At 64.1% G+C, this 57,186-nt stretch carries 52 protein-coding genes and 1 pseudogene (1 of these 53 running past the window's edge); 28 read left to right on the top strand and 25 right to left on the bottom strand.

Annotated elements, in window-relative coordinates:
• Positions 1 to 52: 52 nt before the first annotated feature.
• Positions 53 to 202 (bottom strand): hypothetical protein, encoded by a 150-nt coding sequence (locus tag QQK18_RS14685; protein ID WP_284341104.1) that lies wholly within the window; start codon positions 200 to 202, stop codon positions 53 to 55.
• A 189-nt stretch (positions 203 to 391) separates the two neighbouring features.
• On the opposite strand from QQK18_RS14685, the gene otsB reads away from it, so the two are divergent.
• The 3 genes from otsB to QQK18_RS14700 all read left to right on the top strand — a co-directional run bounded on the left by otsB (position 392) and on the right by QQK18_RS14700 (position 3,428).
• On the top strand, positions 392 to 1,180 hold the full coding sequence (otsB, locus tag QQK18_RS14690) for a trehalose-phosphatase (protein WP_284341105.1): 789 nt from the start codon (positions 392 to 394) through the stop codon (positions 1,178 to 1,180).
• Between the two features lie 12 nt (positions 1,181 to 1,192).
• Entirely contained in the window at positions 1,193 to 2,611 is a 1,419-nt protein-coding gene (locus QQK18_RS14695) for an alpha,alpha-trehalose-phosphate synthase (UDP-forming) (RefSeq protein ID WP_284341106.1), read from the top strand.
• 103 nt (positions 2,612 to 2,714) lie between these two features.
• A complete protein-coding gene (locus QQK18_RS14700) occupies positions 2,715 to 3,428 on the top strand; it encodes an intradiol ring-cleavage dioxygenase (RefSeq protein ID WP_284341107.1) in 714 nt (237 codons plus the stop codon).
• Between the two features lie 156 nt (positions 3,429 to 3,584).
• Here the strand turns inward: QQK18_RS14700 and QQK18_RS14705 are convergent, their stop codons facing one another.
• Positions 3,585 to 4,526: a LysR family transcriptional regulator gene (locus tag QQK18_RS14705; RefSeq protein ID WP_284341108.1), complete on the bottom strand. Its 942-nt coding sequence runs from the start codon at positions 4,524 to 4,526 to the stop codon at positions 3,585 to 3,587.
• A gap of 264 nt (positions 4,527 to 4,790) precedes the next feature.
• Here QQK18_RS14705 and QQK18_RS14710 point away from each other — a divergent pair, with 264 nt between their 5' ends.
• Both QQK18_RS14710 and QQK18_RS14715 read left to right on the top strand, forming a co-directional pair.
• Positions 4,791 to 6,074 (top strand): ABC transporter substrate-binding protein, encoded by a 1,284-nt coding sequence (locus QQK18_RS14710; RefSeq protein WP_284341109.1) that lies wholly within the window; start codon positions 4,791 to 4,793, stop codon positions 6,072 to 6,074.
• A gap of 177 nt (positions 6,075 to 6,251) precedes the next feature.
• Positions 6,252 to 7,523, top strand: coding sequence for a sulfatase family protein (locus tag QQK18_RS14715; protein ID WP_284341110.1), 1,272 nt, complete (start codon positions 6,252 to 6,254; stop codon positions 7,521 to 7,523).
• 251 nt (positions 7,524 to 7,774) lie between these two features.
• Here the strand turns inward: QQK18_RS14715 and QQK18_RS27575 are convergent.
• The 3 genes and pseudogenes from QQK18_RS27575 to QQK18_RS14730 all read right to left on the bottom strand — a co-directional run.
• A pseudogene (locus QQK18_RS27575) lies at positions 7,775 to 7,933 on the bottom strand (DEAD/DEAH box helicase); the annotation flags it as partial.
• Positions 7,934 to 8,245: 312 nt separating this feature from the next.
• Positions 8,246 to 8,401, bottom strand: coding sequence for a hypothetical protein (locus QQK18_RS14725; RefSeq protein WP_284341112.1), 156 nt, complete (start codon positions 8,399 to 8,401; stop codon positions 8,246 to 8,248).
• A 567-nt stretch (positions 8,402 to 8,968) separates the two neighbouring features.
• Positions 8,969 to 10,306, bottom strand: coding sequence for a DEAD/DEAH box helicase (locus QQK18_RS14730; protein WP_284341113.1), 1,338 nt, complete (start codon positions 10,304 to 10,306; stop codon positions 8,969 to 8,971).
• 453 nt (positions 10,307 to 10,759) lie between these two features.
• Between QQK18_RS14730 and QQK18_RS14735 the strand changes: the two genes are divergently transcribed.
• A complete protein-coding gene (locus QQK18_RS14735) occupies positions 10,760 to 11,152 on the top strand; it encodes a GFA family protein (protein WP_284341114.1) in 393 nt (130 codons plus the stop codon).
• On the opposite strand, the gene QQK18_RS14740 is transcribed toward QQK18_RS14735, so the two are convergent.
• From QQK18_RS14740 to QQK18_RS14755, 4 genes are all read right to left on the bottom strand, one after another.
• Positions 11,149 to 11,940 carry a molybdopterin-binding protein gene (locus QQK18_RS14740; protein WP_284341115.1) on the bottom strand — a complete coding sequence of 264 codons (792 nt, stop codon included), beginning with the start codon at positions 11,938 to 11,940 and terminating at the stop codon, positions 11,149 to 11,151. The two genes, QQK18_RS14735 and QQK18_RS14740, sit on opposite strands and share 4 nt — an antisense overlap.
• Positions 11,937 to 12,800 (bottom strand): cytochrome b/b6 domain-containing protein, encoded by an 864-nt coding sequence (locus tag QQK18_RS14745; RefSeq protein ID WP_284341116.1) that lies wholly within the window; start codon positions 12,798 to 12,800, stop codon positions 11,937 to 11,939. Before QQK18_RS14745 ends, QQK18_RS14740 begins: the two co-directional genes overlap by 4 nt.
• Before the next feature lie 168 nt (positions 12,801 to 12,968).
• Positions 12,969 to 13,619 (bottom strand): ThuA domain-containing protein, encoded by a 651-nt coding sequence (locus QQK18_RS14750; protein ID WP_284341117.1) that lies wholly within the window; start codon positions 13,617 to 13,619, stop codon positions 12,969 to 12,971.
• Between the two features lie 92 nt (positions 13,620 to 13,711).
• Positions 13,712 to 14,347: a class I SAM-dependent methyltransferase gene (locus QQK18_RS14755; RefSeq protein ID WP_284341118.1), complete on the bottom strand. Its 636-nt coding sequence runs from the start codon at positions 14,345 to 14,347 to the stop codon at positions 13,712 to 13,714.
• Positions 14,348 to 14,559: 212 nt separating this feature from the next.
• Between QQK18_RS14755 and QQK18_RS14760 the strand changes: the two genes are divergently transcribed.
• Positions 14,560 to 16,161, top strand: a complete 1,602-nt coding sequence (locus QQK18_RS14760) for a bifunctional metallophosphatase/5'-nucleotidase (protein WP_284341119.1) — start codon at positions 14,560 to 14,562, stop codon at positions 16,159 to 16,161.
• 69 nt (positions 16,162 to 16,230) lie between these two features.
• On the opposite strand, the gene QQK18_RS14765 is transcribed toward QQK18_RS14760, so the two are convergent.
• The 7 genes from QQK18_RS14765 to QQK18_RS14795 all read right to left on the bottom strand — a co-directional run bounded on the left by QQK18_RS14765 (position 16,231) and on the right by QQK18_RS14795 (position 23,231).
• A complete protein-coding gene (locus QQK18_RS14765; RefSeq protein ID WP_284341120.1) occupies positions 16,231 to 16,482 on the bottom strand; it encodes a GlsB/YeaQ/YmgE family stress response membrane protein in 252 nt (83 codons plus the stop codon).
• Positions 16,483 to 16,767: 285 nt separating this feature from the next.
• Entirely contained in the window at positions 16,768 to 17,817 is a 1,050-nt protein-coding gene (locus QQK18_RS14770; protein ID WP_284341121.1) for a Gfo/Idh/MocA family protein, read from the bottom strand.
• Between the two features lie 138 nt (positions 17,818 to 17,955).
• Entirely contained in the window at positions 17,956 to 18,738 is a 783-nt protein-coding gene (locus tag QQK18_RS14775; protein WP_284341122.1) for a ThuA domain-containing protein, read from the bottom strand.
• Between the two features lie 253 nt (positions 18,739 to 18,991).
• Entirely contained in the window at positions 18,992 to 19,999 is a 1,008-nt protein-coding gene (locus QQK18_RS14780) for an ABC transporter ATP-binding protein (RefSeq protein WP_284341123.1), read from the bottom strand.
• A 13-nt stretch (positions 20,000 to 20,012) separates the two neighbouring features.
• Positions 20,013 to 20,858 (bottom strand): carbohydrate ABC transporter permease, encoded by an 846-nt coding sequence (locus QQK18_RS14785; protein WP_379996006.1) that lies wholly within the window; start codon positions 20,856 to 20,858, stop codon positions 20,013 to 20,015.
• Complete coding sequence (locus QQK18_RS14790; RefSeq protein ID WP_284341125.1) at positions 20,855 to 21,835, bottom strand: carbohydrate ABC transporter permease; 981 nt, start codon at positions 21,833 to 21,835, stop codon at positions 20,855 to 20,857. The genes QQK18_RS14785 and QQK18_RS14790 overlap by 4 nt, the downstream gene beginning before the upstream one ends.
• A 127-nt stretch (positions 21,836 to 21,962) precedes the next feature.
• Positions 21,963 to 23,231: an ABC transporter substrate-binding protein gene (locus QQK18_RS14795; protein WP_284341126.1), complete on the bottom strand. Its 1,269-nt coding sequence runs from the start codon at positions 23,229 to 23,231 to the stop codon at positions 21,963 to 21,965.
• A gap of 500 nt (positions 23,232 to 23,731) precedes the next feature.
• Between QQK18_RS14795 and QQK18_RS14800 the strand changes: the two genes are divergently transcribed.
• The 5 genes from QQK18_RS14800 (at position 23,732) to QQK18_RS14820 (ending at position 30,721) form a co-directional block, all read left to right on the top strand.
• Positions 23,732 to 24,745, top strand: a complete 1,014-nt coding sequence (locus QQK18_RS14800) for a LacI family DNA-binding transcriptional regulator (RefSeq protein ID WP_284341261.1) — start codon at positions 23,732 to 23,734, stop codon at positions 24,743 to 24,745.
• 198 nt (positions 24,746 to 24,943) lie between these two features.
• The gene (sseA, locus tag QQK18_RS14805; protein WP_284341127.1) at positions 24,944 to 25,774 is read left to right on the top strand and encodes a 3-mercaptopyruvate sulfurtransferase; all 831 of its coding nucleotides are present in this window, start codon (positions 24,944 to 24,946) and stop codon (positions 25,772 to 25,774) included.
• A gap of 114 nt (positions 25,775 to 25,888) precedes the next feature.
• The gene (locus QQK18_RS14810; RefSeq protein WP_284341128.1) at positions 25,889 to 27,109 is read left to right on the top strand and encodes an efflux RND transporter periplasmic adaptor subunit; all 1,221 of its coding nucleotides are present in this window, start codon (positions 25,889 to 25,891) and stop codon (positions 27,107 to 27,109) included.
• Between the two features lie 10 nt (positions 27,110 to 27,119).
• Positions 27,120 to 30,242 carry an efflux RND transporter permease subunit gene (locus QQK18_RS14815; RefSeq protein WP_284341129.1) on the top strand — a complete coding sequence of 1,041 codons (3,123 nt, stop codon included), beginning with the start codon at positions 27,120 to 27,122 and terminating at the stop codon, positions 30,240 to 30,242.
• A complete protein-coding gene (locus QQK18_RS14820; protein ID WP_284341130.1) occupies positions 30,242 to 30,721 on the top strand; it encodes a P-loop nucleotide/nucleoside kinase family protein in 480 nt (159 codons plus the stop codon). The genes QQK18_RS14815 and QQK18_RS14820 overlap by 1 nt, the downstream gene beginning before the upstream one ends.
• Here the strand turns inward: QQK18_RS14820 and QQK18_RS14825 are convergent.
• From QQK18_RS14825 to chvE, 8 genes are all read right to left on the bottom strand, one after another.
• Positions 30,708 to 31,523 carry a nucleotidyltransferase domain-containing protein gene (locus QQK18_RS14825; RefSeq protein ID WP_379996013.1) on the bottom strand — a complete coding sequence of 272 codons (816 nt, stop codon included), beginning with the start codon at positions 31,521 to 31,523 and terminating at the stop codon, positions 30,708 to 30,710. The genes QQK18_RS14820 and QQK18_RS14825 overlap by 14 nt on opposite strands.
• A gap of 218 nt (positions 31,524 to 31,741) precedes the next feature.
• A complete protein-coding gene (locus QQK18_RS14830) occupies positions 31,742 to 32,347 on the bottom strand; it encodes an HAD-IA family hydrolase (RefSeq protein WP_284341132.1) in 606 nt (201 codons plus the stop codon).
• A gap of 71 nt (positions 32,348 to 32,418) precedes the next feature.
• Positions 32,419 to 32,871: an NUDIX domain-containing protein gene (locus QQK18_RS14835; protein WP_284341133.1), complete on the bottom strand. Its 453-nt coding sequence runs from the start codon at positions 32,869 to 32,871 to the stop codon at positions 32,419 to 32,421.
• 78 nt (positions 32,872 to 32,949) lie between these two features.
• Positions 32,950 to 33,480 (bottom strand): peptide deformylase, encoded by a 531-nt coding sequence (gene def, locus QQK18_RS14840; RefSeq protein ID WP_284341134.1) that lies wholly within the window; start codon positions 33,478 to 33,480, stop codon positions 32,950 to 32,952.
• Positions 33,481 to 33,564: 84 nt separating this feature from the next.
• Complete coding sequence (locus QQK18_RS14845) at positions 33,565 to 34,044, bottom strand: GNAT family N-acetyltransferase (protein ID WP_284341135.1); 480 nt, start codon at positions 34,042 to 34,044, stop codon at positions 33,565 to 33,567.
• Positions 34,045 to 34,140: 96 nt separating this feature from the next.
• Positions 34,141 to 35,373, bottom strand: coding sequence for a multiple monosaccharide ABC transporter permease (gene mmsB / locus QQK18_RS14850; protein ID WP_284341136.1), 1,233 nt, complete (start codon positions 35,371 to 35,373; stop codon positions 34,141 to 34,143).
• Positions 35,370 to 36,902, bottom strand: a complete 1,533-nt coding sequence (mmsA, locus tag QQK18_RS14855; protein WP_284341137.1) for a multiple monosaccharide ABC transporter ATP-binding protein — start codon at positions 36,900 to 36,902, stop codon at positions 35,370 to 35,372. Before mmsA ends, mmsB begins: the two co-directional genes overlap by 4 nt.
• Positions 36,903 to 37,019: 117 nt before the next feature.
• Complete coding sequence (chvE, locus tag QQK18_RS14860) at positions 37,020 to 38,081, bottom strand: multiple monosaccharide ABC transporter substrate-binding protein (RefSeq protein ID WP_348523236.1); 1,062 nt, start codon at positions 38,079 to 38,081, stop codon at positions 37,020 to 37,022.
• Positions 38,082 to 38,494: 413 nt separating this feature from the next.
• Here chvE and QQK18_RS14865 point away from each other — a divergent pair, with 413 nt between their 5' ends.
• From QQK18_RS14865 to QQK18_RS14940, 16 genes are all read left to right on the top strand, one after another.
• Positions 38,495 to 39,310 carry a FadR/GntR family transcriptional regulator gene (locus QQK18_RS14865; RefSeq protein WP_284341262.1) on the top strand — a complete coding sequence of 272 codons (816 nt, stop codon included), beginning with the start codon at positions 38,495 to 38,497 and terminating at the stop codon, positions 39,308 to 39,310.
• 67 nt (positions 39,311 to 39,377) lie between these two features.
• A complete protein-coding gene (locus QQK18_RS14870; protein ID WP_284341139.1) occupies positions 39,378 to 40,334 on the top strand; it encodes a sugar-binding transcriptional regulator in 957 nt (318 codons plus the stop codon).
• A 193-nt stretch (positions 40,335 to 40,527) separates the two neighbouring features.
• Entirely contained in the window at positions 40,528 to 41,838 is a 1,311-nt protein-coding gene (locus tag QQK18_RS14875) for an ABC transporter substrate-binding protein (protein WP_284341140.1), read from the top strand.
• Between the two features lie 155 nt (positions 41,839 to 41,993).
• The gene (locus QQK18_RS14880) at positions 41,994 to 42,866 is read left to right on the top strand and encodes a carbohydrate ABC transporter permease (protein WP_284341141.1); all 873 of its coding nucleotides are present in this window, start codon (positions 41,994 to 41,996) and stop codon (positions 42,864 to 42,866) included.
• Positions 42,867 to 43,032: 166 nt separating this feature from the next.
• A complete protein-coding gene (locus QQK18_RS14885) occupies positions 43,033 to 43,863 on the top strand; it encodes a carbohydrate ABC transporter permease (RefSeq protein WP_284341142.1) in 831 nt (276 codons plus the stop codon).
• A gap of 12 nt (positions 43,864 to 43,875) precedes the next feature.
• Positions 43,876 to 44,880, top strand: coding sequence for an ABC transporter ATP-binding protein (locus QQK18_RS14890; RefSeq protein ID WP_284341143.1), 1,005 nt, complete (start codon positions 43,876 to 43,878; stop codon positions 44,878 to 44,880).
• A 12-nt stretch (positions 44,881 to 44,892) separates the two neighbouring features.
• Positions 44,893 to 46,371, top strand: coding sequence for a mannitol dehydrogenase family protein (locus tag QQK18_RS14895; RefSeq protein ID WP_284341144.1), 1,479 nt, complete (start codon positions 44,893 to 44,895; stop codon positions 46,369 to 46,371).
• A gap of 3 nt (positions 46,372 to 46,374) precedes the next feature.
• Positions 46,375 to 47,064: an HAD family hydrolase gene (locus QQK18_RS14900; protein ID WP_284341145.1), complete on the top strand. Its 690-nt coding sequence runs from the start codon at positions 46,375 to 46,377 to the stop codon at positions 47,062 to 47,064.
• Positions 47,065 to 47,068: 4 nt separating this feature from the next.
• Complete coding sequence (locus tag QQK18_RS14905; RefSeq protein WP_379996023.1) at positions 47,069 to 48,655, top strand: FGGY-family carbohydrate kinase; 1,587 nt, start codon at positions 47,069 to 47,071, stop codon at positions 48,653 to 48,655.
• Between the two features lie 80 nt (positions 48,656 to 48,735).
• Positions 48,736 to 52,098: a transglutaminase family protein gene (locus QQK18_RS14910; RefSeq protein WP_284341147.1), complete on the top strand. Its 3,363-nt coding sequence runs from the start codon at positions 48,736 to 48,738 to the stop codon at positions 52,096 to 52,098.
• Positions 52,099 to 52,107: 9 nt separating this feature from the next.
• A complete protein-coding gene (locus tag QQK18_RS14915; RefSeq protein WP_284341148.1) occupies positions 52,108 to 54,513 on the top strand; it encodes a circularly permuted type 2 ATP-grasp protein in 2,406 nt (801 codons plus the stop codon).
• Positions 54,514 to 54,518: 5 nt separating this feature from the next.
• A complete protein-coding gene (locus tag QQK18_RS14920; protein WP_284341149.1) occupies positions 54,519 to 55,397 on the top strand; it encodes a transglutaminase family protein in 879 nt (292 codons plus the stop codon).
• Between the two features lie 137 nt (positions 55,398 to 55,534).
• The gene (locus QQK18_RS14925) at positions 55,535 to 55,696 is read left to right on the top strand and encodes a hypothetical protein (protein ID WP_284341150.1); all 162 of its coding nucleotides are present in this window, start codon (positions 55,535 to 55,537) and stop codon (positions 55,694 to 55,696) included.
• 40 nt (positions 55,697 to 55,736) lie between these two features.
• Entirely contained in the window at positions 55,737 to 55,895 is a 159-nt protein-coding gene (locus QQK18_RS14930; RefSeq protein WP_284341151.1) for a DUF3309 family protein, read from the top strand.
• 214 nt (positions 55,896 to 56,109) lie between these two features.
• Positions 56,110 to 56,472 carry an ElaB/YgaM/YqjD family protein gene (locus QQK18_RS14935; protein WP_284341152.1) on the top strand — a complete coding sequence of 121 codons (363 nt, stop codon included), beginning with the start codon at positions 56,110 to 56,112 and terminating at the stop codon, positions 56,470 to 56,472.
• 4 nt (positions 56,473 to 56,476) lie between these two features.
• The gene (locus tag QQK18_RS14940; protein WP_284341153.1) at positions 56,477 to 56,914 is read left to right on the top strand and encodes a hypothetical protein; all 438 of its coding nucleotides are present in this window, start codon (positions 56,477 to 56,479) and stop codon (positions 56,912 to 56,914) included.
• 20 nt (positions 56,915 to 56,934) lie between these two features.
• Here QQK18_RS14940 and QQK18_RS14945 read toward each other — a convergent pair whose 3' ends face one another.
• On the bottom strand, positions 56,935 to 57,186 hold the final stretch of the coding sequence (locus QQK18_RS14945) for a sensor histidine kinase (RefSeq protein ID WP_284341154.1). The gene runs 1,218 nt beyond the window's last position; 252 of the gene's 1,470 nt are visible here — the last part of the coding sequence; its start codon lies beyond the right edge, outside the window; its stop codon occupies positions 56,935 to 56,937.

Below are 57,186 nucleotides of genomic sequence, written 5' to 3' on the forward strand. Positions count from 1 at the left end.
CCGGGATGGACACCACTGTAGCGGTTCGAAAACGCGATCGGGATTTAAGTCCCTACTCGCTGAGCGACACGATGTTGCTGCGCGGTGCCTCGGCGAACGAGGCGGCAAGGGTCAAAAAGCTCATTGCGGCGGCAAAGAGCACGGCAAGTACGAACTGGGTCATCGTCTGCACTCCCTGTGCGATCCGGGCGCTCCAGCGCATTGGAATGCTCCTTGATAATCTCACGCACCTGAACACGAGAGCAATGGCTCATTCACCCCCCATTCAGGTAGGCCGCATGGCGAATACGTGCCATTCGGTGAGCGGGCGGCGATTTGCAGAACCTTTCGCGACTTCATACGTTGCAGTCACGCACCCATGGATATGCAGGATCACCAACAGGATCGTCAAATGACTGATGCGCGAACCGGGCACGACGAGGCCGCGCCGGCGCGGCTTGCCATCTTCACCGACTTCGACGGCACACTCGTCGAAATCGCCGAAAGACCTGAGGAGGTCAAGGTCGCTGCGGATCTGCCCAGACAACTCGGCCGGGCAGCCGAACAGCTCGACAGCGCCTTCGCCGTGATCACCGGCCGCGAGATCGACGACATCGACCGTTTCCTTTCTCCGCTTCATCTGCCTATCGCCGGGGCGCACGGCAGCCAGCGGCGCCGCGCCGACGGAGCGGTCGAGGGGCTGGACGACGATATCGTTCGCGCCGCCGATGAGCTCGCGCGCCGATTGGAGCCGTTGCTGGCTGACAATCCGGGCCTCATCGTCGAGCGCAAGCGCGGCGCCGTCGCCCTGCACTATCGGCAGGCTCCTGAACTCGAGCAGGCCTGCAAGGTGGCCATGAACGAGGCGGCCCGCTTCGACGACCGCTTCACGCTTGTCGAAGGCAAAATGGTCATCGAGGCGAGGCCCCAGGGTCTCAGCAAAGGCACGGCGTTGCGCGCCTTCATGCGCGAGCCGCCGTTTGCCGGACGTATTCCCGTCTTCATCGGCGATGACACGACCGACGAGGACGGCTTCGTCGCCGCCCAGGAATTGGGCGGCGTCGGCATCAAGCTCGGTTCCGGTCCTACGGCCGCCCGCATGCGTATTGCCGACGTCGCCTCGGTGCATGCCCTGATCCAGGGCTTGGGCGACCTCTCCTTCCGTGAAGAAACGGGAGGCAGACAACATCAGCACGTATAGGGGCAAACACCAATGAGCAGACTCATCGTCGTATCCAATCGCACGCCTGGCAAAGGCCCGGCGGCCGGCGGACTTGCGGTCGCACTGCGTAAGACGCTGGCCGAGCGAGACGGATTCTGGTTCGGCTGGTCCGGCCGGCTGGTCGACCGGCCCGACAGTGAAGCGGTGTTCGAGGACATCGAGGGCATAAAGGTCGGTAAGATCGATCTTACCCGCGACGACCACCACGCCTACTATGCCGGTTTTTCCAATTCCATCCTCTGGCCGAGCTTTCATCTGCGGCTCGACCTGGCCACCATCGAGGGCCACTGGTACGAAGGCTATCGCCGCGTCAACGCCCAGTTCGCCCAGGCACTGCTGCCTCATATCGCGCCGGACGACGTGATCTGGGTCCACGACTACCATATGATCCCGCTTGCCTCTGAACTGCGGCACTTAGGGATCAACAACCGCATCGGCTTTTACCTCCACATCCCCTTCCCCACTGTCGACGCGCTCTACGCCATCCCCCACCATAACGAACTGATGCGCGACCTTTCGCGCTACGACCTCATTGGCATGCAGGCCAACCGCGACGTCTCGGCCTTCACCGAGTTCGCCGATCACCAGTCGCCTTCGACCCTGTCGGGCAGTCCGCTCAAATCCGTCGATTTCTCGCGGACCGAGGTAGCGGCCTTCCCCATCGGGTCGGACCCTGAAGCCTTTGCACGCCTGGCGGTCAGCCCGGCAGCCACCAAGATGGTCAGACGCATGGAGCGTGCCCTTGGCGACCAGGCGCTGGTGCTCGGCGTCGACCGGCTCGATTATTCCAAGGGCCTGCCGCAGCGCGTCGAAGCCTATGAGAAGCTTTTGGCCAACAATGCCAGCCTCCGCCGGCAGGTTCATCTCCTGCAGGTGGCCCCACCCTCGCGCGACACCATCAAGGAATACCAGGAAACGAGCGACACGCTCGACGCCATGGTCGGGCGCTTGATGGGGCGCTTTGCCGAACCGGACTGGCAGCCCGTGACCTACGTCAAGCGTGCCTACGGCCAGCCGAGCCTGGCTGGCCTGTACCGCCTCGCACGGGTCGGGCTGGTGACGCCCCTTCGCGACGGCATGAATCTGGTGGCCCACGAATACGTCGCTTCGCAGGACCCGCACGACCCAGGCGTGCTGGTCCTGTCACGCTTTGCCGGCGCCGCCGAGATCTTCGAGGACGCGCTGCTGGTCAACCCCTTCGACACCGACGAGACGGCCGAAGCTCTGCGGCTCGCCCTCAACATGCCGATCGAGGAGCGCCGGCATCGATGGGAACGGCTGATGGCCGGCGCCCATGACCACAGCGTCGACCGCTGGGCCGAGAGCTATCTGTCGCGCCTCGCGCCGACCGGGCAGAACGGCCAGCCGGCACCGGTGCGCGACGTGCTCTATCTCGATTCCGTGGCGTGATCCTTTCCAAGGATTCACCCACCTCACCGAGTTGTAACGCCCTTCTCCCATCGCCTCGCTTTAGAGTTGAGGCACACCAACGCCGCGCGGAGGGGATGAAAACATGGCTCTGACGAAGTGGTTGAACCGGCGGGAAGTCCTGTCGCTGGTAGCGGTGACCGCTGCCGGCGGCACATTGATGAGCCAGACCGCGTTCGCTGAGGAGACCAGCGCCGGTGGGACGCAGGGCCTGCTGCCTGGCGCCGATGTCTGCGTCATTACCCCAGAGGTGACCGAAGGCCCCTATTATTTCGATCCGGCCCTCGAACGCGTCGACATCACCGAAGGCCTGCCCGGTGTGCCGATCCGCGTACGGCTGCAGGTTGTCGATGGTTCCTGTCAACCGATGCCTGGCGCGCGCGTCGACATCTGGCATGCCAGTGCCGACGGCATCTATTCGGGCTACGCCAACCAGCCCGGAGGCATCGACGCGACGGGGGAGACCTTCATGCGCGGCACGCTCTTTGCCGACGACGCTGGCACTGTCGAGTTCGCATCGATCTATCCCGGCTGGTACCGCGGGCGCACGACCCACATCCATTTCAAGGTCTTCCTCGACGAGACCAATGTGCTGACCGGACAGCTGTTCTTTCCCGATGAGCTGTCCGAACACATCTACAGTAACACCTCGCCTTACAACGCCCGCGCTGAGCGCGATACGCTCAACTCCAATGACTCCATTGCGGCCCGGGCGACCCAAGCCTCTTTTGCCAATGTCGAGGAACTGGGAGAAGCCTATCTGGTTGCCATGATCATCGGCGTCGATCCCAGCACGTAGCGCGCGTGCGGCATCAGCCCTGATGACATCTGAGCCGCGGACATCCTATGAGCAACAACCAGCCTTCCCCGTTCTGGGATGAACGTCCGCTGTGCCCCGCCTCGGGAGGAGCCGAGCCTGCCTGACGCTCCTGTTCGCGGCCGCTGGCTCGAGGTATCACGCCGAGTTCGAGACTGGCGCCAGCTTGGGCAGGACCGATCTGGCAGCCAGTTTGATGCGATCGACGAGATCGGCGATCTTGGCATCGCCAGCGCGGTCGGCGAGCAGGTAGATGCCCATTGTCCTGGCGACCGGAGGTTCAGCCTGCTCCACCTCCAACAGCCCGCGCCTGCCGATCTCTGCGCTCATGAGCTTGGTGAAATGCAGCACCGCGTCGCTGTCGCGCACGTAGTCTATGCAGGCGGTAAGGGAGTTGGACGCGAAGGCGAAGCGCGAGGCGACGAAGGCGCTGGCGATGGTTTCCAGCCGTTCCGCCTCATTGATGAAGGCGCGATAGCGGTTCTCGGGCGTCGCCGGAAACGCGCGCGGATAGGAGAAAATCTCACTGCGGTTGCGCGGTACCCCGAGGAGCGGGTGGTCTGGGCGCACGAAGTACCCAGGCGGCGACTGGCTGAGCGGGATGAACTGGGCACCGGCCGTCGCCCGCAGACCATCGAACCGGAAGGACACGAAAAGGCTGATATCCCCGGACAGGAGCTGCTCCATGCACTGGATCTGGTCGGCCACATTGACCCGCACCGGTGCCGTCGGATGGTCGATCCGATACGCTTTGACCACATCGTGGATGAACAGCGTCCACCAGGTATCGCCACAGGCTAGAGCAATCCCTTCCTCGCTGCGCTCCCGCTGCTCCCTGAGGCTGATCAGCGCATTGTCGTAGATGCGCTGCATCATACGCACATTCTCGCATAGCGACTCGCCATAGGGGGTGAGCCTCACCCCCTCCGAGGTGCGGCGCAGCAGCGGCAGGCCGACTTCCTTTTCCAGCTTCTGCATATTCACCGTCAATGTCGGTTGGGTCACGTTGAGTACGCGTGCCGCCGCAGTGATGCTGCCCGCTTCGGCAATGGCCAGAAACTGGCGCAGGGCCCGGTCCATCGAAGTCCTCCCTCATAGACGCAGTCTATTTTCCTAGCAGCATTTCATATTTTTCAAATAGGGCATGGTGTGATTAGTTCTGTCGAAAGAGCGCCACGGACCGGCTCGACCCGAGCGGCAGAAGCGCTCGAGCGGGATCGCCGACCAAGCCGACAAGCTTCGATTCATTGAGTGACCACCGCCACATGGCGGGGGCAGCGATGTCGTTTGCCGACGCCCAGATCCTGCCGCTTCGAGATCGACCGACTGTGGAGGAGGAAAGACATGAGTTTGAACCTGAACCGGCGCCAGATCCTGATGGGTGGCTCGGCACTTTTGGCATCGAGCTGGCTTGCGCCGGCCTTGGCGCAGGACATCAACCTGCGCATGATGTTCTGGGGGAACCAGGATCGTGCGGATCGCACATTCAAGGTCCTCGAGGCATTCGGCGAAAAGACCGGCATCACTATCACCGGGGAGTTCCTGGCCTTCAGCGACTATTGGACCAAGGTTGCGACCCAGACAGTGGGTGGCGCCGCACCCGATGTCCTGACAATGGATGGGTCCGGTCGCTATGTCGCCGAATATGCGAGCCGCGACGCCCTTGCACCGCTGGACGAGTTCATCGGCAATGAACTCGATTTTGCCGATTTCGACCAGGACCAGCTGGAAGCCGGCAAGGTCGGCGGCAAGCTCTATGCCGTCAGCCTCGGCTCCAATGCCTTCGGCATGGTCGTCGACAGAGAGGCGTTCGACACTGCGGGCATCGACATTCCCGGTCCGCAAACGACTTATGACGACCTTTACGGCATGGCCGAAGCGTTCAAGACCGCTGGCCTCGGCCAGGCCGTCACCGACGACAGGTCAGGCTCCTGGGCGGCCCTGGAGAACTGGCTGCGCCAGAACGGCAAGGCCCTCTACACCGCGCAAGGCGAGCTCGGCTTCGACGAGGCGGACATGACGCGGTGGCTAACCTTGTGGAAGGAACTGCGCGATGGTGGCGTCTGCGTTGCCGCCGATATCCAGGCCATGGCCGACGGTCCTGCCAGTTCGCCCCTGATAACGGGGCACAGCGCTTCAATGGGAGAATTCTCCAATCTTCTGGTGGCCTACCAGGCATTGACGACGTCGCGGCTGGCGCTGACCAACTTCCCACGGGTCTCGCTGGATACACCCGGAGGCTACTATCGCCGCCCCTCCATGTTCTTTTCGATCAGCAATCGATCAGCCCATAAGGCCGAAGCCGCCCGCTTCGTCAACTTCTTCGTCAATGATCTCGAGGCCAACAGGATCCTCAATGCGGAACGCGGTATTCCTCCTTCCGCCGCTGTCCGCGATGGCATTGCCGACAACCTCGACGAGGCCGGCAAGGCGGCCCTGGACTACGTCGGCGGGCTTGGGCCGCTCTTGAGCCCAGCGCCGCCGCAGTCGCCCAGCGGCGGCGGGGAGATCAACGAATCGCTGCTGCCCTCGGTCGGCCAGGAAGTCGCCTTCGGCGTGCAGCCGCCGGAAGCCGCCGCGGCCGCCTTCATTGCCGCCGCGCGCGAGGCCCTGCAGCGCGCCGGCTAGAGCGTTTCACGATTTGACGGAAGCACGGGGGCAGTCGCTCCCCTCTCTTTGAAGACCTCAAGGAGAGGGGAGCGAAAGAGCCGTCGATTTTGCTAATCCGTGAAGAAGTCCAGTCCATACAACTAAAGGCACGAAGGAGAAGGTCCTTTGCTTCGTGCCAAGTCTTCGGAGGCCGCCTTGGGTCCGAATATCATTTACATCCACACCCATGACAGCGGCCGCTATGTTTCCCCCTATGGCCACGCCGTACCGACGCCGAACATCGCGCGTCTGGCCCGCGAAGGGGTGCTGTTCCGCAAGGCGCACACGGCTGCCCCCACCTGCAGTCCCAGCCGTGCGGCCTTACTCAACGGCAATTGGCCGCACGAGAACGGCATGATCGGCCTCGTCCATCGCGGTGCACGTCTCAACGATCCGCGCCAGCACCTGGCCAATGTGCTGAGCGAGGCGGGCTATGACTGTGCGCTGATCGGACTTCAGCATGTCGCGCCGCAGGACGAGCTCGGCGCGCTGGGCTATGGCGACGTCATCGAACCCCCCACCAACCACGCCCGGGACGTCGCGCCTGCGGCGGCCGACTGGCTTGCGCGGCGAACCGGTGACAGGCCTTTTTTTCTTTCCGTCGGCTTCGTTGAAACTCACCGCGTTTATCCCGAGGCGGACAACAGGGACGATCCCCGCTACCTCGCGCCCCCGCCGGGCTATCCGGACGCGCCCGGGATACGCGCCGATACGGCGCGTTTGCACACGAGCCTGCGCAGCGTCGACGATGCGGTTGGGCTGGTGCTTTTGGCCCTCGCCGCGTCAGGCAGGGCCGAAGAGACCCTCGTGATCTTCACCACCGACCACGGGCTCCCCTGGCCGGAGGCGAAGGGCAATCTGGGTGATGCCGGCACCGGCGTGGCGCTGATCATGCGCGGGCCGTCCGGGTTTTGCGGTGGCCAGGTCGTCGATGCACTGATCTCCCAGCTCGACATCTTTCCCACTCTCATGGACATCGCGGGGCTTTCCAAACCGTCCTGGCTGAGGGGCAGGAGCCTGCTGCCGCTCGTGACGGGCGAAGCCAGGGAAATCCAGGACGAGATCTTCGCCGAAGTGACCTGCCATGCTGCCGCCGAACCCATGCGGGCAATCCGCACGCATGAATGGCTCTACATCAAGCGCTTCGATGGCGGAGGATTGCGCGTACTGCCCAATGTGGACGACGGAGATGCCAAGGCGCTCTATCTCCAGCACGGCTGGACCGCCACCCCGCCTGCACCGCGAGCACTCTATAATGTCGTTCTCGATCCACTCGAAAAGCAAAACCGTATCGAAGAGGAGGCGTACGCAGGGATTGCCAATGCCCTCGATGCGCGGTTACACGAGTGGATGGCGACCACCAATGATCCGCTGCTCGAACCGGACTGGGCGCCACCGGCGCATTTCAGGCTGAAGCATCGGTGCTGAGACCAGGCCCGAGGGTAGAGGACCTTTTCCAGCGCCTCGTCGGCGAGCAGCTCATTGAGAACGCCGCGCTTGGCCTTTGCGCCGGAGAGGATCACCTGCTGCTCGATTTTGACGACGGTCGAGCCCTGAGGGGCAGCCTCGACGCGCAGGGGATCGTTGAGGAGATCCTTGGCGAGGTGGGGCGATATTGGGGCCATGGTGGCCGAGAACAGCATGGTCTGGCGCCTGGGACCGATGCCCTTGGCGATGGCCTTGACCGGTCCGATGAAGCCCATGTCGAGCACGCGGTCGGCCTCGTCGAGGACCAGGAAGCGGGTTTCGTTGAGCCACACCTTGCCGTCATCGACAAGATCCTGGAGCCGTCCGGGAGTGGCCACCATCACGTCGACGCCCTTGGCGATCTTCTGGATCTTCGCATGGCGGGAAACGCCGCCGAGAACTAGGACGGTGGAGGCCGAACCGGCATGGCCTCATCGAATGCCGCAATTTTATCGGCTTCGGCGAGGCTTTCCTAAACTCGTCCTCCTACTTGGCGAGGATGGTGGACGAGCAACGGGGGAGAGTGTTTTGGAAAGAGTGTACCAACTTCTCTTGGCCGCGGGATATCCCTTGCAAGGAGTAGACTGGCTGCGCCAGCACCGATTGTCCGCTATCGTGCTTATGGCCTTTGCGGCTTGGGCACTATTCATCGGGCTCGGATGGCTGATTTGGTTGGCGCTGACTTAATCCGACAACACGCGGCTATCGCCGAAGGGCCAGTTCCGGCTGCGGCCATTGGTCAAAACGTCCACCGTACCAAGAATGACAATCAGCGGTGCAAGGAAGAGCCACGTGCCAGCGATTTGCAGCGTGCAGACATTGATGGTTGGGAGCGACATGAAGAGCCTCGGGCGCGCGCGTTCTGGGGAACCGAGGTCGCGGCTTACGCGATCTCGTGGGCGTTCCAGGCTCTCGCCAGGCTCGAAAAAATCTTGGCACAGTACTGCGCCGAGCACCACTACACTATTTCGTTAACCTTACTTCGCGGGCGCAGCCTCCACCGCTGCAGCGTCCGGAGAGCAAAAGGCATATTGGTGGCGCTTTAGGTCCAGCAGTTTTGCATCGCTCCAGCTTCGCGCTCGACGCTTTCAAGGAAGATCGTCTTGCCGTCGGTCCGGAACCGACTGGTGGAGAATGGCCGGTCGCTCTCAACCACTTCGTGGGCGTAGCCCAAACAATGTCGAATAGTCTTGAGCCCTAACCCCCCCCTTCACGAAAGCGTTCACGAACCGCAGCTCGATCAGGTCCCGGAACGACAGCTCTATGCTGTCATCCAGCTTGGGCACCTCTGGAACCCACAAAGGTGGCACTTCGTGGCGCCCCACCGCGCGAAACTGGCACGCCAGCCTTGAGGCAATAGTCGATGCAACCTCAAAAAGGGGCGGCCACCGGCCGCCCCTTCTGATTTACGCCACCCGCTCGCGCCGGCCGCCTTCGCGGCGCGACTTGCCGGCACTCTTTTGCGTACGCGTCCAGCGCGGCTTCTGGGACTTGTCCTTTGCCGGCTTGGCGCGCGGCGCGTCCGATGGCTGGTGGTGCGGCTGGGCGCGCTCACCCTGCGGCCTCGGCTGGCGCTCACCGGCCGGCGCCGCCTTGACGCCGGTGGTGTTGGCGAGGCTGAGATCGCCGGAGACCGGCAGGGTGCGGCGGATCAGCCGCTCGATGTCGCGCAGCTTGGTCCGCTCGGTGCCGTCGCAGAGCGTAATGGCGATGCCCGAAGCGCCGTTGCGGCCGGTGCGGCCGATGCGGTGGACATAGTTCTCCGCGTCGTCCGGCAGTTCATAGTTGATGACATGGGTGATGCCCGGCACGTCGATGCCGCGTGCCGCAATGTCGGTGGCAACGAGGATGCGCTTGTTGCCCGAGGCGAAGCCCTTGAGGGCAGCCTGGCGGGCGTTCTGGCTCTTGTTACCGTGGATAGCCGCCGCTTCGTGCCCGTCAATGCTGAGGTTCTTGGTGACCCGGTCGGCGCCATGCTTGGTGCGCGCGAAGATGAGGACCTTTTCCAGCGCCTCGTCGGCGAGCAGCTCATTGAGAACGCCGCGCTTGGCCTTCGTGCCGGAGAGGATCACCTGCTGATCGATTTTGACGACGGTCGAGCCCTGAGGGGCAGCCTCGACGCGCAGAGGATCGTTGAGGAGATCCTTGGCGAGCTGGGCGATATTGGGGGCCATGGTGGCCGAGAACAGCATGGTCTGGCGCCTGGGACCGATGCCCTTGGCGATGGCCTTGACCGGTCCGATGAAGCCCATGTCGAGCATGCGGTCGGCCTCGTCGAGGACCAGGAAGCGGGTTTCGTTGAGCCACACCTTGCCGTCATCGACAAGATCCTGGAGCCGTCCGGGAGTGGCCACCATCACGTCGACGCCCTTGGCGATCTTCTGGATCTGCGCATGGCGGGAAACGCCGCCGAGGACGAGGACGGTGGAGATGCGTTTGGCCGAACCGGCAAAGGACCGCATGGCCTCATCGATCTGCACGGCGAGTTCACGCGTCGGCGCAAGGATGAGGGCGCGCGCCGACATCGGGCGCGGCCGGCCCGGCAGCGCCATGATAGCGGCCAGGATCGGCAGGCCGAAGGCCGCCGTCTTGCCTGAGCCGGTCTGGGCGATACCCAGCATGTCGCGGCCCTTCAAAAGCTGGGGGATGGCTTCGATCTGGATTTTGGTCGGGGTCGAAAAGCCGGCGGCATCGAGGCTCGCAACGAGCGGCTGCGGCAGTCCGAGGTCTTGGAAGGTCTTCAAAGTAAAGAAATCTTTCTGTTGCGCGCAGAACGTGCGCGCCAAGCCATCCACTTGGATGGCTGGTTCATGGGTGCATCAGCGATAAGGATTATCGCGGTGCGGGCTTTGCGGGGACAAATTGTCCCTCTCGCCCGGGTGCTTCCTCCAGGCCCACTTCGCCGCTCGCCGCATCAAATATCGAAGAGAAGAGAAGTTCGTCGAGCACCGGCCGTTAGCCACTCGCACTGCGACGCTGGCATTCATATGGGGCAAGCGACGCCAAATAGCAAGCCGTAACGCCGGTGAGCAGCCATTCGCTCAGAGCGGGATGCGAAAGGTGGGAACCGGTCTTTCGCGAAGAATCCCGCGACAGGAGAAGCCAGAGCGCGATTTGATTCCATCAATCGCATCGCGCCGTGGTGCAACCGGTGCCGGTCTCGACCGTTGGCCGACGCAACTCTGAAGGAGGACGATATGGAATGGACCGGGCGATGCCTTTGCGGCAAACGGCGCTACCGCGCCGTCGGCGAGCCCCTTGCGCAGGGATATTGCCACTGCAGCATGTGCCGGCGCGCCACCGGCGGCCCCTTCGCCGTACTGGTGCGCTTCGAGACCGTGGATTGGCTCGACGAGCAGCCGGCCGTCTACCGCTCGAGCCCGATAGCCGAGCGCGGCTTCTGCCCGGATTGCGGCACGCCGCTGTTCCTGCGCTACGACGAGGATCGGCGCATGCGTATGACCGTCGGCTCGCTCGACCGCGCCGATCTCATCAAGCCCGACGGCCACTATGGCATCGAAAGCCGCCTGCCCTGGACCCGCGACCTTGGCCGCGGACTGCCGGAGGACGAGACCAGGGAGCGCTTCTAAATCCCCGCGTACCAGTCATAGCCGCGATCTTCCCAATAGCCGCCCTTGCCGCCAGCGATCCCGGCGAAACTGTCGACGAGCTCGATCGACGAGACGTACTTGGCCATCTTGTAGCCGAGCTGGCGCTCGATCCTGACGCGCAGAGGCGCGCCGTTGGCAACCGGCAGGGGAGCGTCGTTGACGGCGTGGGCGAGGATGGTCTGCGTGTGCCGCGCGTCGATGAGATCGCAGCTCTCATAGTAAAGGACATCTCCGGCAGGGCTGCGTTCGATATTGTCGAAACAGCGGAAGACGACGTAGCGCGCCTGCGGTTTCACCCCGACCTGGTCGAGCAGATAACCCAGAGGAACGCCGGTCCATTTGGCGATGCAACTCCAGCCCTCGACGCAGTCGTGGCGGGTGATTTGCGTGCGCTGTGGCATATTGCGCAGCTCCTCGAGCGACAACGAGGCCGGCCGCTCGACAAGCCCATTCAATTCGAGGCGGTAGTCGGCAAAGTTCTGCTGTCTCAGGAACATATATTCGGGTGTCGTCGGATCGGTCGAGCCGTTGGGCCGCTGGCCCTGCCGGACCTCGCTTTCCGCGAACTCGCGCGCCAGCCAGTCGTCGCCGAGCAATTGCCGTTGCACGCGGTAGGTGAGGTCGTTGGCCTTCTCCAGGACATCGCGGACCTCGTTGTCGCGCTGGCCAAGGAAATCGAACTGGCCGCAACCCGCAAGCGCAAGCGAGGACGCCGCAGCAGCGGAGGTACCAAGGAACCGGCGGCGCGTAAGCCTGGAGCCGCTCATGGCCTGTCTCCTTCCTGCCCGGGCGTGCCCGGCTCCGCCCGGTACCAGCCGGTGATCATCGAACGCATCTCGTTTATCGGGCCGGCCGCGACGACCATGACGACATGGATGATAAAGAAGAGCACCAGCAGCACCATGACGATGAAATGGATGGTGCGCGCCGTCTGCCGGCCGCCGAACACGTCGAGGAGCCAGGGCCAGGCGGCATCCATGCCCGGCGACATGGTGAGGCCCGTAAGGATGATCAGTGGGAACAGCACGAAGAATATGGTCGCATAGGCGAGCTTCTGAAGCGGATTGTAGGACCGGCCGTGTCGGAACCGGAACCGCGCATGCGCGGCAACATCACCCGGCAGCGCCTGCCAGTCCTCGCCCCTCGGCACGATGTCGCGCCGCAGGTGCCCGTTGAGAAAGCTGGCCAGGAACCAGACGAAGAGCGTGGCAACGAAAAGCCAGGCAAAGAAGAAGTGGACGACCCGACCCGTGGCGAGATCGCGGAACGATGGGATCGTTGCCCAGCCGGGAAAGCCTTGGAACTGCGGGCGCGCTTCAGGCCCGCTCATACCGAAGAGGCCGGTGGTGTCGAATGTCTGCCCGAAGAGAGTGGTTCGTCCGCGCGGTCCGTCGGGCGTGTTGAACGCCTGCATTCGCAAGACCGCGTTGTCGTATTCAAAGCCCGACTCCTGGCCGATATAAAGCGCCGGATGGGCGTTGAAGATCTGCAGACCCGAAAGCAGCAGGAAGAAGAGGCAGATCGCCCACACCCAATGGGTCACCCGCGTCCAGGCGGACTGCCGATGGATCAGCGGCCCTCTGACCTCCTTGCCGGTAATGTCCGTCTCTTCCAGCTGCGCGCTCATCTCATCTCCGGACGTTGCTTCAACCTGCGACAGTGAGCTACGGACGGGAAGGGCTTATCGGTTGAGGCTCACGCAACTGTCATCGTCCGTCTTTTGCGGTTACGGACAATCATTCGCCCGCTGCGGGCCGCCTGTTACACCTCGGAGCGAAAAACAGTCGCGAAGCGGCTACTCCTCGTCGCGGGCCGCCCAATTCATGCCGCGCCGCATGATGGTAGCCATGTTGGGGTTCTCGAACTCCTTGGCCTGATGTCCGAGCGTCATGTGGAACACCCGCCCCTTGCCATGCCGGCGCTTCCAGACCACGGGTATGACCACGTCCTTGATCCACCAGGCGTGCTCGCCCGAAAACGTTGTGGTCGCCAGCACCTCGTTGGAGGGATCGACGTGCATGTAGTACTGCTCGGACCGGTAGGAGAAGGACTTGATTCCCTCCATGATCGGATCGTCGGCGTTGGCGACGTCGACGGTATAATCGATGATATTGCCGGGATGGGCGACCCACTGGCCGCCGACCATGAACTGATAATCGACCGCGTCACGGAAAGCATCGCTCATGCCTCCGTGGTGACCGGCGAGGCCAACGCCGCCCTCGACGGCTTTGGTCAGGTTCTCGACCTCCGCCTTCTCGATCCTGGACATGGTGAAGATGGGGATGATGAGCGAGAGCTCATGGATGGAGGGGTCGGCGAAGGCGGCGGTTTCGGTGGCGGTGCGCACGGTAAAGCCGTCCTCGTGCAGCCAGCGCCGATAGATGGCGGCGCACTCTTCGGGATCGTGTCCCTCCCAGCCGCCATAGACGATCAGTGCGCTCTTCATGCTGCAACTCCCGCAATCACCGGCAAATCAAACGGGCGCGAGAGTATCGTAACTGGCGCCCATTGAAACCCCTCTGAGGGGCGTGCCGCAAATCAACCGGAAGCCGGTTTCGCCGGCTCGAACAGCCCGACGAAATGCAGGCGCCGGCCGAACACCCAGTCGAAGGGGGGCGGATAGAGCGCCAGCCGGTCCCGCCAGGTCGAGACGGCAAGATCGCATCGCTCGAGCGCTCTCGCCCACTGCGCGCGGTCGAGATAATTGTAGGGCAGCCGCACGTCATGGCCGCGGTTGCCGACCCAATCCATCAGCCGCAGCGTCGGTCCCGCAAGCCACCCCTCGCGCAGGTGATCCTTGACCACGATCCCCCGTCGACCAACGCGGGCCGCCTCGGCCAGCACCACCGCCGCGTCGTCCGTGTGATGCAGGACATCGACGATGACGACATAGTCGAAACTGCCGTCGGCAAAGGGGAGCGTCTGCCCGTCATAGCGGGTAACCGGAATATGGGTGACCGGGCGCACGAGGACGTCGACACCCTCGACGGCGAGATCCGGTCGCCGCTCCATCAGCCGCGCCGCGATCCGCCCGTCCCCGCAGCCGAGGTCGAGCACCCGCCCGCCTTGCGGGATCGCTTTCGCGATCAGTTCTGAAAGCACCTCTACCCGCCGGGAGAAAACGGCTTTGTAGTGGAGGGTATTGAGCAGCGATTTCGAGGAAGCGGTGAGCATGGCGGCACGCTAGCGCCCGCGCCACCCGTTGCAAAGCCGGAGCGGACGGCAGGACGAATTTTTGACCAAAAGGTTCACTTTCGCTCCCGCCGCAATCCTGCTTAACTGTTCCGATCGCTCTGGTGCGCCGGAGCGTCCAGGGCAACGTCGTCAGATCGTCACGCAGACGTGGGACGGATCGCTGCCCGACCAAGGAAAGAGGGACAACAGGGATGAAGAGATTACTCGCGGGGGCAACCGCGCTGACCATGATGACCAGCGCGGCCTATGCTGATTTCACGCTGAATATACTGCACATCAACGACTTCCACTCGCGCTTCGACCCGATCACCGGCACCGATTCCAACTGTGACGCCGAGACGGACGCGGCCGGCGAATGTTTCGGCGGCATCGCGCGGCTGAAGGCGATCATCGACACGCGCCGCGACGAGATCTCGACTGGAGGCGGCAACTCGTTACTGCTCTCGGCCGGTGACAACTTTCAGGGTTCGCTCTACTACACGACATACAAATCAAAGGTCGTCTCCGATTTCTTCAATCAGATGGGCTTCGACGTTGTGGCGACCGGCAACCACGAGTTCGATGATGGTCCAGAGGAATTCCTGACCTTCATCGAGGCGGCGCAGTTCCCGATCATTGGCGGGAATTTCGACGTCAGCCGCTCGCCCGAGCTGCGCGGCAAGATCAACGGTTCGATTGTCGTCGAGGTCGGCGGCGAACGGATCGGCATCATCGGCGCAACCACCGAGGATACCCCGGAAATCGCCGCCTCCGGCCCCGACATCGAGTTCTATGAGGTGGCCCAGTATGTTCGTGGCGCCGCCGAGGCACTGGAAGCCGCCGGTATCAACAAGATTATCCTATTGAGCCACATCGGCTACAACGAGGACATGGCCGTGGCCGCTGCGGTCCCGGGTGTCGATGTGATCGTGGGCGGGCACTCGCACACGCTCCTCTCCAACACGGCCGAGGGTGCCGCTGGCCCCTACCCGACCATGGTGACCAACCCGGCCGGGATCGAAGTCGCAGTCGTGCAGGCCAACCAGTACGGCAAGTACCTGGGCGACCTCACGGTGACCTGGGACGACGATGGCAACGTGGTCTCGGCCGAAGGTGAACCATACCTGATCGACGCGTCCGTTGAAGGCAACGCCGATTTCGCCTCTCAACTCGCAGAGCTCTCTGGGCCGATTGAGGAAACGATGGCCGAAGTCATCGGCACCGCGACCGAGGCGATCGAAGGTTCGCGCGAAGTGTGCCGAGCCATGGAATGCTCGATGGGCAACCTCGTGGCCGACGCTATGCTCGACCGCGTCGCCGACCAGGGCGTGACCATCGCCATCCAGAACGGCGGCGGCCTACGTGCCTCGATCGATGCCGGCGAGATCACTATGGGCGAAGTGCTCACGGTTCTGCCTTTCTCCAACACGCTCGCCACTGTCGAAATTTCGGGTGGCGCCGTGATCGAGGCGCTCGAGAACGGTGTCAGCGATGTGGAGAATGGCGCGGGCCGGTTCCCGCAGGTCGCAGGCCTCAAATATAGCTTCGATCTCAGCCAGCCGCCCGGCAGCCGCATCAGCGACGTCGAGGTGATGGAGGGCGGCGCCTGGGCTCCGATCGACGAAGAGGCGACCTACGGTGTCGTGACCAACAACTTCATGCGCGGTGGCGGCGACGGCTACGAGCCTTTCGCCAATGGGGGCAACCCCTACGATTTCGGCCCGCCGCTCGAGCAGGTACTGGCCGATTACATCGCCGAGGCGGGCGGAGAATACACCCCCTATACCGACGGGCGTATCACGGCCGTTGAGTAGCAACACACCTCACCCACGATGCAAAAGGGGCGCCCTCGGGCGCCCCTTTTTTTGTCTCGGCGAACCAACTCAGACCCGCCGCGCGAGCTGTCCCCAAGCCAGAAGGATGATGACCGCCCCTACGATGGCGCCGATGAACTGTGCGCCGTCACCCGGTCCGTACCAGCCGATCTGCCGGCCGAGCCAAGTGGCGAACACTGCCCCGACGATACCGAGGACAGTGGTCAGGATGAAGCCCCTCGGCTTGTGATCGCCCGGAGTGATCCAGCGGGCGATGAGCCCGGCGAAAAACCCGATAAGGATGCTCCAGACAATGCCCATGCAACGCTCCTTGTGTGTCGGGAGATAGGTCGGGGGCGATATGTTTGATTGCAAGGGCTTGGTGAAGCTTGGGGTGAGATCAAGGCGCGTGACGAGCACGATCGGCCTCCCTCCCCTTGTGGGGAGGGATTAAGGGTGGGGGTAAGCCGCAGCAAACTCGATGGTGCGGCTCCTGCCGCAGCGCCCCCACCCCAGCTTCGCTAGGGCCTTACGGGCCCAAGCTGCGCTCCCCACAAGGGGGTGGGAGGCGCAAGAGTCGAGGCTTTCTCTACTGGCGCCTTACGTCTACGCCGGCACCAGATGCTCCCGGCGGTCGCGGTCGGTGAGCGCGGCAAGATCGAGGACCCTCTGCAAATTGGTGGCGTGCCGGAATGACGGCTCGAGCGTGCGGCCAGTCTTCACCGCTTCGTAGAAACGCTGGTAGTTGGTCGGAACCGCACCGACCTCGATCTCGCTCCAGGTACCAGTCTCCGCGTCGGCCCCGAGGCAGGCATAGAGCTTGGACCAGTCGTGCCGGTGCTGCACTTCGAGCGAGCCGAGCTCACCGTAGACGCGCAGGCGCAGTTCGTTGAAATGGCCGGTCGCCCAGCGCGTGGCGTGGACGACGCCGAGCGCCCCGTTATCGAGCTGTGCGGTCATCGCAAAGGAATCGTTGGCGTCGAGGTCGTATTCGCCAATCCGGTTGCCTTCGACCTTGTCGAAAGTCTCGAGCCGGCAGAACACCTTGTCGATATCGCTGCCCGCGCCATAGACGGCGAAATCGAGGATATGGATGCCGATATCGCCGAGCGTGCCGTTGGAGCCATGCTTCTTGGACAGGCGCCAGAGCCATTGGCTCTCGGTTCGCCAATCGCCCCAGGCCCGGGAAACGAGCCAGCTTTGCAGGTAGCTCGCCTCGAAATGCTTGACCTTGCCGAGCCCCCCCGACTGGACGAGCTCGCGCGCCTTCTGCAACTGCGCAACGTTCCGGTAAGTGAGATTGACCATGCCGACAACGCCGGACCGCTCGGCGGCCTCGCTCATTTCGAGTGCCTTGGCGTAGTCGGTCGCCAGCGGCTTTTCGCAAAAGACGTGCTTGCCGGCGGCAATGGCGGCGATGGTCGTCGGATGGTGCACGCTGTCGGGCGTAACGTTGGCGATGGCGTCGAACTCGCCCCAGGACAGCGCCGCGTCCAGCGAGCCGAAGCCGTGGGGGATATTATGGGCAGCGTTGAACGTCTCGACCCGCCCGGGGTCGACGTCGACGCCACCGACAACGGAGACACCCTCGATGGCGGAGAAATGCTTTGCGTGCGTGTTGGCCATGCCGCCGGTGCCGAGAATAAGCAGACGCATTCAGTGGTCCCTTGTGAGATCAGCATTATTGGGGTTCGATCTCGTTGCCTCCGCCGGCCCCCTCGCCGGCTCCATCTTGCGATCCCGGGATGGACCCCCGGCGGCAGACCGCCGGGGTGGTATGGATGTTCGGGCGCCTCAGCGGAACCCGGCTTCGCCGTGCTGGTGGAGGCGCGGTCCACGCTCCTCGATCTTCTCGAGGGCCTTGTCGACCGGCACGTTGGGCGCATCGGTGATCGTGGCGAAGCGGTTGGGGTTATGGGCCCAGTTGACCGCATTGCGCAGCACCTGACCGACAGTCTCGTCGTGATAGGTCGGATAGGTCTCGTGGCCGGGGCGGAAATAGAAGATGCTGCCGGTGCCCCGTCGGTAGGTGAGGCCTGACCGGAAGACTTCGCCGCCCTGGAACCAGGAGACGAAGACGGTCTCGAGCGGCTCGGGCACAGAGAAGGGCTCGCCGTACATCTCTTCCATCTCGAGCTCGAAATGGGCCGGTAGGCCCTTGGCGATCGGATGGCCGGGATTGACGACCCAGAGCCGCTCGCGTTCGCCCGCCTCGCGCCAATTGAGCGCGCAGGGACTGCCCATCAGCCGCTTGAAGATCTTGGAGAAGTGCCCCGAATGCAGGACGATGAGCCCCATGCCTTGCCAGACATGCTTGGCGACGCGCTCAACCACCTCGTCCTGGACCTGGCCATGGGCGGCGTGGCCCCACCAGATCAGGACATCGGTCTCGGCCAGTGCCGCCTCGGTGCAGCCGTGCTCGGGCGCCTGCAGCGTCGTGGACTTGACCGAAATGTTGGGGTCCTTTGCCAGGAGCCTGGCGATCTGGTTGTGCATGCCTTCGGGATAGTTGTCCGCCACGACCTTGTTCTTTTGCTCGTGAACGTTCTCGCCCCAGACGAGGGTGCGGATGGGCATCGGAAGTCTCCTGTTGGATGGGCTTGTAATCAATTCCGGGCGCGCCGTTCCGGCGCCGGGATACGTTCAAAACACTGTTTTCGCCAATCCGCGGCCAGCGTTTGTGCGCCCGCCGCGAAATTTGAAGATCATCAGGCGATCCCGCCTTAGCAATTCGCTCTACGCGTCTCCTGCGCAGCGCTCAACCGCGCCAGATGCCGCACGGACCGACCTAGGTTCCGCCGCCTGATCCTAGGATACTCCCACGCTGCGTTTAGCGGATGGGCTTGCCGGCATTGTCGAAGCGGTGCACGCGGCCCTCCAGCGGGGCAAGGTTCACCTTTTCGCCCGACTGGTGCTTCTTGCCGCCCTCTTCGCGAACCACGACAGGCTCATCGGCCCCGATGTCGACATAGATATAGCTGTCCGACCCCAGGTTCTCCGAGTGGATGACCGTGCCCGTCCACACCCCGTCGCTGGGCTTGACCACCATGTGCTCGCCGCGCACGCCAACTGTCGGCGCGTTGAAGGTCTCGGCAAGCTTGCCCGACATGAAGTTCATCTTCGGGCTGCCGATGAAGCCGGCAACGAACATGGAATCGGGCCGCTCGTAGAGCTCCATGGGCGTGCCCACCTGCTCGACGATCCCGTCCCGCAGCACGCAGATGCGGTCGGCAAGCGTCATCGCCTCCACCTGGTCGTGCGTGACGTAGATCATGGTGGTGTTGTGCATCGACTCGTGAAGCTTGGCGATCTCGATGCGGGTGGCGACGCGCAGAGCCGCATCGAGGTTCGACAGCGGCTCGTCGAATAGGAAGACGCGCGGATCACGGGTGATGGCGCGCCCGATGGCGACGCGCTGGCGCTGGCCGCCCGAGAGCTGCTTGGGCAGCCGGTCGAGATACTGCCGGATCTGCAGCATGTCGGCGGCCCGCTCGACCCGCTGGCGGATCTCTTCCTTGGAGTGCCCTTTCTCGAGCGTCATGCCGAAGGCCATGTTCTCGTAGACGGTCATATGCGGATAAAGCGCATAGGACTGGAAGACCATCGCGATACCGCGCTTGGAAGGGGTCAGGGCATTGACTACCTGGCCGTCGAACGTCAGTTCGCCCGAGGTGATGTCCTCGAGGCCCGCGACCAGCCGCAAGAGCGTCGACTTGCCGCAGCCCGACGGGCCGACGAATACCATGAACTCACCCGACTCGACCTCGAGGCTGACGCCCTTAATCACTTCGACGGCGCCGAAGGACTTGCGGATATTATTAAGCTGGAGATTTGCCATTGTTTAGGAACCCTTAGCCTTTGACCCCGCCTGCGGTCAGCCCGGAGACAATCTTGCGCTGGAAAATGAGGACGAGAACGACCAGTGGAACGGTGACGATCACCGAGGCGGCCATGATGTTGCCCCAGGGGATTTCATACTGCGTCCCGCCCGACAGGAGTGCGATGGCGACCGGCACGGTGCGCGTTTGATTCGACGAGGTGAAGGTCAAAGCGAAAAGGAACTCGTTCCACGCCCCGATGAAGGCGAGGAGCCCGGTCGTCACCAGCGCCGGCCACATCAGCGGCATGAACACCCGCGTGATAATGACCCAGGGCGTTGCCCCGTCGACGATCGCCGCCTCCTCGATCTCGATCGGCAGGTCGCGCATGAAAGTGGTCAGGACCCAGACCGTGAACGGCAGGGTAAAAATCGTATAGGAGAAGATCAGCGCCCAGGGCGTGTTGTAGATGCCGAGAGCCCGGATCACCTCGAAGAGGCCGGCGAGCACCGCGATCTGCGGGAACATTGAAACGGCCAGGATCGTCATCAGCAGCAGCGACCGGCCGCGAAAGCGCACGCGGCTGAGGGCAAAGGACGCCGTGATGGCCAGGAACAGTGCCAGGAGCACTGTGACGGTCGCAACGAAGACCGAGTTCAAGAGATTGCGCGGGAAGCTCCCCTGCGTCATCACCGCCGTATAATTGGCCCAGCTGAACGAGGTCGGCCAGTAGGTGATGCGGAAGAGATCCGTGCCCGATTTAAAGCTCGTCAGGATCGCGTAGTAGAACGGGAAGACCGAGACGACGATGATGACGGCCACCAGGAGATAGAAACCGACCTTTTTGGTGTAGGACCAGGCGAGCGAAGCGGTCATCATCGTTCTCCCCCTTCAAAATTCACCCGTCCCAGCCAGATGTAGAGCACGGTCATGCCCGCGATGATCAGGAACAGCAGCGTCGACTGGGCCGAGCCGTAGGCGAAGTTGTCGAAATCGAAAAGGTTCTCGCGCGCCAGCACCGACATGGTCTTGGTGGACGAGCTATTCGGGGTCAGCACATAGATGAGGTCAAAGATGCGCATGGCATCGAGTATGCGGAAGATGATGGCTACCATCAGCGCCGGCCGCACCAGCGGCAGCGTGATGCGCCAGAACTGCTTCCACTTGGAGACCCCGTCGATATCGGCCGCCTCGTAGATGTCCCTGGGGATCATCTGCAGGCCGGCAAGAACCAGGAGCGCCATGAAGGGCGTCGTCTTCCATACATCGACCACGATCACGGCCGTCATCGCCGTATCGGCGCTCGCCGTCCAGGCGATCTTCTGGCTGATGAGCCCGAGGCGGAGCATCATATCGTTGATGATGCCGAACTGGTCGTTGAGCATCCAGCCCCACATGCGGGCCGAAACGATGGTGGGGATCGCCCAGGGGATGAGGATCGCGGCGCGCACGAAACCGCGCCCCCTGAATTCGGCATTGAGCACCAGCGCAACGATCATGCCGAACACCGTCTCGAGCCCGACAGAGATAGCTGCGAAGCGCACGGTATTCCAGACCGCATTCCACCAGGCCGAGTCGACGAGAAGACCGCGGTAGATGGTGCGCCCGCTCTCGAGTGTGGTCCAGCGCAGATAGTTGCCGATGCCGATGAACTCGGCCCCATAGAGGTTGTTCAGCGAAGCGTCAGTGAACGAGAACCAGATCGAGCGCAGCAGTGGCCAGCCTGCGACGACGCCAAGCGCGATCAGCATGGGCACCAGGAACCAGCGCGCGGCAAGGACGCGCTGCTTCATGAGTTCTGAACGCGCCGATCCGCGGGTGACCGGGATGGCCGGCGTCATCGTGTCAGTCGTCATGACGTATCCTCCTTGTGGAGACTTTAACCACCTGAGGGCACGGACGGCCAGACTTGCCGGCCACCCGCTTGCCTCAGGCTGGGCCCTTCCCGGCCGTGGTGCCGGAAAGGGTTGCCGGCAGGAGGACTTACCAGCCGTCGCCCTTGAGGTCGGTGAGATCCGCCTCGAGGATTTCGAGATTTTCGGCCGCCGAGCCATTGCCCGAGAGCGTGTCGTGGACCGCGCTCCAGAAGAGCGAGGAGACCTCGTTGTAGTCGGTCTTGGTGGGCGCCGACGGACGCGGCACGGCGTTCTGGAAGATCTCCTTCCAGGCCGGGATGATCGGCTGGGCCTCGGCGACCTCGGCGTCGTCATAGAGCGCTTCGATCGTCGGCAGGTTCGACTGCATGATGGCCCGCTCCTTCTGCACCTCGGAGGAGGACAAGAAGAGAGCAAGCTCGATGGCCGCATCGGGATCGGGCGAGTACTTGGAGACCGCCACGTTCCAACCGCCGAGCGTTGCCGCCGAACGGGCGCCTTCGCCCTCGCCGGCCGGGAGCGGAGCCACGTCGAAGAGGTCCTTGACCGCCGAGTCGTCGCCATTGCCGAGCGAATAGGCGTAAGGCCAGTTGCGCATGAAGACAGCATTGCCGAGCTGCCAGACGCCGCGGCTTTCCTCCTCCATGTAGCCCAGCACACCCTCGGGCGCGATGGTGCCGATCCAGCCGGCCGCCCGGTCAATGGCTTCGGCCGCCTGCGGGTTGTTGATCGAGATGGTGCCGTCGGCTTCAACGATCTGCCCGCCGCCGTTCGAAACCACCCACTCGAGCGCGTCACAGGTCAGGCCTTCATAGGCATTGCCCTGGAAGACGAAGCCCCACATGTCGTTGTTGCCCTCGGCCCGCTCGCCGTCCATGATCTCTTGGGCGGTGGCCTCGAGCTCGGCCCAGGTGGTCGGGACCTCCTTATTGTACTTCTCGAGCAGGTCCGTGCGGTAGTAGAGCGCCGGCGCATCGGTGAAGGCCGGAAGCGCCACGAGCTTGCCATCGACGGTCTGGCTCTCGATGATCGAGGGGAAATGCTCGCCGGCGACGTCGGCTGCCGCCTCGGTAAGATCGAGGAACTGGTCGGCGAGCTGCGGCGCCCAGATGACGTCCGTCTGGTAGACGTCGATGTCGGTGTTGCCGGCGGCCAGCCACAGGCGGTACTGACCGAACTGGTCGGTGGTCGAAGACGGCATCGGCACGACGGTTACGGTGTGGCCGGTCTCTTCCTCGAAGCGATCGAGCTGGCTGCGCAGGAACGCGAGGCCAGTGCCCGTATCGCCCGAAACGATCGCCAGATCCGCAGCCTGCGCGACCCCGCCCGTCAATGCGACGCTACCGAGCAGGCCGACAAGCAACTTGTTGATCTTCATGAGAATCCTCCCGAAAAAAACCTAAAGATTGGGAGGTGCACGAAAACCGGCCGGATGTGTAAGGGCACACCGGCCTTGATCTTCTTCCTCCCGTCAAAAGCACTCAAATCGACGGCGGTAGGTCCCGCCCGTCTCTCCCAAAGCGCTTTGAATGAAAAAGAACCAGAGGCGCGAAAACCTGTCAAGCGGGCCACGGCCCGATTTTCGCAGCTATTCCGACCCACTCAGATTTTTAACATATATTACAATAAGATATGTGCTTCGGCTCCTGACGGACACGATTGAGAGGAGCGAGTCCGTCTGACGTACGCACCTCAGGCGGACGATGGACTTTCTCGGCACTTGCCAAAAAAATTGAAATCGCTTTGAATGCGCGCCAGGGAGGAGAGCAGAAGCCGTCGTCCAAGCCGGCCTGCGTGCCCTTTGAGCATCGCTCCAACACTGCGTCCCATTCGTAACCGATTGGGAGCATGGCGTTTTTTGCCGAGGGCTACACGAAGATGAGGCTCAAGGAATTTGCCGCACATCTGGGCCTGTCGCAAACCACGGTCAGCCGCGCCCTCAACGGCTATCCCGAGGTCAAGGAGTCGACGCGCCTGATGGTACAGGAGGCGGCCACCCGCCTTGGCTATCGACCCAACGCCAGTGCCCGGCGCCTTGCCACGGGCCGCGCAGGCGCCGTCGGTTTCGTGCTGCGCGGCTCCGACGAGTTCGGCCCGCACACCACCGAGTTCATCGCCGGCCTCGGCGGTCGCCTCGCCGAAGAGGAGATCGACATCGTGCTGACGACCGTCGACACCTATCAGGACGAGCTGGCCACCTACCGCCGCGCCGCTGCCAGCAAGAAGGTCGACGCCTTCATCCTGCATTCGCCCAAGGTCAAGGACGAGCGGGCCGAGCTGCTGCTCGACCTCAACATCCCGTTTGTGCTGCACGGGCGCACCGAGATCGGCCGTCCGCACGCCTGGCTCGACATCGACAATCAGGGTGCCGTCGAGCGGGCAACCTCCCACCTCATCGACCTCGGCCACAGACGCATCGCACTCGTCAACGGCGTGCGCGGCCGCACCTTCGCCGAACACCGGGAGGCGGGCTTCCGCGCAGCGCTCGCCGCGCGCGGCATTCCCGTCGATCCGGCGCTGATGGCCAATGCCACCTTCACCGACGAAGTCGCCTTCCGCATGGCCCAGAGCATGCTGGAACTGCGGCCACGGCCAACCGCCTTCCTTGCCGGATCGATGATGACCGCGCTCGGCATCTTCCGCGCCATCCGCCAGGCGGGCCACGAACTGGGCAAGGACGTCTCGATCATCGCCCACGACGACGTTTTCCCCTATCTCAACGCCGACAACATGTACCCGACCATGTCCACCACCCGCTCCTCGATCCGCGCGGCGGGCGTACGTATCGGCGAGTTGATCCTGCAGCTGTTCGAGGGCAAGCCCGCCGGCCTCATCCACGAAATCTGGCCTGTCGATCTGGTCCTGCGCCAGTCCTCGGGGCCGCCGGTTTAGGGCTGGGTGGTGAGATGCCGTGCCTTTCAACGCTTCGGGTTCTTGCATCGAATTACATCTCACCCACCGGGTGACACCCGACGAGTGGTGGTGGATGGTGCCCTTATTGCAAATCCCTCGCCCTCCACGGAACCGGCGCCTCCCCCCTTGTGGGGGAGGACGGGAGGGGGGTAACTATCCTCACAACCGGAGCCTCGCATGCCCTCGCCGTTCGTATCCACCGATTGGCTCGCCGCGCATCTGACCGATCCCGATGTCGTCGTCGTCGATGCCAGCTGGTACCTGCCCAATGCCGGACGCGACGCCCATGCGGAATACCTTGCTGGCCACATCCCGGGCGCCGTCTTCTTCCCGATCGACGAGATCGCCGACAAATCGACCGATCTGCCGCACATGCTGCCTTCGCCGCGCGAGTTCGCCGCGGCCGTCGACGCGCTCGGCATCTCCGAAACGATGACCATCGTCGTCTACGACGAAGCCGGTCTCTTCAGCGCGCCGCGCGTGCGCTGGACATTTCTCGCCATGGGCGCTGAGGATGTGCGCATCCTCGCCGGCGGCGGCGCCAAATGGCGGGCGGAGGGGCGGCACATCGAGGCTGGACCGGTGGAGAGGCCCCTGCGCGCGTTCGAAGCCCGATTCGTGCCCGAGCTTGTCGCCGATCTCGAGACCGTCGCCGCGCACGTACGGGACGGAACGGCCCAGATTGCCGATGCGCGGCCGGAAGGCCGGTTTCGCGGGGAGGTGCCCGAGCCCCGGCCGGGACTGCGCCAGGGGCACATCCCCGGCAGCCGCAACCTGCCCTTTACCGCGCTGGTGCGCGACGGGCAGATGAAACCGGCCGACGAGCTCAAGGCTGAAATTGCAGCCGCAGGCATCGATCCGGCCCGGCCAGTGATCGCCACCTGCGGCTCGGGCGTGACGGCAGCAGTGCTCGCCCTCGCCCTCGAAATCGCGGGCGCGCAAAAGGTTTCCATCTACGACGGCGCGTGGGCCGAATGGGGCGGCCGAACCGATACACCGGTCTCCTGACCCAAAACTTACTGTGAATTAATGCAATAACGGCGCTGGCCTTGCTAAAGTGCGCCACGATCGCCAGCGGCACCCTGCGCGGCGATATCTCCATCCTCTTTAGGATCGCGGCGGTTGATAAGACAGCTCCTGGCTTCACTTGTAGTTTTGGCGGGCGCCTTCCTCGCCTGGGTTTTCCTGGCACCGGGCGCACAGGAAACGCTGGCCGACTATGGCATCACCCTGCCCTTCACGCCGGCCGCCGAACCAGTGGTCGGCAACGTGCAGGTGCCGGGGCCTGGTGCGGGACCGCGACCGGGAGGGCCCGGAGCGGCAGGGCCTGCCGGACGGTTCGGTGCGCGCGCCGTCAACGTGACGACGACGCCGGTGACGCTGGCTACCGTGAACGCTGGCCTGATCGCCATCGGCGAGGGCACAGCAGTCCGCTCGGTGACCGTGACCTCGCCCTCGGGCGGGACGCTAGAGGAGTTGCTGGTTTTGCCGGGCGATCTGGTCGAGGCTGGCGACGTCATCGGGCGGCTGGACTCCGAGACCGAGCAGATCACCTACGACCGGGCGCGGCTCGCGGCCGAGGATGCGCGCGTAACGCTTGAGCGCCAGCAGGAACTGGCCCGATCGAGTCTCGTCGCGACCTCGGCGCTTGCAGCCGCTCGGCTCGCCGCCGACACCGCAGAGCTCGAACTGCGCAGCGCGCAGATCGAACTCGAGCGGCGCAACATCGTGGCGCCCATTTCCGGCATCGTCGGGCTGATGCAGGTAACACCCGGCAACTACCTCGCCGCCCAGACAGCGGTGACGACCATCGACGATACGTCGGCCATCGACATCGATTTCTGGGTGCCCGAGCGCTATGCGGCGCGGATCGAGCCGGGCATGTCGGTGATCGTCTCGGCCATCGCGCTGCCCGGTCGCAACTTTGCCGGGGAAGTCAGCGCGACCGACAACCGCATCGATCCCGCAAGCCGCACCCTGCAGGTCAAGGCCTCCATCCCCAACGAAGAAAACCTGATGCGCGCGGGCATGTCGTTCACCGTGGAGCTCGGCTTTTCCGGCGAGGAGTATCCCACGGTCAATCCGCTGGCCATTCTCTGGTCGGCCGAAGGCTCCTATGTCTGGAGATATGAGGGCGGCACGGCGACAAGGGTGATGGCCGAGATCGTTCAACGCAACAGCGACGGCGTTCTGGTGCGTGCCGACCTTCAGCCGGGCGACGCCATCATCACCGAGGGCATATTGCAGTTGAACGACGGCATGGCCGTTAACCTGCTCGACGGCCCCGACGGGACCAGCGCCGTTGAGGCGGCCGAGGCGGCGACCGACGCCGCTGACTCCTGAGGAGCGCGCCATGTCGATCGCCAGGAAGAACGAGAGCGGCGGAACCCTGGCGGCGCTGTTCGTGCGCCGGCCCGTGCTCGCCGCGGTGGTCAATGCGCTGATCGTCGTCGCCGGCCTTGCCGCCCTCTTCGGCGTCGAGGTGCGCGAGTTGCCGCGCGTCGAACAGCCGGTGCTGTCCATCTCGACGAGCTTCGAGGGCGCGGCGGCGGAAACCGTCGACCGAGAGGTAACGGCGGTGGTGGAAGGGGCTGTTGCGCGCGTACAGGGCGTCACCGCCATCTCGTCAAGCTCCTCCAACGGCTCGAGCCGCGTGACGTTGGAGTTCTCCGAGAGCACCGACCTCGACGTTGCGACCTCGGACGTGCGCGACGCATTGAGCCGCGCGACGCGGAGCCTTCCGGACGACGTAGACGACCCGACGATCTTCAAGGCAGATTCCGACGCCCAGCCGATCATGCGCCTGGCGGTAACCTCCGACACACTCTCCCTCGCGCAACTGAGCGAGGTGGTCGACGATACCATCGCCGAGCGGCTCGCCGCCGTGCCCGGCGTTGCCGAGGTGCAGGTCTACGGCACGCGCACCAGCGCCTTCGAGATCGACGTCGACCCGGTACGGCTGGCGAGCCACGGCCTGACCGTCGCCGACATCCGCAACGCGCTCGCAACCATCGCCTTCGACACCCCGGCAGGCTCCCTCAACGGCCCGAACCAGAACATCACCGTGCGTGCCATCTCCGAGGTGACCACCCCCGAGGACTTCGAAGCGATCATCATCAATGGCTCCACGCGGCTGCGCGATGTCGCTTCGGTGGTGTTCGACGCGGCCGCCAGCACCAGCGCCTTGCGCTCGGACGGGCGGCCGGGCATCGGGCTCGGCATCGTGCGCCAGGCCCAGTCCAACACCATCGACATTTCCCATGGCGTGCATGCGGCGGTCGCTACGCTGAATGAAACTTTGCCGGACGGCATCCGCATCAAGGTCTCCGGTGACGACGCTGTCTTCATCGAAGGCGCCCTCCACGAGGTCCAGATCGCCCTCCTCGTCGCCCTCGTGGTGGTCGTCGCGGTGATCTACCTCTTCCTCCTCGACTGGCGGGCGATCATCGTGCCGGCCGTTGCCATGCCCATCGCACTCCTCGGCGCCGTCGCCGGCATCTACATGGCAGGGTTCTCCATCAACATCCTGACCCTCCTCGCCCTCGTGCTGGCAACAGGGCTCGTGGTCGACGACGCCATCGTCGTGCTCGAGAACATCGTGCGCCGCAAGCATATGGGCGCGGGCCCGCGCGCTGCCGCCGTGCTCGGCACCCAGGAGGTTTTCTTCGCCGTCGTCGCCACCACCCTGACTTTGGCGGCCGTCTTCGTGCCGCTGTCGTTCCTCGACGGCCAGACCGGCCGGCTCTTTCGCGAGTTCGGCTTCACGTTGGCCATTGCGGTCCTGATCTCGTCGGTCGTGGCTCTGAGCCTCGGCCCGATGATCGCCTCGCGCATGCTGCGCGCAGCCGACGCCGGAGAGCCGCCGCGCAAGGGGCCACTCGCCGCGATCGGGGCTGGGTTCGCCTGGTTCTACCGGGCGACGCTGCGCCTTGCGCTCGACAATCCGCTGGTCGTGCTGCTTATCGCCATCCTCTTTGCCGCCTCATCCTGGTTCGTCTTCACCAGCCTGCGCCAGGAGATCACACCGCCCGAGGACCGCGCACAGATCGCGATCGGGGTCTCGGCGCCATCGACCGCCAGCCTTGACTACGTGCGCACCCAGATGACCCGTATCGAGACCATGCTGCAGCCCTACGTGGCCAGCGGCGAGGCCGATTCGCTCTTCGTGCTTTCGGGCTGGGACAATGGCGGCATGCTGCTCCTTACGCTGGCGCCTTGGGATGCCCGCACCCGCGATCAATCCGAGATCGCCGCCGAGATCAGCGACATGACCGCGACCGTCCCGGGCGTGCGCGCGTTCCTGCGGCAAGGCAACAGCCTCGGCATCCGCGGCGGTGGCTCGGGCCTGCAGTTCGCCGTCACCGGCTCCAACTACGGCGTGCTCGCCGAAACCGCCGAGGAGATCGCCGCGCGTCTCGAGGCCGACGGGCGGTTCGGACGCGTGCAGGTGGATTTCGACGCCACTCAGCCGCAACTGACCCTGACTGTCGACCGTCAGCGCGCCGACGCGCTCGGCATCGACATCAACGGGCTTTCGACCACCATGCAGGCGCTGATCGATGGCACCGACATCGGCACCGTCTTCGTCGACGACGCGAGCTATACGGTGCGCCTGGTTTCGACGAGCCATCCGGTCAACGACCCGCGCGACCTCGAGACCCTCTTCGTCAAGACCGGTGACGGGCGCTACGTGCCGATGTCGACGATCGCCACCCTCGAAGAGGCACCGGTCTCCCCGCGTCTCCGCCGCGAACAGCAGCGCCGCGCGGTCAATGTGTCGGCGAGTCTCGAAGAGGGCCTGGCGCTGGGCGATGCCTACTACCAGATGCTGGAGATCGCCCGGCCGGTGCTGCCGCAGGGAGTCTCGGTTATGCCGCTCGCCGAAGCCAAGACCATCGGGGAGGCCAATAACGGGCTGATGGTGACTTTCGGTTTTGCGCTCGTCATCATCTTCCTGGTGCTCGCCGCCCAGTTCGAGAGCCTCATGAGCGCGGTGATCGTGATGGCGACCGTGCCCTTCGGCGTTGCCGCGGCGCTCTATGCGCTGCTCCTGACCGGCGGCAGCCTCAACATCTACAGCCAGATCGGTCTTGTGCTGGTCGTCGGCATTATGGCCAAAAACGGCATCCTCATCGTTGAGTTCGCCAACCAGCTGCGCGATCGCGGCATGAGCGTGCGCCAGGCGGTGGAGGATGCGTCAAATATCCGCCTTCGCCCGGTGATGATGACGATGATCGCCACGATCGTCGGCGGCGTGCCGCTGATACTGGCAAGTGGGGCCGGCGCCGAAGCGCGCCAGGCGGTCGGCTGGGTGATCGTGGGAGGGCTTGGCTTTGCCGCCATCTCGACACTCTACCTGACGCCCGTTGCCTACCTGCTGCTGGCCCGTTTCTCCAAGCCCAAGGTGGAAGAAGAGGCGCGGCTCGAGCGCGAGCTCGATGCAGCGGGAACGGCACGCACAGAGCCGGCGGAGTGATGCCGACCGTCCATATGATCCACGGTTTCATCGGTTCGGGGAAGACAACTTTCGCGAAACGGCTTGAAGCGCAGCTGCCCGCTCTTCGGTTCACCCATGACGAATGGATGAGCCGTCTCTACGGCGAGGATCCACCTGCCGACCAGTTCCCCGACCTTTACCGGCGTGTGTCTGGCCTGGTCGCGGAGCTTTGGCCGAAATGTGTAAAGCTGCAGGTGAATGTCGTGCTCGACCTAGGCTTCTGGTCGCGCACTGAGCGAGACGAAGTCAGGCGGATGGCCGCGGCGATGGGTGCATCATCTCGCCTCTACGCGTTGACGTGCCCCGATGAGGTCGCGTGGGCGCGTATCGAACAGCGCAATGAGGCTTTGTCTGGGAGCCTGTTCATCAGCCGCGCCACCTTCGAACTGCTCAAAGCGAGTTTTGAGCCATTGGCAGACGATGAGGACGCGATCTTTCCGGAAATCACCCAGGCGTAGGCTGTACACCATCCTGTGAGCCGACCCGGCGCGCCTCGAGAGGCGCTTCCTGCCTGTACCCGTCGAAGAAGCGCCCACCGTGCAAAGCGAGTTCGCGATCCGCAAGAGCCAGTAGCTGAGCACCCTCCCCTTGAGCTGCGAGCCGGAAGGCAGTCTCGAAGGCTTCTGCCAGGTCGGCGTCGAGCCTCCCCAGAAGCCGTGGCGCCCATTTTCCTCGGCCGGTCCAGGCGCCACGGCCCAACAACGTCAGATCGGCCAGCTTCTGGTAGAGCTGCGCTGCTATGGCAGCCACCTCCCCGCGCGGACGTTCTCCGCGCAGGTCATCGGCAAGGTCGGTCACCAGATAAAGAAGGCTCTCATAGCTCGGCCCAGCAAGCGGAGTTGGCCCTGCCGCCAGAAGCTTCGCTGCTTCCGCCTGGATGGCCCCCGCCTTCTCGACATCGACACCCAGGATCGTGCCAGTCGCCACCATGTTCACCATGATCGGGCAGCCGCTCTCGGCATCACGACCGAGATAGTACGCGAGGGTCTCCGGGTCATTGACGAAGGCCTCGACCGGGAAGCCTTCCTGGACAAATGACTCGCGCCACGCCCTTTCCAGCGAAGGGAAAACGACGACGAGATCGATATCCGACCAAGCGGTGCCTTCGCCGCGCATGATTGAGCCGGTAGCGTAAGCGAAGTCGGCTCCAGCGAAGCGAATAGCCAGCGCGGTCTTGGCGGCAGCAAGTGCGCGATCTGCGAGATTGCTTAGAACTTTTTCCAAGGTGACGTCCTCAAAATCGGGACGCGCCGGGAACAAAAAACCCCGCTCGCGTCCGGCGGGGTTGGCATAGCGACAGCGAACTGACTTTAGTTCATGCCACGACCATCCACCGCGTTGCGGTGGTGGTGGAGGTGGTCGAGATGAGCAAAATGCAGTTCATGCGCGAATGCTAGATCGCCCAAGCGCGAGATGTCAAATCCTGGCTGGTCTTCTGCAGCGGCAGTTTCTTCGGCCGCTTCGATACGCGCCGTGCATTAAGAAGTGAAGGCGGCTAGCTCTCCGCTCAACGTCATCCCCGGCCTCCAATGCACGGCGTTCCATCCGAAATCGCGCGCAGCCAGGACATTATCCTGTGTGTCGTCGATCAGGACGATACTCTCGGGAGGAGTACCTGCGGCCTCCGTCGCAAGCGTGTAGAACTCATTGGAAGGTTTGCGATGCCCGAGCACCGCCGAATAGAAGATGCCGTCGACGTGCCCTTCGAGGCCCATGTCAGTCATCAGGTAATTCGCGCGCATGTGCTCCTGGTTGGTCGCGAGATAGACACGGTCGCCTGCGGCGCGAAGTTCGCCGATCGCACGGAGCACGTCCTGGTTGATGCGGGAATCGTTCACGAACCAGTAGTCGATCAGCGCTTCGGCGCTGACGGTCGGCGCAATCACGGCGAGCACCTCCGAGAGTTCTGGAACCAACGCCTTTTGGCCCGTAACGATGGCAGACCATCGCGGCCTGAAAAACTCTCGCTGGAGAACGTCAGGAGGAATGCCCAGGTCCTGCTTCAGATCGGTGAAGAGGTGGGCACCGTCCTGAGGGCGGCCGCAGACGAGCACACCGTCCACATCCATCATTATCGTGCGCATCTTGGTCCCCCTTGGAGCGGCACAGGAAAAGCCCAGGCTCCACCAACAGAATGCCGATTCGCCCGGGAAGCCTAAAAGATCGCCTTCTGAAGAGGCAATTTCCTCGGCGCCACAAAGCCTGAGGCCAATTCCTCCCAGAACGCCTCATGCAAGACCTCCGGGAAAACATAGCCGGCAGGGAACTCCCCTCGGGCAAACCATCCAGCTTCGATGATGGACTCTTCCGTGGCCGGATTGGCATGCACTTCGATCTCTCCCGCGACGTATGCGGCCAGATACCAGAATTTCACCATCCTGCCGCTGTCGTCGATCAGCTCGTCGATATACGCGAGGCGATCGGCCCGTACACGGATCTGCGTCTCTTCGAACGTCTCCCGTTCCACGGCTAGCGACATTTCCTCGTCGCCCTCAACACCTCCGCCCGGAGGAGCCCAGAAATCATACTTGCCCGGGACGCAATGCCGAGCCAGCAACAGCCGCTCGTTCCTGAGCACGAGCGCCCCGACGGAAATGCGGTGCTTCACTGTGCACACCCTTTCAGAAGACCGAGCGCCTCGCCCGCCGGTGCGCGTCCCGGACGCCGAGCACGCAGCGGAAGAGAGCTAGACGATCGCGTGGCCGCGTTCGGCATCACGCCGCACGCGGGCGAAATGCTTGCGCGCCTTGTCGCGCCGCAGGCGTGAGACGCGGTCAGTGAACAGGATGCCGTTGGTATGATCGATTTCGTGCTGGAGGCAGACCGCGAACTCACCGTCGGCGTCCGTCTCGTGCACCTCGCCGCTGAGATCCTGATAGCGCACGCGCACACGCGCCGATCGATCGACGGGAACGGTGTAGTCCGGCATCGACAAGCACCCTTCGACGCCGCGCACCATATCGTCCGACCATACCAGGAGCTCGGGATTGACCAGCGTCAGCCGATGGCGCCGATCCTCATTATCGCGCACGTCCATCACCACGAGGCGCCTCGGCACCCCGATCTGCACCGCAGCGAGACCGGCGCCCTTGGCCTTGTCCATCACCTCGAACATCTTCTGCGAGAGCGCCCGCAGTTCGTCGTCGAAGCGGGTAACGACCTCGGAAGGCCGCTTCAACAGGGGATCGTCGATGGGCAGGATCGGTTCGTCGGGCATGTGACCTCGCTTCGGTAGGCAAGCGTAAGCGCTCAATGTATGGAGCGGGCGACGGGGGATCAAGCGAGGGCGGTCAAGGGCGCGTTATGGGAGACCGGCGTGACAGGACTTCTCCATAAGGAAGTTCTCCAGCCTTTGCCCGCGCTTCTCGACCGTTTGGGCTTTCAAGACGTGGAACCCTCTCCGCTCGAAAAACGGCCGGGCGGTCTTGCTCGCTTCTGTGTGGACCCGGGCGAAACCTTGCCGTTGCGCTTCGTTCTCCACGCTCTCCAGCAGGCGCGAAGCGATGCCCAATCCTTGGAACTCGGGATGTACGAACATCATGTCGAGCAAACCGTCAGACGTCAGGTCGGCAAAGCCGACCGCCTGAGCACCAATGTGAGCGATCCAAGTAGGCCTGCTGGCTCGCCGGGCCGCCCACACGGCGCCGTCCTCGACCTTTGCCCACGCATCAACCTGGGCAGGCGTATAATCTCTTGAGCAGACCTCTCGGATTGCCCGCAGGAAGATCTCTATCGTCACGTCCACATCTTTGATTGTGTAAGACCTGACAACGATCTCCACTGCGACCTCCCAATCGAACGCTATCCGACACTCCCGGCAAAAACAGAGGCCGCCGGGTTGCCCCAGCGGCCTTTTACGCGATTGTAAGGACTAAGGTCAGGCCTTGTTCTTGTTGTAGACGTCGAACACGACCGCCCCAAGCAGCACCAGGCCCTTGATGACCTGCTGCCAGTCGATGTTGACGCCCATGATCGACATGCCGTTGTTCATCACGCCCATGATGAAGGCGCCGATGACCGCGCCCGCCACCTGGCCAACGCCGCCCGCCATCGACGCGCCGCCGATGAAGACGGCGGCAATGACATCGAGCTCGAAGCCCTGGCCGGCTTTCGGTGTCGCCGTGTTGAGGCGGGCCGCGAAGATCAGGCCGGCAAGCGCCGCCAGCATCCCCATGATCACGAAGATATAGAAGGTCAGCCGCTCGGTCTTGATGCCCGACAACTGCGCAGCCTTGGCATTGCCGCCGAGCGCATAAATGCGCCGCCCCAGCGTCGTCATGCGGGTGATGAAGACGAAGACGGCGATGAGGATCGACATCACCACCATCACGTTCGGGATGCCTTTATACGAGGCGAGCGTATAGGTGAAGAAGAGGATCAGCGCACCGATGATCGCGGTCTTGACGGCAAAGAGCGCGAAGGGTTCGGCCTGGTAGCCGTGCCGCTCGCGGCTCGCCCGCGAGGTGAGGCTGAAATAGACGATGGCAAGGACGATCGCAATGCCGATGACCAGCGTCGTGGTGTGCAGCGTGATCGGCGCCGCCTCGCCCTGCGGAATGGTGATCGGCCCGAAGACGTCGGGAATGAATCCGGCCGAAAGCATCTGGAACTCGGGCGGAAAAGGCCCGACCGAACGCCCGCCGAGGATGGCAAGCGACAGCCCCTTGAACACCAGCATGCCGGCCAGCGTCACGATGAATGAGGGAATCTTGAGGTAGGCGATCCAGAAGCCCTGCGAGGCGCCGATAAGGGCGCCGACGCCGAGGCAGAGGATTGCCGCGACCAGCGGATTGAGGTCGTATTCGACCATCAGGATCGCCGCCACCGCGCCGACAAAACCCGAGACAGAGCCGACCGACAGGTCGATATGCCCGCCCACGATCACCAGGAGCATGCCGAGCGCCATGATGATGATGTAGGAGTTCTGCAGGACGATGTTGGTGAGGTTGACCGGCTTGAACAGCGTGCCGTTGGTGGCGAACTGGAAGAACACCATGATTGCCAGGAGCGCGACCACGAGCCCGTAATCGCGCAGGTTCGACTGGATGATCGCACGCACCGAGGAGCGGGCTCCGGGCGCGGCTGCCGAGTTGACGGTTTCGCTGCTCATGCTGTCTTTCCTTCTCCACGCACGATGGCGCGCATGATCTTCTCCTGGCTGGCTTCGTTCCCGGCGAGTTCGCCCACGATCCGGCCCTCGTTCATCACATAGATGCGGTCGCAGATGCCAAGGAGCTCGGGCATCTCCGAAGAGATGATCAGGATGCCCCTGCCCTCTCCGGCGAGCTTGTTGATGATGGTATAGATTTCGTACTTGGCTCCGACATCGATGCCGCGGGTCGGCTCATCGAGGATCAAGAGCTGCGGATCGGCGAACAGCCATTTGGAGAGCACGACCTTCTGCTGGTTGCCACCAGAGAGGTTCCCGGTGAGCTGATAGACGCTCGAAGAGCGGATGTTGGTGCGTGCCCGATAGTCGTTGGCAACCCTCAGTTCGGCCAGATCGTCGATCACCCCGCCGCGCGACACACCAACGAGGTTGGCGATTGTGACGTTGTGCTTGATGTGGTCGATGAGGTTGAGGCCGTAGGTCTTGCGATCTTCGGTGACGTAGGCGATGCCGGCATCGACGGCTTTCTTGACACTCGATGTGTCCACAGGCTTGCCGTTCATGCGCACCTGGCCGGTGATGCCGTGCCCGTAGGTGCGCCCGAAGACGCTCATGGCCAGTTCCGTGCGCCCGGACCCCATAAGGCCGGCGATGCCGACGACCTCGCCCCTGCGCACGGCCAGGTCGACGCCCTTGATGACCTGGCGCTCGGTGTGGATCGGGTGGTGGACCACCCAGTTCTCGACCTCGAACAGTGTCTCGCCGATCTGCGGCGTGCGGCCAGGATAGCGGTCCTCGATCGACCGGCCGACCATGGAGGTGATGATGCGGTCCTCGCCGATCTCTTCCCGGTTCATCGTCTCGATGGTCTTGCCGTCGCGCAGCACCGTGATGCGGTCGGCGACCTTGGAAACCTCGTTGAGCTTGTGCGAGATGAGGATCGAGGCGATGCCCTGCTTCTTGAAGGCGACCAGGAGGTCGAGAAGCGCGTTGCTGTCTTTTTCGGCCAGGCTCGCGGTCGGCTCGTCGAGAATGAGAAGCTTGACTTCCTTGGCGAGCGCCTTGGCGATCTCGACGAGCTGCTGCTTGCCGGTGCCGAGGTGCGTGACCAGCGTTTCGGGATCCTCGTTGAGCCCGACCATGTCGAGGAGCTTTCTGGCGCCCGAGCGGACCTCGTGCCAGTCGATGACACCGTTTCTTGCCCGCTCGTTGCCGAGGAAGATATTCTCGGCAATGGAAAGCAGCGGCACCAGGGCGAGCTCCTGGTGGATGATGACGATGCCCACACGCTCGCTGTCGTGGATGCCGTGGAAGTGGCACTCATGGCCCTCGAAGACCACATCGCCTTCGTAGCTGCCGTGCGGATAGACGCCGGAAAGGACCTTCATCAGCGTCGATTTGCCGGCCCCGTTCTCGCCGACAATCGCGTGGATCTCGCCCTCGACGACGTCGAGATTGACGTCCTGCAGCGCCTTGACCCCGGGAAAGGTCTTGGTGATGCCGCGCATCTCCAGAATGGTTTTGTTCATGCTCTGCCCGTTGGAAGCGAGCCGATCCTGCATCCCACGCCGTAGCGCAGGACACAGGATCGGCAGATAGGCGGAAGAGGGCTTCGCCTTGCGGCAAAGCCCTCTCGATGCGGCTTACTACAGGTCTTCGGCCTTGATGTAGCCGGTCGCGATCACCCGCTCCTCGTAGTTAGAAGCGTCGACCTCATAGGGGGTCAGCAGGATCGAGGGAACGACCTTGACACCATTGTCGTAGGTGGTGGTGTCGAGCCCGGCGACTTCGCTGCCGCTGAGGACTGTGTCGAGGAGCTGCGCGGTATACTGGGCAAGCTCACGGGTGTCCTTGAACACGGTCGAGTACTGCTCGCCGGCGATGATCGCCTTGACCGAGGGCACCTCGGCATCCTGGCCGGTCACGACTGGCCAGGGCTGGTCGGCCGAGCCGTAGCCAACGCCGCGCAGCGACGAGATGATGCCGCGCGACAGCCCGTCATACGGTGAAAGCACGCCGTCGACGCGGCTGCCGTCCGAGTAGTGGGCCGACAGCAGATTGTCCATGCGGGCCTGGGCGACCGCGCCGTCCCAACGCAACGTCCCGACGGTCTCCATACCCGCCTGGCCGGATTTGACCACGAGTACACCCTCGTCGATCAGCGGCTGCAGCACGCTCATGGCGCCGTCGTAGAAGAAGAAGGCATTGTTGTCGTCGGGCGAACCGCCGAAGAGCTCGATGTTCCACGGACCTTTTTCCTCGGGGTAGCCGAGGCCCTTGAGGAGCGAGGACGCCTGCAGCACGCCGACCTGGAAGTTGTCGAACGTGGTGTAGTAGTCGACGTTCGGGCTCTCGCGGATCAGCCGGTCATAGGCGACGACGATGATGCCGGCATCGGCCGCCTGCTGCAGCACCGCCGACAGCGTGGTGCCGTCGATCGAGGCGACGACCAGCGCCCTGACCCCGGTGGTGACCATGTTCTCGATCTGGGCGAGCTGGTTGGGGATGTCGTCCTCGGCGTACTGCAGCGTGGTGCCGTAGCCCATGCCCTCGAGGGCGGCCTTCAGTTCGTTGCCGTCGCTGATCCAGCGAAGCGACGACTGCGTCGGCATGGCGATACCGACGGTGCCCTTGTCCTGGGCATAGGCACCAGCAGTAGCGCCCAGCGCCATGGCGCTGACGGCGACGGCCGCTGCGATTGATTTGATGAAGCTCACGTCTCGACTCCCTTTGTCGTTTTTGACTGCGTGGCGAGGCGCCTGCGCGAGGATCACGAGAAGAGAGCGATGGCCGCGCATACGCGTACGCAGCCGATCGGGAACGTCCGAATCGGCAGCTTGCTGCGCGGCGTGTCGTCGTCCTCCCAAGACGGCGTCTGCCGCCCGGAACCCCTCCAAGCCCACGAGCGCGACGCTAGTCCAGTCAGATAGGCAAGTAAAGCGATCACGCGCGTCCTCACTCTATTTTTTTCAAGCCTCGAAACCCAGAGACCGCCGGAAACAGGCCCATTGCATAGCTGCGAGTTCACGCCTATCGTCCCCTGACGAGGAGAGCCGACGCGCAGAATGCGCGCGAGAATCACAAAAAAAGCGAAAGATATCAGATACGTTGGGAGGGTGTCCTGGCTCGATCCGATCCGGACAAGACTGAGGCCGCAAGCGCCGCAAGCGCGGTCGCCAGTGACCTAGCGCACTTCATTCTGACAGCCATGGTCCCGGGCACGCACCTGCCGAGCGAAGCTGAGCTCGCCAGCCGGTATGCCGTCAGCCGCCTGACTGTACGCGAGGCGGTCAAGCTTCTCGAGGGGCGCGGACTTGTCGAGATCGCCCGCGGTCGCAAGGCGACGGTGCGCGAGCCCGACGGCTCCGCCTTCACCGATTTTCTCGCTGCCATCATCCACAACGATGCCAAGGGCGTGTTCGACCTTGTCGAGGTGCGCCTGTCACTCGAGGTGCAGTCGGCAACGCTCGCCGCCAAGCGGGCCAACCGGGCCGGCCTCGCAGCAATCGAAGGCGCGCTTGCCGAGATGCGCGCGGCCGCGCAGCGGGCGGTCGCCGGCGAGGATCGGGATGCCTGCGAGCGCGACTTCAACCTCGCCGACGTCGGCTTCCACGAAGCGATAGCGCTCTCCAGCGGCAACCGTATCCTCAGCTATCTGTTCGAGGCTATGGCCGGTCCACTGGCGGAAGGTTTCTTCATCAGCCGGCGCGGCAGCCTTGCCCGCGGGCAGACCCTCGACGATACCATCGATGCGCACCAGCGCGTGCTCGACGCCATCAGGCAGGGCAACGGGCGCCTGGCGGGCGATGCCATGCGCAACCATCTGAAGGACACCATGCGCGACATCCGCGTGGCGGTAAGCGAACTCGGCGGTAATCTGCCGCCCGCATCGGCCGGACCGAAATCGCTTGCAGCGGCAAGGCGCATCGCCGAATAATCCGCCCCCGAACCGGACCGACCGCAACAGCGGCGATCCCGCCGCCTCCACGCTCCAGGGAGCTCCGATGTCCGCCCGCAACGACAACAGCGCCAGCCGGCTCGACGATGCCGCCCGCGCCGGGTGGCTCTATTACGTGGCCGGCAACACCCAGGAGGAGATCGCGGCCAAGCTCGGCATCTCGCGCCAGTCGGCGCAGCGCCTCGTCTCGCTTTCTGTGAGCGAGGGGCTGATCAAGGTGCGCCTCGATCACCCGATCGGACGCTGCATGGATCTTGCCGCGCGATTGAAGTCCCGCTTCGCCCTCGACCTCGCCGAGGTGGTACCGAGCGATCCGGCCAATCCATCGACGACGCTTGGCGTTGCCGAGGCCGCCGCCGCCGAGATCGAGAAATGGCTGAAGTCGGCCGAGCCGATCGTCATGGCCATCGGCACCGGGCGCACTTTGAAGGCGGCCATCGAACAACTCACACCCATGGAATGCCCACACCACAAGGTCGTGGCGCTGACCGGCAGCATCGCTCCGGACGGCTCGGCCGCCTTCTACAACGTCATTTTCAACGTCGCCGACACGGTCAAAGCCAGGAGCTTTCCCATGCCGCTCCCGGTCATCGCCTCGTCTACGCGCGAGCGTGAACTTTTGCATGGTCAGCCGATGATCCGCGAAACGCTTGCCCTCTCGGCCGAGGCGGACGTGAGCTTCGTCGGCCTTGGCGATCTCGGCCCTCAGGCGCCGCTCTTCCTCGATGGCTTCATCAACGAGGCCGAACTCAAAGCGCTGCAGAAGGCAGGCGCCGTCGGTGAAATCTGCGGATGGGCTTTCGATGACGACGGCCGCCTCATCGAGGGGCTGACCAACGACCGCGTCGCCAGTGCGCCATTGCCTTCGCGTGAGGGTTCACTTGTCGTGGCAATTGCCGTCGGCGAACAGAAATTGCCCGGCATCCGCGCAGCTCTTAATCGACGCCTCGTCAACGGCCTCATCACCAATGAGTCGACGGCGGGAGCGCTGCTTCTGGACTAGAACCTACACATTATCAGTGCACTGCGATAAACGTCAGGGACAATCACCTGGTGCGGCTACGATCGCTCGCGCACTTGCTCTGCGCCATGACCAGCGGATCGCTCTGCATCCAGGCTTGACATTTTGCGGCGCCCAAGTGAGTATTTGCCCATTGTCGAAGCAAATGCTCGCTTTGATCGACGGGAGGACATCAATGAAACTCACACCCCTTTTCGTGGGCGCCCTTACCCTTGCGCTCGCCGGTACGGCCTCGGCCCAGACCATCACCATCGCAACCGTCAATAACGGCGACATGATCCGCATGCAGGGTCTATCGGACCGGTTCACCGAGGAAACCGGCATCGAGCTCAACTGGGTGGTTCTCGAGGAAAACACGCTCCGCCAGAACGTGACCACCGACATCGCCACCAATGGTGGCCAGTACGACGTCATGACCATCGGCACCTATGAAGTGCCGATCTGGGCGCGCCAGGAATGGCTGGTGCCGCTCGACGCGCTCGGCGACGACCCCGAATACGATGTCGACGACCTGCTGCCGCCCATCCGCGACGGGCTATCCGTCGACGGCACGCTCTATGCGGCCCCGTTCTACGGCGAGAGCTCGTTCATCATGTATCGCACCGACTTGATGGAGAGCGCCGGGCTTGAAATGCCCGAAGCTCCGACCTGGGACTTCATCGCCGAGGCCGCCCGTGCCATGACCGACCGGGACAACGACATCAACGGCATCTGCCTGCGCGGCAAGGCCGGCTGGGGCGAGAACATGGCATTCCTGACTGCCATGTCCAACTCCTTCGGCGCCCGCTGGTTCGACGAGAACTGGCAGCCGCAGTTCGACCAGCCCGAATGGAAGGAAACGCTCGACTTCTACATCTCGCTGATGAACGACGCCGGCCCCTCGGGCGCCTCCTCCAACGGTTTCAACGAGAACCTGACGCTCTTCCAGCAGGGCAAGTGCGGCATGTGGATCGATGCCACCGTTGCCGCCTCGTTCGTGACCAACCCCGATGACTCGACCGTCGCCGATCAGGTCGGTTTCGCCCTCGCCCCCGATAACGGGCTTGGCAAGCGTGCCAACTGGCTCTGGGCCTGGTCGCTGGCGATCCCGACCGGCAGCCAGCAACACGAGGCGGCTGCTCAGTTCATCAACTGGGCGACGAGCAAGGCCTATCTCGAACTGGTCGCCGCCGAGGAGGGTTGGGCCAACGTGCCGCCGGGCACGCGCACCTCGCTCTACGAAAACCCGGAATACCAGGATGCCGCGCCCTTCGCGCAGATGACGCTCGACTCGATCAACGCCGCCGATCCGAACAATCCGACGGTCGACCCGGTGCCATATGTGGGTGTGCAGTTCGTCGCCATCCCCGAATTCCAGGGGATCGGTACCAATGTCGGTCAGCTCTTCTCGGCAGTGCTCGCCGGGCAGATGTCGGTCGATGACGCATTGGCTCAGGCGCAGGCGGCAACGCTGCGCGACATGACGCGGGCCGGATACGTCAAGTAGAGCTCCTCCCGAGACGAGGGTGGGAGGAGGTCCGCTGCTCCCCCCACCCTTCCTGATCTTCGTAAGAGTGCGGCACGAACGCAAGACTACTGCGGACTGGCCGCTTTCACGGACGCTACAAAGGCGCCGTGCCAACCGATCGACGGGAGGACGAAATGGCGACACGGCAGACCCGGGCTCTGGCCCGCACCATGATGGCTCCCGCCGTCATCGTGCTCCTCATCTGGATGGCCGTGCCGCTGGCGATGACCCTGTGGTTCTCGTTCCAGAACTATTCGCTGATCAACCCGATGATGACCGGCTTTGCCGGCTGGGCCAACTACACCTACGTCATCGGCGACCCGTCCTTCACCCAGGCTCTTGTCAATACGCTGCTGCTGGTGGGCGGCGTGCTCGTCATCACCATAGTCGGCGGGACCTTCATTGCCCTGCTGCTCGACCAGCCGGTTTGGGGCCAGGGGATTCTGCGCATCCTGGTCATCTCGCCCTTCTTCGTCATGCCGCCGGTCGCCGCGCTCATTTGGAAGAACGGCTTCATGCACCCCGGCTACGGCATGCTCGGGCACCTGGCGCGCTGGCTCGGCCTGCCGCCGGTCGACTGGTTTGCCCAGTACCCGCTGTTCTCGATCATCATTATAGTTGCCTGGCAGTGGCTGCCATTTGCAACGCTCATTCTGCTGACTGCGCTGCAGTCGCTGTCCGAAGAGCAGCGTGAGGCAGCCGAGATGGACGGCGCCAATGCCGCCAACCGTTTCCGCTACATCATCCTGCCGCACCTGGCGCGCGCCATCACCATCGTCATCCTCATCCAGACGATCTTCCTTCTCGGCATCTTCGCCGAGATCCGCGTCACCACCGGCGGCGGGCCGGGCTATGCCTCGACCAACATCGCCTATCTCGTCTTCCGCACCGGCATTCTCTCCAACGACATCGGCGCCGGCTCTGCCGGAGGCGTCGTCGCCGTCATCATCGCCAACATCGTCGCCATCTTCCTGATGCGTGCGGTGGGGAGGAATTTGGATGCTTGACCTGGCGATAGTGCACACCCCCCTCCCATCCTCCCCCACAAGGGGGGAGGTGTGGCCCGGTGTTTGGGGCTGGATTGTGCAACGAGCACGATGCGGCACCTCCCCCCTCGTGGGGGAGGATGGGAGGGGGGTGACCGCCCCTACAACCGAGGCAAGGAGCTGAACCATGGCCCGCAACGTCTCGACGCAATCCAGAATCGGCTTCACCATCGGCGCCTGGCTCGTCGCGCTCCTGATTTTCGCGCCGATCCTCTGGACCGCGCTCACCGCCTTCAAGACCGAGGCCGAAGCCATCGCCTCACCGCCGACCTTCCTGCCGCGGACTTTCACTCTCGACAATTTTGAGGCCGTGCAGGATCGCTCGGATTACATCAAGCACGCGATCAACTCGATCATCGTCTCGGTCGGCTCGACCCTGATCGGCCTTGCCATCGCCATTCCCGCCGCCTGGTCCATGGCCTTCGCTCCGAGCAAGCGCACCAAGGACATCCTGATGTGGATGCTCTCGACCAAGATGATGCCGGCCGTCGGCGTGTTGATCCCGATCTATCTCATCTTCCGGGACCTGCGGCTGCTCGACACCGTGCATGGGTTGACCGTCATCATGACGCTGATCAACCTGCCGATTATCGTTTGGATGCTCTACACCTATTTCAAGGAGATCCCGGTCGACATCCTCGAGGCGGCGCGCATGGACGGGGCCGAACTCTGGAACGAGATCGTCTATGTGCTGGTGCCGATGGCGGTGCCCGGTATCGCTTCGACGCTTCTTCTCAATGTCATCCTTGCCTGGAACGAGGCCTTCTGGACCATCACCCTGACCTCTGGACGGGCCGGCACGCTCACCGCTTTCATCTCGTCGTTCTCGAGCCCGCAAGGCCTGTTCCTCGCCAAGCTGTCGGCGGCTTCGCTCCTCGCCATCGCCCCGATCCTGCTGCTCGGCTGGTTCAGCCAGAGGCAGCTCGTGCGTGGCCTCACCTTCGGCGCCGTGAAATAGAAGGACAAAGAAATGGGTTCCATCTCCCTTCAGAACGTCAACAAGTCCTTCGGCGAGGTGCAGGTCATCCCCGACATCTCGCTCGAGATCAACGATGGCGAGTTCGTCGTCTTCGTCGGCCCCTCCGGCTGCGGGAAGTCGACACTCCTGCGCCTGATCGCCGGCCTCGAGGATACGACCAACGGTCGGATCCTGCTCGATGGGCAGGACATGACCGACGCGCCACCAGCGCGGCGCGGGCTCGCCATGGTCTTTCAGAGCTACGCGCTCTACCCGCATATGAGCGTGCGCGACAACATCGCCTTCCCCCTGAAAATGGCCAAGGCCAGCAAGGAGGTGATCGACCAGAAGGTCGAGTACGCCGCCCGCACCCTGAACCTTTCCGACTATCTCGACCGGCGCCCGCGCGCCCTTTCTGGCGGCCAGCGCCAGCGCGTCGCCATCGGCCGTGCTATCGTGCGCGAACCCAAGGCCTTTCTCTTCGACGAGCCGCTCTCCAACCTCGACGCGGCGCTGCGCGTCAACATGCGTCTGGAGATCACCGAGCTGCACCAGCAGTTGCAGACGACCATGATCTACGTGACCCACGACCAGGTCGAAGCCATGACCATGGCCGATCGGATCGTCGTATTGAATGCCGGCAATGTCGAACAGTTCGGCACGCCTCTCGAGCTATATCGCACCCCCGCCAACCGGTTCGTCGCCGGTTTCATCGGCAGCCCCAAGATGAACTTCGTCGACGGGGCGGAGGCGGCTAAGCACAATGCTCACGCCATCGGTGTGCGGCCCGAGCACTTTGCCCTCTCCAAGACCTCAGGCACCTGGAAGGGAACGGTGAGCGTCGCCGAGCAGCTCGGCTCCGACACCTTCCTCCACATCCATCTCGATGGCATCGGCCTGGTCACCGCGCGCACCGGCGGCGAGGAAACATATGAGCACGGCGAGACCGTCTACCTCACACCCGATCCGCAGCGCATCTACCGCTTCGGCGCGGACGGCAACGCACTCGCCGCCTGAAGGACTTGACCAATGACCACCCGACTTGCCGCCGGCGCCCTTTCCGAGATCGCATCGCGCGCCAGCGTGCCCGCCTATCGCCGGGATCAGCTGACTGCCGGCATCTTCCATTTCGGGGTCGGCAACTTCCATCGGGCTCATCAGGCAGTCTATCTCGATGCCCTCTTTAATCTGGGCGAGGGACTCGACTGGGCGCTTGTTGGCTCGGGCGTTCGTGAGGCCGATGAGGCCATGCGCGAGAAGCTGATGGCCCAGGACTGGCTGACGACGGTCGTCGAGCAGGAGGCTGAAGGCACCACCGCCCGGGTGACCGGCGCCATGATCGACTATGTGAAGCCCGCTGACAGCGTCGCCATCCTTGCCCACCTTGCTGACCCGGCCATACGCATCGTCTCGCTGACCATCACCGAGGGCGGCTACTTCATCGATCCAGCGACGCAGAAATTCAATCCTGAGCACCCCGAAATTGCCCACGATGCCGCGCATATGGAGGCCCCGAAAACCGCCTTCGGCCTCATCCTCGCCGGACTGATGCGGCGCCGGACGGCAGGCATCGCGCCCTTTACCGTGATGAGCTGCGACAACATCCCTCACAACGGGCACGTGACCCGCGACGCCGTTGCCGGGCTCGCCAGGCTTTTCGACCCGGCGCTCGCCGACTGGGTGGAGGCGGAGGTCGCCTTTCCCAACGGCATGGTCGACCGCATCACGCCGACCACCACCGCCCGCGAGCGGCAGATCCTTGCCGATGGGTTCGGCATCGACGATCAGTGGCCGGTCTTTTGCGAGAAGTTCAAGCAATGGGTGCTGGAGGACAATTTCCCGTCCGGACGCCCGGCGCTGGAAAAGGTCGGCGCGCAGTTCGTGCCGGACGTCTCGCCCTACGAACTGATGAAGATCCGCATTCTCAATGGCGGCCACGCAACCATTGCCTATCCGGCGGGGCTGATGGACATCCATTTCGTTCACGAAGCGATGGAAGAACCGCTAGTGCGCGACTTCCTCACCAAGGTCGAACGCGACGAGATCATCCCCGTCGTGCCGCCCGTGCCCGACACGGACCTCGACGACTATCACGCACTCTGCCAGAAGCGCTTCTCCAACCCCAAGATCGGCGACACCGTACGCCGACTGGCGCTCGACGGATCGAACCGCCAGCCCAAGTTCATCCTGCCCTCGGTCGCCGACCGGCTGGAGGCGGGCGCTTCGATCACCGGCCTCGCCCTCGTCGGCGCTCTCTGGTGCCGTTACTGCTATGGCGAGACCGAAAGTGGCCAGACAATCGAGCCCAATGACCCGAGTTGGGAGCGGCTGACGGCGCAGGCCCGCCGCGCCAGGGAGAAACCCAGTGCGTGGCTGGAAATGACAGACATCTACGGTGATGTCGGGCGCGACACGCGCTTTATTGAGGCGTTCACCCACTCACTGACGGCGCTCTGGAGTGCGGGCACGCGCGAGACGCTGACGCGGTACCTGGCAGGCACGTTCTGAGCGATGGACTTTAGGCCCCAACTCATCATCTTCGATTGCGATGGCGTGCTGGTCGACAGTGAGCCGCTCGCCATGCGCGCGCTGATTGCCGCGATCGCGAGGCAAGGCCTGACGCTCGACCCCGATGTGGCTTATCGCGACTATCTCGGCCGCTCGCTCGCCTCGATCTCGGCCAGTCTCGAAGAGAGCCACGGCGTGCCGCTCGGAGCGCATGCGCTCGAGACCATGCGCGGCGAGCTCTACGCGCTCTTTCGCAAGGAGCTGCGTGCGACATCGGGCACATCCCAGACGCTCGAACGCCTCGAGAGTCCTTTCTGCGTCGCCTCGTCGAGCCAGCCCGAGCGTATCCGCCTCAGCCTCGAGCTCACCGGGCTGCTTGCCTATTTCGAGCCCAACATTTTCTCGGCAACCATGGTCGAGAACGGCAAGCCGGCGCCGGACCTGTTCCTCTATGCAGCCGCGGCGATGAACACCGCACCCGCTCGCTGCCTCGTCATCGAGGACAGCCCTGCCGGTATTACCGCGGCCCGGGCCGCAGGCATGCGCGTCTTCGGCTATCTCGGCGGCAGCCATGCGGAACCGGCGGACCTCAGGGCAGTGATGGAGGCGCTCGCACCCGATGCCATCTTCGATGATATGCAGTCGCTTCCCGATCTTGTAGGCTCGCGCCAAAGCAAGAAGACGGCACGCTGAGGGATTGATGGAAAAGCTGCTGGTGGGTGTCGACGTTGGCACGGGGAGTGCGCGCGCCGGAGTCGTGACGCCCACCGGCGAACTGCTTGGCCGGGCCGAACATCCCATTGCCATGAACCGCCCGGACGCCAATTTCGCCGAGCACGACAGCGAACAGATCTGGTCGGCCGTCTGTGCCGCAGTGCGCGAAGCCTTGGCGACGGCAGGAGCGCGACCCGAGGATGTGGTCGGCATCGGTTTCGATGCGACCTGCTCGCTGGTGGTGCGCGACGCAGGCGGCAATCCGCTGACCGTCTCGTCGAGCGGCGAGGACCGCTGGGACACCATCGTCTGGCTCGACCACCGCGCCCTCGCCGAGGCCGAGGAATGCACCCGCACCGGTCACCTGGTCCTCGACTATGTCGGTGGAGTGATGTCGCCGGAAATGGAAGTGCCAAAGCTCATGTGGCTGAAGCGCCATATGCCGCAGAGCTGGGCACGCATCGGGTATCTGTTCGACCTTACCGATTTCCTCTCCTGGAAGGCGACGGAGAACCTCGCGCGCAGCCAATCGACGCTGACCTGCAAGTGGACCTATCTCGGTCACACCGAGCCCGGCTGGCAACGCGACTTCCTTGCCGAGGTCGGCATCGAAGACATGATCGAGAAGGGGCGGCTGCCGGAAAAGGCGAGCCAGGTCGGCACCGATCTCGGGCCCTTGACCGCGAAGGCGGCCGAGGAGCTGGGATTGACCACCGCCTGCCGGGTCGGCGCGGGGCTCATCGATGCCCATGCCGGGGCGCTGGGCGTTCTCGGCGCCTTCGCCGGCGACGTCGAAACCCTCGACCGGCACCTGGCGCTAATCGCCGGCACTTCGAGCTGTGTCATGGCGCTCTCGGACGGGGCGCGGCCGACCGCCGGGGTCTGGGGACCTTTCTATGGCGGTGTCCTCCCCGGCGCCTGGCTGAATGAAGGCGGCCAGTCAGCGACCGGCGCGCTGCTCGACCATGTCATCCGCTGGCACGGGGCGGGCGGCGAGCCCAACGCGCAAATGCATCGGCGGATCTGTGAACGAGTGATGGAACTGCGCCGGAACGAAGGCCTGGCGCTTGCACGTCGCCTGCATGTCCTGCCCGATTTCCACGGCAACCGCTCTCCGCTCGCCGACCCGCAGGCGCTGGGCGTCATTTCCGGGCTGGCCCTCGACAGCGACTTCGACAGCCTCTGCCGGCTCTACTGGCGCACGGCCATCTCCATCGCGCTCGGGGTGCGGCACATCCTCGAGACGCTCAACACCAAAGGCTATGCCATCGACACGCTGCTCGTGACCGGTGGCCACACCAAGAACCCGCTGCTGATGGAGCTCTACGCGGACGCAACAGGTTGCACGGTGGTCGAGCCTGGCACGAAGGACGCAACGCTGCTTGGCATGGCAATGGTCGCGGCGACCGCAGCCGGCCTCTTTCCCCGGCTCGACGCCGCCTGCGCTGCCATGCATCAAGGCGGAAGCGAACGAGCGCCCGCCCCGACAGCACGCGCGCAGTTCGACAGGGATTACCGGATATTTCTCGAAATGCTCAAGCACCGTCAAGCGATCGATGCCATGCGCTAGGTGGCTAGCAGCGGCGGCCGTCTCCGGTTAAGCTCCTTTGCGGGAAGAGCTTTGTGGCCGAATAGCGAGCGTGCGTCAGCATGTCCATCAAAGCTGCCGTCTATCACCTGACGCACTACAGATATGATCGGCCGGTCGTCCTCCAGCCCCAGGTCATCCGGCTGCAGCCGGCTCCACACTCCAAGACCAAGGTGTTGAGCCACTCGCTGCGAGTGACGCCGACCAAGCACTTCGTTAACGTCCAGCAGGATCCCTACGGCAACTTCCTTGCCCGCTTCGTCTTTCCCGAGCCTGTGACCGAGCTGAAGATCGAGGTCGATCTCGTCGCCGACATGACCATCTACAATCCCTTCGACTTTTTCGTCGAAGAGAGCGGCGAGACCTGGCCATTCGACTATCCGCAAGAGCTGCGCGAGGACCTTTCGATCTATATGAAGCCGCAGCCGGCCGGACCGCTGCTGCAGCAATTCCTCGACTCCATCGATCGGACCCCGACCAACACCGTCACCTTCGTCACCGGCCTCAACGCCCGTCTGCAGCAGCAGATCGGCTATATCGTGCGCATGGAGCCGGGCGTCTACATGCCAGAGGAGACGCTCGCCGCCGCGCAGGGCTCCTGCCGCGACACCGGCTGGCTGCTGGTCGAGGCCCTGCGGCATCTGGGCTTTGCCGCCCGCTTCGTGTCCGGCTACCTCATCCAGTTGAAGCCAGACCTCGTCTCCCTCGACGGTCCGCCCGGCACCGACCACGACTTCACCGATCTCCACGCCTGGTGCGAGGTCTATCTCCCCGGCGCCGGTTGGATCGGGCTCGACCCGACCTCTGGCCTGCTGACCGGCGAGAGTCACATACCGCTCGCCGCAACGCCGCATTATCGCAACGCCGCGCCGATCTCGGGCCTTGCCAGCTACGCCGAGGTCGATTTCTCCTTCGACATGAAGGTGACGCGCATTGCCGAGCACCCGCGCATCACCAAGCCCTTCTCGGATGACGCCTGGGAGCGTCTCAATGCGCTCGGCCGCAAGGTCGACGAGGCGCTTGCCGAGGGCGATGTGCGCCTGACCATGGGCGGCGAGCCGACCTTCGTTTCGATCGACGATTTCGAGAGTGAGGAGTGGAACACGGCGGCGGTCGGTCCGACCAAGCGCCAGCGCGCCGACGACCTTATCCGGCGCCTCCGCGACCGCTTCGCGCCGGACGGTCTCCTGCATTTCGGACAGGGCAAATGGTACCCGGGCGAGAGCCTGCCGCGCTGGACCTTCTCGCTCTACTGGCGCGCCGATGGTAAACCGGTCTGGCAGGACCAGGACCTCATCGCCCGCGAGGGCACCAGGACCGACGCCAAACCTGAGGATGCCCAAAGGCTCGTCGGCGCCATTGCTCACAATCTGGGACTGGCGGGCGACACCATCGATCCGGCCTATGAGGACCCGGGCGAGTGGATACTGAAGGAAGCCCAACTCCCGGAAAACGTCGATCCGGCCAATTCCAGGCTCAATGATCCCGAGGAGCGGGCGCGCATCGCCACGGTCTTTGCCCGCGGCCTGACCGAGCCGACCGGGTTCGTGCTCCCCATCCAGCGCTGGAACGCGCTGGCGACCGACCGGCGCTGGATCACCGAAAAGTGGAAGACGCGACGCGGCAAGCTCTTCCTCGCCCCCGGCGACAGCGCCGCCGGCTATCGCCTGCCGTTGAGCTCCCTGCGCTTTCTCGACGGCACGGCCTATCCACATGTCGTGCCGGTCGATCCTTTGGTGCCGCGCGGTGACCTGCCTGAGCCCGACGCGTTCCTGGCCGCTACCGCCGAGGCCCCGGGTCCGGGCCACAAGGCCGACCCGCGCGCCCAGCAGGAGGCCTCGTTCACCGCCGCGACGCGAGGCCAGCAGATCAACGAGCAGGTGCTCGACGAGATCGATTCCACCGTGCGCACGGCACTGACGGTCGAGGTGCGCGACGGCCGGCTCTGCGTCTTCCTGCCGCCGGTTTCCGCGCTCGAGGATTATTTGGAACTGATCGCCGCGGCAGAGGCTGCAGCCAGGGATGTAGGGTTGCCCATCCACGTCGAGGGCTATCCGCCTCCAAACGACGCGCGCCTCAACGTCATCCGCGTCGCCCCCGATCCCGGCGTCGTCGAGGTCAATATCCACCCGGCGAGCAACTGGGACGAGTGCGTCGAAACCACGACCGCCATCTACGAGGAAGCGCGGCTGGCACGCCTGGGCGCAGACAAGTTCATGATCGACGGGCGCCACACCGGCACGGGCGGAGGCAACCATGTGGTCGTCGGCGGCGCGGCGCCGGGCGATAGCCCCTTCCTGAGGCGCCCGGACCTGTTGAAGAGCCTGGTGCTCTACTGGCAGCGCCACCCCTCGCTCTCCTACCTTTTCTCGGGCCTTTTCATCGGTCCGACGAGCCAGGCGCCACGCATCGACGAGGCGCGGCACGACAGCCTCTACGAGCTCGAGATCGCACTGGCCCAAGTGCCGTTTCCGGGTGAGGGCGAGGCGCCGCGGCCGTGGCTGACCGACAGGCTCTTTCGCAACCTGCTCGTCGACGTGACCGGCAACACCCACCGCTCGGAGATCTGCGTCGACAAGCTTTATTCACCCGACGGCCCAACCGGCCGGCTTGGGCTCGTCGAGTTCCGCGGTTTCGAGATGCCGCCCAACGCGCGTATGAGCCTTGCCCAGCAGATCCTCCTGCGCGCCCTTATTGCCCGCTGCTGGACCGATCCGCTGGATGGCCGCTTCACCCGCTGGGGCACGAGTCTCCACGATCGTTTCATGCTGCCTTACTACGTCTGGCAGGATTTCCTCGACGTGCTGGCCGACCTCGACAGCCACGACTTCGCCCTTGAGCCCGATTGGTATGCCGCTCAGCTCGAGTTCCGCTTCCCCTTCTGCGGGGAGGTCGAATACCAGGGCATGAAGCTGGAACTGCGCCAGGCGCTGGAGCCCTGGCACGTGATGGGCGAGCAAGGCGCCATCGGCGGCACGGTGCGCTTCGTCGACTCTTCGGTCGAACGCCTTGAGGTGCGCTTCGAGGGCGCCGACCCCGAGCGCTACGCCGTCGCCTGCAACCGACGCCGGGTGCCGCTCAAGAAGACGGCGACGGCCGGAGTCTTGGTCGCTGGTGTCCGCTACAAGGCATGGCAGCCCGCCTCCGGCATGCACCCGGTGCTGCCGGTCAACGCGCCGCTGGTCTTCGATATCTACGACACCTGGACGCAACGGCCAGTGGCGGGCTGCGTTTATCATGTCGCGCACCCGGGTGGACGCAACTACGAAACTTTCCCGGTCAACGGCAATGAAGCCGAGGCGAGGCGGCTAGCGCGGTTCGTGCCGCAGGATCATACCGCGGGCCCCTACCCACTGGCGGCCGAAAGGACTTCCGACGATTTTCCGCTGACGCTTGACCTGCGCCGCCCGGCACGCTTCACCTGAGGCATGGACATGCGGAATCAAGAGACCAGCGCCCAGGCGCCAGGCGATCTGAAGCTGATCGAGGATTATGCCCTGCTGCCCGGCGTGCCAGACGAGATGATCGATGCCGACGGCAATTTGCGTCCCGGCTGGGCCGCGCTGATGACCGCCTTCGATACGCTGGGCCCCGAGGAGCTCGCCGCCCGCTTCGAGCGCGCCGATCAATACCTGCGCGACGCCGGCGTCTTCTATCGCAAGTACGACGGTGCCGAAGGCAAGGAGCGCGCCTGGCCGCTGGCCCACATTCCCCTGCTGCTCGACGAGAGCGAATGGCTGACGATCACCGAGGGCTTGAAGCAGCGCGCCGAGTTGCTCGAACGGATCCTCGCCGACATCTATGGGGCCAACGAGCTGGTCGCCCGTGGACTGCTGCCGCCTGATCTCATCGCCCGCAATCCCGAATTCATGCGACCGCTCGTCGGCATCAAGCCGGCGAGCGGCCATTACCTGCATTTCTGTGCCTTCGAGCTCGGACGTGGACCCGACGGCGCCTGGTGGGTCCTGGGCGACCGCACACAGACCCCCTCGGGCGCGGGCTTTGCCCTCGAGAACCGGGTCGCCACGACACGCGCGCTTTCGGACATCTACGCGGGCATGAACATCCACCGCCTTGCCGGGTTCTTTCGCGATTTCCGCGACGCGTTGCTGGCCCAGGGTAAGCGCCTCGAGGGCCGCGTCGGCATACTCACGCCCGGCCAGCACAACGAAACCTATTTCGAGCACGCCTATATCGCCCGTTATCTCGGCTTCATGCTGCTCGAGGGCGAGGATCTGGTCGTCGAGAACGGACAGGTGATGGTGCGCACCGTCGCCGGCCTCAAGCCCATCACCGTGCTCTGGCGCCGCATGGACGCGTCCTTCATCGACCCGCTGGAACTGCGCTACGACAGCCGCATCGGCACGCCCGGCATGGTCGAAGCGCTGCGCAACGGATCGATTTCGATGATCAACGCGGTGGGCTCGGGCATTCTCGAGACGCGGGCGCTTTCCGCGTTCATGCCGCGACTTGCCAGCGCCATTCTCGGCCAGGACCTGCTGCTGCCCGAGATCGCCACCTGGTGGTGCGGCCAGGACGCCGAACGCCAGCATGTCCTCGACAATTTCGACGCCATGATGATCGGGCCGGCTTTCTCGACGAGCCTGCCATTCGACGACTTGCGCGGCACCGCGCTCGGTGCCGGTATCCCCGAACACCAAAAGCGGACGCTCAAGGAGCGGTTGGCCGCAAGCGGCGCGCACTATGTAGGTCAGGAGCCGGTGCAGCTTTCCACGGCCCCGGTCTATGTCGAGGGCAAGCTGGTGCCGCGCCCGATTACGCTGCGCGTCTATGCAGCGCGCGGCGAGCACGGCTGGACCATCATGCCCGGAGGGTTCGCCCGTGTCGGCTCTTCGCTCGACACCACTGCCATCGCCATGCAGCGCGGCGGCCAGGCCGCCGACGTCTGGGTGATCAGTTCCTCGCCCGTTGAGCAGATCTCCTTGCTGCCGCGCGAGGGCGAGAAGCTCATGCGCAATCCAGCGGGGAGCCTCCCGAGCCGGGCGGCCGACAACCTCATCTGGCTCGGCCGCTATGCCGAGCGCTGCGAGGCAATGGTGAGGATCCTGCGCGCCTACAACGCGCGGCTGGCCGAGCTCTCCAACCCGGACATCCCGCTTTTGAAGCACACGCGCGCCTATCTCGAGGCCATCGACATCGATGCGGCCGAAGCGCTGCCGCGGGGCCTCCTGCAGGCGATCGACAGCGCAGTCCTCAGTGCAGGCCAGATCCGCGACCGCTTCTCGCCCGACGGGTGGCTGGCACTCAACGACCTGCAGAAAACCGCCCAGCGCTTCGGCACGCGCGTGCAGCCGGGGGATGATGCCACCCGCGCCATGACCGTGTTGCTTCGCAAGCTCGCCGGTTTTTCCGGTCTCGTGCATGAAAATATGTATCGTTTTGCCGGTTGGCGGTTCCTCGAGCTCGGCCGCAGGCTCGAGCGCGGCATCCAGATCGCGCGGGTAAGCGGCTGGTTCACCGGCAAGAACGCCCCCGACGGGGCGGTCGAGATGCTGCTCGAGATCGGCGACAGCGTCATGTCCCACCGTCGGCGCTATTCGGTGAGCGCGGGCACCCAGAGCACTCTCGACCTGCTGGTGCTCGACCCGCTCAATCCGCGCTCGGTGATCTTCCAGCTTGCCGAGTTGCGCGTCCAGCTCGAGACGCTCCCGGGCGGCATCGACGACGGCCAGCTTTCTCCGGCCGCCAAGCTTGCGCTGCAACTCCACACCGACCTCGTCATCGCCGAGCCAAGCAGCATGAGCCAGGACGCCCTGGAGAAGCTCGCCGGCAACATCGGCATGCTCTCCAACCTCATTGCCACGGCCTATTTCACCTGAACGCCATGCTTTACGACGTGCGCCTCGAACTGCACTACGACTATGACGCTCCCGTGCAGGGTGGGCGCCACCTGGTGCGCGTCACGCCGGCTTCGATCTCCGGCATTCAGCGGGTGATCGCCGCATCGCTGCGCTACGATCCCAAGCCCCTGGCCGAAACCCAGTTCGTCGATTTCTTTGGCAACCACGTCACCGCCATCGTCTTCCGGGACGCGCACGACGCTCTCGATATCCGTCTTTCCGCCCGCGTCTTCGTCGAGGACATCCATCCGCCCGCCGACCTCTCGCCCACCCTCGATCGGCTTGAGCAGGACATGGGGCGCATCTGGTCGCTTGCCCCGGATTCCCCCCACCATTTCCTCGCCCCCTCTCCGCGCGTCGACATCGATCCGGTCATGACCGAATATGCCCGCCAGTCGGTCGTGCGCACCATGTCGGTTCAGGCGGCGGTGACCGACTTCTGCATGACCATCAACCGCGATTTCGTTTATGAGAGCGGCGCAACGGACGTGGCAACGACGCCAGCCGAGGCCTTCGCCCTCAGGAAAGGCGTCTGCCAGGACTTCGCCCACGTCATGATCGCCGGCTTGCGCGGTGTTGGCATCCCGGCCGGCTATGTCAGCGGGTTCCTGCGCACCAATCCGCCACAGGGCAAACCGCGCCTCGAAGGCGCCGACGCCATGCACGCCTGGGTGCGCGCCTGGTGCGGGCTGGACGTCGGCTGGATCGAATTCGATCCGACCAATGCCATGCTCGCGGGCCCCGACCATATCACCATCGGCCACGGCCGCGACTACGCCGACATCTCGCCGATCGTGGGGGTACTCAAGACCAGCGGATCACACGAGGCTAAGCAGGCCGTGGACGTGGTACGCGTAGAATAGCGGCCTGTCGTTCCGCCGCACGAGCCGGAACTATTTCCTTTTGTCGCCGTTTCCCCCGTGCAGCGCAGTAAAGCTGCGGCCGAACGGATGAAGCCGGACCGGATAAACCTCCGGTTACTATTCGGGGGAGATCGAAAATGACCAGAACGCAATACTCGATCACGGACGGCAATCGAGCTGGAACGCAGCCGGGCATCGCCTACGACGCGCGTATTGGCACGATGGATGTTCTGCTGAGCCTCACGCCGGCAGCCATCGTTCTAGCCGCCGCGACGGTTCTCTTGCTGGTGCTGATCTAGCAAGGCCTGGAACTTTAGCGTCACAAGAAGGAGAGTTCCCATGACATTAGGCACAATTCTCATCATCATTCTGATTTTGTTGCTGATCGGCGCCCTGCCCACCTGGGGCTACTCGCGCGGCTTCGGCTATTTCCCCTCGGGCATCCTCGGCGTGATCCTGGTGATCGTGCTCATCCTTGTTCTCATGGGCCGGGTCTGACCGGACCGGACATTCCATCAGGGCGCCTGCCGCAATAGCGGCATCCCACGCACGGGATCGGCACCCCAGCGGGCTTAGGCCGCCCCCTTCAAGCCCGCACCTGATCGCTCCGGTCCCCCCGACCGGAGCGATTTTCTCCACGGGCGGAAGGGCAAGGAACCGCCCGGCTTCAAATACGTTGAACCGCAAACCAATTTACAAGGAGGGTTTGATCATGGCCGACGCCACCACGGGTCCCGCGGCGGGCCGCGCCAAGAGCGGCAACGGCACGCCTCGAACTACGGGCAGCAAACAACAGAGCCTGGAGGAGCAGATCGGACAGCTCCAGGCCGACCTCAAGAGTATTGCCGACACGCTGGCGAGGCTGAGCGGCGACAAGGTGTCAGAGGCGCGCGACACGGCCACAGGCGAAGTCCGTCATCTCCAGCGCCAGGCCCAGCACCTCCTGGAGGACGTGCAAGGTCAGGCCGGCGAATTCCAGACCGAGCTCAAAAGCACCATTCGAGAAAAGCCGCTGACGGCCATGGCCAGCGCCATTGGCATCGGCTTCCTGCTCGCCCTGCTTACCCGCCGTTAGGACCATGGCCTTTCTCACCACCCTTGCCGGCATTTTCGGCATCGAGGTGGAGGCGCTCACCGATGAACTGAGACGCAGTGTAATCGTCAACGGCGCGATCGCACTGCTCCTCCTCATCGGGCTGACCTTCGCGCTCGTTGCCGGATACGTCGCCCTCTCGGCAGCCACGGACCCGCTTATCGCCGCGCTGATCATCTGCGCCGGTGCCTTGGCCCTAGCCCTTGCGGTTTACATCGGCAGCCGGATCGGGGCGGGCGAGCGCCGCCGGCGCGAACGCGAGCGGCGGCGCAAGGGCGAGACTACCGCGCTGATCGCCACCGCCGCGGCGACGGCCGTTCCAACCCTGCTGCGCTCGCCGCTCGGCAAGGCAATGATTCCGGTAGCCGCAATTCTCGCCTTCATGCTTTTGCGCGATTCGAGCCGTGCGGGGCCGGACGAATAGGCGGCCAGCAAGGCGGCGACTCAGAAGCTCGCTGGCAGGGGCATCCAGACGTCGGCCCGCACCCCGTCGGGTTCGAAGGTGAGCGTTACCCGGCTGTCGAGCACCTTGGAGAGGCTCCGCTCGATGAGCCGCGTGCCGAGGCCCGGCGTCGCCGGCTGGGCAACCGCAGGTCCTCCCGCCTCCCTCCAGGTCAGAGCCAGTCCCGTCACGGGCTGCCTGCGCACCTCCCACCGGATATCGACCACTCCCTCCTCGTTCGACCAGGCGCCGTG

Origin of the sequence: Devosia nitrariae (assembly GCF_030160115.1) — a bacterium.
GTDB classification, from domain to species: domain Bacteria; phylum Pseudomonadota; class Alphaproteobacteria; order Rhizobiales; family Devosiaceae; genus Devosia; species Devosia nitrariae.

Excerpts from the sequence above, each read along its gene's own strand:
- QQK18_RS14685 (WP_284341104.1), bottom strand. The coding sequence starts at position 202 with ATGCGCTGGAGCGCCCGGATCGCACAGGGAGTGCAGACGATGACCCAG.
- otsB (WP_284341105.1), top strand. The coding sequence starts at position 392 with ATGACTGATGCGCGAACCGGGCACGACGAGGCCGCGCCGGCGCGGCTT.
- QQK18_RS14695 (WP_284341106.1), top strand. The coding sequence starts at position 1,193 with ATGAGCAGACTCATCGTCGTATCCAATCGCACGCCTGGCAAAGGCCCG.
- QQK18_RS14700 (WP_284341107.1), top strand. The coding sequence starts at position 2,715 with ATGGCTCTGACGAAGTGGTTGAACCGGCGGGAAGTCCTGTCGCTGGTA.
- QQK18_RS14705 (WP_284341108.1), bottom strand. The coding sequence starts at position 4,526 with ATGGACCGGGCCCTGCGCCAGTTTCTGGCCATTGCCGAAGCGGGCAGC.
- QQK18_RS14710 (WP_284341109.1), top strand. The coding sequence starts at position 4,791 with ATGAGTTTGAACCTGAACCGGCGCCAGATCCTGATGGGTGGCTCGGCA.
- QQK18_RS14725 (WP_284341112.1), bottom strand. The coding sequence starts at position 8,401 with ATGTCGCTCCCAACCATCAATGTCTGCACGCTGCAAATCGCTGGCACG.
- QQK18_RS14735 (WP_284341114.1), top strand. The coding sequence starts at position 10,760 with ATGGAATGGACCGGGCGATGCCTTTGCGGCAAACGGCGCTACCGCGCC.
- QQK18_RS14740 (WP_284341115.1), bottom strand. The coding sequence starts at position 11,940 with ATGAGCGGCTCCAGGCTTACGCGCCGCCGGTTCCTTGGTACCTCCGCT.
- QQK18_RS14745 (WP_284341116.1), bottom strand. The coding sequence starts at position 12,800 with ATGAGCGCGCAGCTGGAAGAGACGGACATTACCGGCAAGGAGGTCAGA.
- QQK18_RS14750 (WP_284341117.1), bottom strand. The coding sequence starts at position 13,619 with ATGAAGAGCGCACTGATCGTCTATGGCGGCTGGGAGGGACACGATCCC.
- QQK18_RS14755 (WP_284341118.1), bottom strand. The coding sequence starts at position 14,347 with ATGCTCACCGCTTCCTCGAAATCGCTGCTCAATACCCTCCACTACAAA.
- QQK18_RS14760 (WP_284341119.1), top strand. The coding sequence starts at position 14,560 with ATGAAGAGATTACTCGCGGGGGCAACCGCGCTGACCATGATGACCAGC.
- QQK18_RS14765 (WP_284341120.1), bottom strand. The coding sequence starts at position 16,482 with ATGGGCATTGTCTGGAGCATCCTTATCGGGTTTTTCGCCGGGCTCATC.
- QQK18_RS14770 (WP_284341121.1), bottom strand. The coding sequence starts at position 17,817 with ATGCGTCTGCTTATTCTCGGCACCGGCGGCATGGCCAACACGCACGCA.
- QQK18_RS14775 (WP_284341122.1), bottom strand. The coding sequence starts at position 18,738 with ATGCCCATCCGCACCCTCGTCTGGGGCGAGAACGTTCACGAGCAAAAG.
- QQK18_RS14780 (WP_284341123.1), bottom strand. The coding sequence starts at position 19,999 with ATGGCAAATCTCCAGCTTAATAATATCCGCAAGTCCTTCGGCGCCGTC.
- QQK18_RS14785 (WP_379996006.1), bottom strand. The coding sequence starts at position 20,858 with ATGATGACCGCTTCGCTCGCCTGGTCCTACACCAAAAAGGTCGGTTTC.
- QQK18_RS14790 (WP_284341125.1), bottom strand. The coding sequence starts at position 21,835 with ATGACGACTGACACGATGACGCCGGCCATCCCGGTCACCCGCGGATCG.
- QQK18_RS14795 (WP_284341126.1), bottom strand. The coding sequence starts at position 23,231 with ATGAAGATCAACAAGTTGCTTGTCGGCCTGCTCGGTAGCGTCGCATTG.
- QQK18_RS14800 (WP_284341261.1), top strand. The coding sequence starts at position 23,732 with ATGAGGCTCAAGGAATTTGCCGCACATCTGGGCCTGTCGCAAACCACG.
- sseA (WP_284341127.1), top strand. The coding sequence starts at position 24,944 with ATGCCCTCGCCGTTCGTATCCACCGATTGGCTCGCCGCGCATCTGACC.
- QQK18_RS14815 (WP_284341129.1), top strand. The coding sequence starts at position 27,120 with ATGTCGATCGCCAGGAAGAACGAGAGCGGCGGAACCCTGGCGGCGCTG.
- QQK18_RS14820 (WP_284341130.1), top strand. The coding sequence starts at position 30,242 with ATGCCGACCGTCCATATGATCCACGGTTTCATCGGTTCGGGGAAGACA.
- QQK18_RS14830 (WP_284341132.1), bottom strand. The coding sequence starts at position 32,347 with ATGCGCACGATAATGATGGATGTGGACGGTGTGCTCGTCTGCGGCCGC.
- def (WP_284341134.1), bottom strand. The coding sequence starts at position 33,480 with ATGCCCGACGAACCGATCCTGCCCATCGACGATCCCCTGTTGAAGCGG.
- mmsB (WP_284341136.1), bottom strand. The coding sequence starts at position 35,373 with ATGAGCAGCGAAACCGTCAACTCGGCAGCCGCGCCCGGAGCCCGCTCC.
- mmsA (WP_284341137.1), bottom strand. The coding sequence starts at position 36,902 with ATGAACAAAACCATTCTGGAGATGCGCGGCATCACCAAGACCTTTCCC.
- QQK18_RS14870 (WP_284341139.1), top strand. The coding sequence starts at position 39,378 with ATGTCCGCCCGCAACGACAACAGCGCCAGCCGGCTCGACGATGCCGCC.
- QQK18_RS14875 (WP_284341140.1), top strand. The coding sequence starts at position 40,528 with ATGAAACTCACACCCCTTTTCGTGGGCGCCCTTACCCTTGCGCTCGCC.
- QQK18_RS14880 (WP_284341141.1), top strand. The coding sequence starts at position 41,994 with ATGGCGACACGGCAGACCCGGGCTCTGGCCCGCACCATGATGGCTCCC.
- QQK18_RS14885 (WP_284341142.1), top strand. The coding sequence starts at position 43,033 with ATGGCCCGCAACGTCTCGACGCAATCCAGAATCGGCTTCACCATCGGC.
- QQK18_RS14890 (WP_284341143.1), top strand. The coding sequence starts at position 43,876 with ATGGGTTCCATCTCCCTTCAGAACGTCAACAAGTCCTTCGGCGAGGTG.
- QQK18_RS14895 (WP_284341144.1), top strand. The coding sequence starts at position 44,893 with ATGACCACCCGACTTGCCGCCGGCGCCCTTTCCGAGATCGCATCGCGC.
- QQK18_RS14900 (WP_284341145.1), top strand. The coding sequence starts at position 46,375 with ATGGACTTTAGGCCCCAACTCATCATCTTCGATTGCGATGGCGTGCTG.
- QQK18_RS14910 (WP_284341147.1), top strand. The coding sequence starts at position 48,736 with ATGTCCATCAAAGCTGCCGTCTATCACCTGACGCACTACAGATATGAT.
- QQK18_RS14915 (WP_284341148.1), top strand. The coding sequence starts at position 52,108 with ATGCGGAATCAAGAGACCAGCGCCCAGGCGCCAGGCGATCTGAAGCTG.
- QQK18_RS14920 (WP_284341149.1), top strand. The coding sequence starts at position 54,519 with ATGCTTTACGACGTGCGCCTCGAACTGCACTACGACTATGACGCTCCC.
- QQK18_RS14925 (WP_284341150.1), top strand. The coding sequence starts at position 55,535 with ATGACCAGAACGCAATACTCGATCACGGACGGCAATCGAGCTGGAACG.
- QQK18_RS14930 (WP_284341151.1), top strand. The coding sequence starts at position 55,737 with ATGACATTAGGCACAATTCTCATCATCATTCTGATTTTGTTGCTGATC.
- QQK18_RS14935 (WP_284341152.1), top strand. The coding sequence starts at position 56,110 with ATGGCCGACGCCACCACGGGTCCCGCGGCGGGCCGCGCCAAGAGCGGC.
- QQK18_RS14940 (WP_284341153.1), top strand. The coding sequence starts at position 56,477 with ATGGCCTTTCTCACCACCCTTGCCGGCATTTTCGGCATCGAGGTGGAG.